Here is a 57,671-nt window from a genome sequence, read left to right as displayed (position 1 = left end):
GGCGTGCTCGGGGCGCTGTTCACGATCCGCGACTGGTGGTGGCTGTACGCCGCGGGCATCTGGCTCTACATGACGCTCATCCCCGCCGTCGAGGCGTCCGAGCAGACGGTCATCCAGAAGGTGGTGCCGTTCCACGTGCAGGGGCGGGTGTTCGGGTTCGCTACGGCGTTCGAGTCGGCGTCGGCCCCGATCACCGCATTCCTCATCGCGCCGATCGCCGAGTTCATCATCATCCCGTTCATGAACTCGGATGCCGGGCGCTCCAGCTTCGGTGCGCTGCTGGGCGACGGCCAGGCCCGGGGTATCGCGCTGGTATTCCTCATCGCTGGGATCGTGATGGTGCTCGCGGCCATCGGGGCGTTCTTCACGAGGTCGTACCGCCGCATTTCGGCGCAGTACCTCGACCAGTCCGAGTCGGTATCGGCCGAGGGCGCTCAGGATCCGACGGCGGAGGCGCAGCTGCGGCACTGATCCACACCAAGTCCCGAGTGGGGGGCACCTAGCCGGAATCCGCTGCCCCCGGCTATCGTGGCGTCCAGCGTCTGGCGCAGCACAGGACGTGACCCCAAACAGATGAAGTCGCTTTCGCGACGTTACGGATTGGAAGTCAAATGCCAGAAAGCAGCAAGCCGACCATTGTCCTTGTTCACGGTGCCTGGGCGGATGCGTCCAGCTGGAATGCCGTGAGCGCACCCCTTCAAGCCGAGGGGTTCACGGTGCTGGCCCCGCCCAATGAGCTGCGGGGACTGACATCGGATGCGGCATACATCGCGTCCTTCCTCGCCCAGCGCACCAGCGGGCCGGTGGTGCTCGTCGGGCACTCGTACGGCGGCGCGGTGATCACCAACGCCGCCGCCCAGGGCGGCGACGTGCGGGCGCTCGTCTTCGTCGACGCCTTCATTCCGGACGAGGGTGAGACCGTTGTCCAAATCCTCGAAGGCTCGGGCTCCGCGCTGGCGGTCGCCGACCCGACGACGGTGTTCGATGTCGCGGGCTATCCGGGTGCCCCTGAAGGCGCCGCCGAGGCGTTTCTCAAGCCCGAAACCGTGCACAACGCCTTTGCTCAAGACCTGCCCGAAGCAGATCGGTGGACGATTGTGGCCACCCAACGGCCGGCCTCGTTCGTCGCGAACGTGACCCCGTCGGGACCTGCGGCGTGGAAGTCGATCCCCAGCTGGGCGGTCCTGGGCACCGACGACAGGGTGATTCCGATCGCCACGCAACGCCGGATGGCGGAGCGTGCCAACTCGACGATCACCGAGGTCGACGCCTCCCACGTCTCGATGGTTTCGCATCCCGAGGCCACTCTCGCCGCGATCCACGCGGCGGTGGAAAACAGCGTCGCCCCGGCCGGAGTCGAAGCCGGCCGGGCACGCTAGCCGGCTAGGCCAGCGTCGGCTGCAACATCCCCTCGAGGCGCCGGTAGCTGGTCTCCATGCCGTCGGTCATGCCGGTCGCCAGAACCGCGTCACGCTGCTCAGCGTTGGCGTAGGTGATGACGAGTGCGAGCAGGGTTCCGCCCTCCACTTCCGTGAGGGTCAGCTCGTTGAGCGTTGCCGGGAAGTCCATCCCGATCATCGCTTCGGTCGTGACCGCGCGGTGCGGCGCCTCCGACTCGAGCAGCTCGCCGGTGAAGCCGAATCGCTCGTCGCCACCATCCCGCTGCCACTCGTAGCGGTAGCTGTCGCCGACGGTGGTTGCGATCTCGCACACGGGCATCGACCAACCGTCCGGACCGAGCAGCCATTGCTGCATGAGGGCGGCATCGTTGTGGGCCCGCCACACCTGGTCGACGGTGCCGCGGATGACCCGAGCCACCCGCACCTGGGTGTCGCTGAGTATCTGCGCCTGCGCCCCGCGCTCGGCGGCGAAGGATGCCAGGTCGGCCAGCACCTGGTCGATCTGGGCCATGGCCTCGCGGGTGCCCTCGAGCATGCCCATTTCGATGAGCTGCTGCATCTGCTCGAGCGAGTCGAAGCGCGACGTCGTCGTTAGGCGGCTGCCGCTGCTGGTCTCCTCGAACGCGAAGTCCATCCGGGTGGTCGGGAGGTCGGGGTTCGGCACTCCTGCCGCATCCGAGAACCTGTCGAGCACCTCGAACGTGTGCGGAGCGTCGGCCGAGGTCCACTCCCAGCAGCCGTAGTGCACGTCGCCTTCTGGCCCGGTCATGGCATAGACGCTGCGTCCGCCGGCCACGGCGTCGTGCCGGAGGAACGTGGCCGGATAGGTCGGTGGACCCCAGAACCGCTCGATCTGGCGCGGGTCGGTGTAGGCATCCCAGAGCCGGCGGAGTGGGGCCGTGAAGTCGGCGACGATTGTGATGGTGAGCTGGTCGAGGTCTTTCTCGACAGTGGTGACGGGCATGATGTTCCCTTCGGTTAGGTGTCGGGTGGAGCCGTGTCGTCTTCAGCGAGCAGGATGTCGAGGCGGTCGATGCGCGACCGCCAGAGGTCTTCGAAGCGGTCGAGCAGGCGCTGCGCCTCGCGGATGCGGTCGGGGTTTCCCCGCACCATCCGCTCACGACCATGTGGTTCTTTGGTCACGAGCCTGGCCTCCTCCAACACTGCAACGTGCTTCTGAACTGCCGCGAACGACATTTCGTAGGAATCCGCCAACTGCGATACAGAGACATCGGCAACCAGCGTGCGCCGCACGATATCCCGCCGCGTCGCGTCCGCGAGGGCGCGGAACAGGCGGTTTACGTCCTGATCGGAATACTCTAATACAACCATTTGATTGTATGATATGCGCCGAAAACGAATCCCGCAACCACTCGGGCCTGCTGAGCCGAATCGGACGGTCCGCTTCGATTTCGGCCGCGAGGTCCACGACCTGTGCGAGGATTTCCTACCGGACCTGAGAACGCTGCGGTCAGCGTCGGACGCTGTATTGGTGCTCGGGGCGCCCCGTCGACCCGTAGCGGAGGGTCACTTCGACTTCACCGCGGGTTGCCAGGGCCGCGAGATGCCTCTGCGCCGTGGCGCGAGACAGACCGGCGCGACCCGCGATCACGCTGGAGGACGATTCGCCGTCCTGGAGCATTTCAATAATCAGCTTCTCGGTGGTGGAACGCGAGGTGGAGGCCACTCCCCCGTCCCGGCCATGCAGCACCCGCTGAGCACGTTCGATGGCGTCCTGGTCAAGTTGGCGGTCTTCTGCCACCAGGTTGCGAAACCGGCGATAGGCATCCAGCCGCTCGTTCAGCCTGGCGGGCTCGAACGGTTTGATGAGGTAGTCCAACGCCCCCGCGCGGAACGCACGGCGGACGGTGGCGCCATCGGACGCCGCACTGATCATGACCGCGTCGACGTCGATCTCGGCGACGAAGGCGATGCCGTCGCCGTCGGGGAGGTAAACGTCGCAGAGGACGAGGTCGGGCCGAAAATCGCGCATCGCCGCGCGAGCGGCGCGCACTCCCCGCACTGGTTCAAGAGCGGCATAGCCGGGGCGCGCCGCGACGATGTCGCGATGAAGGCCACCGACATGGAAGTCGTCGTCGACGACGAGCACGTGAATCGTATCGGGCATCAGTCTTCTCCTTGTCGGGGGCGGGTCGGTGCCCGCATGACCCCGGGCAGTCGGGCGCAGAACACGGCACCGCTTCCGTCGCGACCGCCGGCGTCGGCAAGCCATACCTCTCCGCCGAGACGCGCGGCAATGTCGCGGACCAACGGCAGACCGATGCCCCGCCCATGCACCGCGTCCGGGTCGAGGTCGGTTCGCGGAACGTCGCTGAACACGCGAGCCCCATTCGCCACCCCCTGCCCGGAATCGGACACCGTCATGACGAGAGTGTCGGCGTCGTCGAGCAACTCCACGTCTACCCAGCGCGGCTGCTGACCGTACACAGCCGCGCTCACCGCATTGTCCACGAGGTTGGCGAGCACAGTGGCCACATCCTCGGGCAGAGAGACGACTCCCCGCACCAGCGAGTCCGCCCCCACGGTCAGGTGCACGCCCCGTTCACCGGCTTGCGCGGCCTTCGCTTCCAGAAGCGACACCAGGAAGGGCTCGGTCAGGTGCTCACCGGTGGACGGACCGCCGGCGGTGCGGGACGCCTCCAACACGTCGTCGAGGTAGGCCCGTGCGTCGGGCACGCGGCCCGCATCCATCAGACCGGCCGTCACGTGCAGCCGGTTCGCGAACTCGTGGCGCTGCACCCGAAGAGCATCCGTCATCGACGCCACGGTTTCGAGGCGATCCGTGAGGGTCACGACGTCGGTCCGGTCGCGGATCACCGCGATCAGGCCCAGGTCCCGATTCGCGTGCGACACCGGGTGGGTGTCGATGTAGACCACATGGTTGGCGAGCACGACCGGTTCGGCCGCATCCGGTGCCCGTCCACCCGTCGCCGACAGCTTCCGCTCCCCGGCCAGGGCAGCGATTACCGGCCCGGGCAGGGCGAGGTCGTGGATGCGGCGTCCGACCAGGTCGGGGATGCCCAGCAATCGCGCGGCCGTTGTGTTGGCGACGGTCACGACGTCGTCCGGGCCCCACGCGAGCACCCCGTCCCCGACGCCGTCGAGCACCGCAGCCTGGTTCTGGACCAGCGCGGACATCTCTTCGGGCTGAAGGCCGAGGGTGAGGTGCTCGAGGCGGCGGCGGAGGACGAACGACACGACAGCGCCCAGTGCCAGGGCAACGACGGCGGCCAGCGCGACGCCCCCAAGCAGGAGGGGAAGCTCTTTGAAGACACTGCTCGGGGCGAACCCGACGCTCACCTCACCGGTCGGTTCATCGGTGTCGGGGTCGCGAACCGGCACTTTGGCGCGAGCGGACTCGCCGAGGGTGCCGGCTTCCCAGGACACCGTCTCGCGTCCGGCCAGAGCTTCGGCGAAGCTTGTGCTGACCTCCGCTCCGAGCAGCTGCGGATCGGGGTGTGCGAGTCGGATTCCGTGATCATCGGTGATCACGATGAACAGCGCGCCGGTATTGGCCTCCGCCGCTGCCGCCAGAACGGAGAGCGGTCCGCCGCGGAGGCTCGCGTTCGTCGGCGTTCCGGTGTCGGCAGACGCGCGGGCGACATCGGCGCGCACATCGGAGTCGGCGGCGACCGTGCGTGCGATCGACAGCGCGGAGGTCTCGGCCTCGGCCCGGAGCTGTTGCACGCCGATGGAGACGAAGACACCGGTGCAGATCGCGACGATGACGGTCACGCAGGCGAGCTGCCACAGCAGCATCTGCGTCGAGAACCGCACCTTCGCCTCCTTGCGGCGCATCGAGCACAATGCGCAGAACTAACGATATGCGCAATACGTGCAGCAAAGCGACTTACGGCGCGTGGCGCCGGTGGCCTACCTAAGCTTCACACTCATCGTCATACGCTTCGGCAATGACCGCCGAGTGGGATTCGCCCGACTCGGCCGCACAATTCAGACAAAGGAGTCGATGTGCTCGTCATCCTCGGATTCACCATGATCCTCACCTTCATGGTGCTCATCATGACCAGGCGGCTCACGCCGATGGTCGCCCTCATTCTCGTCCCCACGATTTTCGGTCTCTTTGCCGGCGCCGGTCTGGGTCTCGGCGACATGATCATCGAGTCGATCGGGGATCTCGCCCCGACGGCGGCGCTGCTCATGTTCGCGATCATGTTCTTCGGCATCATGATCGATGTCGGGCTGTTCGATCCCCTCATTCGGTTCATCACCCGCTTCCTCGGCAATGACCCGGCCAAGGTCGTTCTGGGCACGGCAATCCTGGCCGGCGCAGTGTCGCTCGACGGCGACGGTTCGACGACCTTCATCATCACCACCTCGGCGATGCTGCCGATCTACCTGCGGATGGGCATGAGCCCGGTCGTGCTCACCTGTGTTGCCGGCCTGATGAACGGCACTCTCAACATCGTGCCGTGGGGTGGCCCCACCGTGCGGGCCGCGTCGGCTCTCGGCGTGTCACCGACCGACATCTTCGTGCCGATGCTGCCCTCCCTCGCGACAGGGCTCATCATCGCGCTGGCGTTCGCCTGGTTCCTGGGGCTAGCCGAGCGCAAGCGCATCGGCTCGCTCGAGTACTCCCCCGCAGCGCAGGTGGATGCCGCACCGACGGCGTCACCGACCTTTTTGCGCGGTCTCTTCGGCGGCAACCGCTTCGTGCGCGGCACAGACGTGCGGCCCGGAGCGGCCGCAACACTAGATACCACGGGCATCCTGACGGTGCGACCGGGCCAGCGGATGCCGGCCGGCCGGGCGACCCTGGCCAAGCAGCTGACGATGGAGGACGAGCGCGACACGGCGATGGCTGACACCATGCTGAGCGCGGACCGCCCGACACTGCGGCCCAAGCTGATCTGGGTGAACTTCGCATTGACCGTCGCCGTCATGGTGCTGCTCGTGCTCGATGTTATGCCGCTGGCCTACATCTTCATGGTCGGCACCGGCGTGGCCCTGATGATCAACTTTCCCAAGCTCCGCAGCCAAGCCGACGAGATCGTCGCGCACGCCCCCAGCATCGTCGGCGTCGTCTCGATGGTGCTCGCCGCCGGCGTCCTGGTCGGTGTGCTGAACGGCACCGGAATGGTGACGGCCATGGCCGACTGGGTCGTGCAGGTCGTGCCGGCCTCGATGGGTGAGTACCTGGCGGTCATCACCGGAGTGCTCTCCATTCCGATGACCTTCTTCATGTCCAACGACGCGTTCTACTTCGGCATCCTCCCCGTGCTCGCCGAGAGCGCGGCGACCTACGGCATCGACCCGGTGGAGATGGCCCGCGCCTCGATCATCGGTCAGCCTGTTCACCTGCAGAGCCCGCTGGTGCCGGCCATCCTGCTGCTCGTCTCGCTCGCCAACGTCAACCTCGGCGACCACCACAAGAAGGTGCTCTGGCGAGCGTGTGTGGTGTCGCTGGTGATGCTGCTCGTCGGCGTGCTCGTCGGCGCAGTTCCGTTCGGCTAGGGGCCCCTCCGTGCGGCGGGCGGGCGTCGCGACAGGTCCATCGGCGTTGGAGCCGAACAGGTACGCGGCGCTGGCGGGCGAGGTGCAAGCCCCAGTGCTACTCGGCGGACTGGCCGTCGCGCCGCGACTCGGCCAATGCGAGATCGACGACGTGTACTGCGATTCCGGTCGCGGCGATCAGGGCAAGGGCTTCAGGGTCGGCACTTGTGTCAGTGACAAGATCGTTGATCTCGCTGAGATCGGCCATCTTCGCTAAGGTCACCACCCCCACCTTGGAACCGTCGGCAACAACTATCACGCGTTGAGCCTTGGCCACCATTGCGTGGTTTGTTCGCGCTTCGGTCTCGTCGTGTGTCGTTACCCCGCCGGCCGCACTGATGCCGTCGGTACCGAGTACAGCGGTCGCGACATTAATGGCATTGAAGGTGTATTCCGAGAGAGAGCCCACCGCCTCAAATGAACTCTGCCGAACGACCCCGCCCGTGATGATCACCTTGAGACGGGGGCGCGCGGCGCACTCCATGGCGATGGTGAGCGAATTGGTCACAATCGTCAGCTCGGTGCGGTTCCGCAGCGCGCGAGCGACCTCTGCAGTCGTTGTTCCACCACTAAGAGCGAGAGCATGCGGCCCGGTCGGAATCATCTCGACAGCCCGACGGGCAATGAGCTGCTTGGCCTCCCGGTACTGATTGTTTCGAAGCCTGACCGGGATTTCATTGCGAGCGTCCAGCGCCCGAGCTCCACCATGGGTGCGCACCAACAACCCTTGCTCATCTAATTCGGCGAGATCACGGCGCAGTGTTGCAGCGGATGTTCCCACCTCCGCGACGAGGCCCGCAAGCGTCATGTCTTTCTGCTCGTGCAGAAGCGACAGCACAACCCGCATGCGTTCGGAACGTTTGCTGGAGACGGCCCGGGGAACGGACTGGTATGAGCTGTGTTGAGACATGGCCGCCTTCGATTCGCGTCAATATGCGCAGTCTTTATGTTCACTTTAGCAGTATTTTGAGCAAAAACTGCGCGATTCGCGCAACAAAGCGCACTATGAGTCATGACAACGGTGAAGTCAACGAGCACGGAGGGTGTCATCCCGACACAGTCCGATCCGCTCCGCGGTGACGCCTGGAGGATTCCATGACGCTCGCCACGACCCGCGATCTCGTCGACCATGCTGTAGCCGGTGACCGCGCCGTCCTCGCCTTCAACGTCATCACGCTCGAGCATGCCGAGGCCATCGCTACCGGCATCCAACACGCCGGGAGCAGCGCGATACTGCAGGTGAGTGAGAACGCGATCTGGTTCCATGGCGGCAAGCTCTCCCCCATCATTGCGGCCTGCGCCAAGGTCGCCGCCGAGGCCTCTGTACCCATTTCGATTCATCTCGACCATTTCCAAGACCTTGCTCTGACCGAGCGCGCAATCGACATGGCTGCCGACCTTGGAGTGAGTTCGATCATGGTCGATGCCGCCCACCTCCCCTACCGCCAGAATGTGCAGCAGACCCGCGACCTGACCTGTCGAGCCCAGACTCGCGGCCTCTGGGTCGAAGCTGAACTCGGAGCAATCGGCGGAAAAGACGGGGCTCACTCGCCATTGGTTCGCACGAACCCGTCCGAGGCCCACGAGTTCGTTGCACAGACCGGCGTCGACGGGCTTGCCGTGGCTGTGGGCAGCTCACATGCGATGACCTCGCAGGATGCACGGATCGATCTGGCGCTCATAGCTGCTCTCGCCCTGAGCGTGCCGGCGCCCCTTGTCCTCCACGGATCTTCAGGGGTTGCAGATGAGACTCTCGTCGCCGCAATCGGCGCCGGGATACGAAAGATCAATGTGGGCACGGCATTGAACGTCGCCTTCACCCGCGAAGTGCGGCGCTTTCTAGACAAGAACCTCGAGGTCACCGATCCACGCAAGTACATCCGCGAGGGATCTGACTCGATGGCCCGCACCGTCACCCACCTCTGCAGGCTCGTCGACGCTGCATGCGTCCCCGCCCGCTGAGCGCCACCTCTCGATCTATCAACCAACACGCCAACCGAATCAGCCCACCGACACCCACTAAGCGGGCGCCGGCGGATGAATGCAAAGGAGCACCATGCAAAACCACCTGTGGAACACCGTGCAGAGGCACAAAGCCGGTGAGCCCGTCGGCATCTATTCGGTTTGCTCCGCACACCCGACTGTTCTCGAAGCCGCAATCCGCCAGGCCGACGTCGACGGCACCTATGTACTCATCGAAGCGACATCCAACCAGGTCGACCAATTCGGCGGGTACACCGGCATGCGCCCGTCCGACTTCCGTGAACTGGTCTACTCGATTGCCGACGAGACCGGCTTTGACAGAGACCGCGTCGTGCTCGGTGGAGATCACTTGGGCCCCAACCGTTGGCAAAAGCTGTCCGCCGAGGAGGCCATGATCAACGCCGAGACGTTGGTCGCCACATACGTCGAGGCCGGCTACACGAAGATCCATCTCGATTGCAGCATGTCCTGTGCCGGCGACCCTGTTCCCCTCGGCGACGATCTCGTCGCCGACCGAACGGCGCGGCTGCTCCGCGTGGCCGAGGACGCAATCGCGCGGGCCGGGCTCGCCACCGATGTGCTGTACGTCATCGGCACCGAAGTTCCCGTTCCCGGAGGTGCACACGAGACCTTGGGCGAGTTGACCGCGACCCCACCGGAGGCGGCCAAAATGACCCTTGACCGCCACCGCGCCGCGTTCGCAGAAGTGGGGCTGACGGATATCTGGCCCCGCATCGTCGCACTCGTTGTGCAACCGGCGGTCGAGTTCGACCACCTTCAGGTCATCGACTACCGTCGAGACGGCACCGCCCGACTGCGTACCGTGTTGAACGACGAACCCGGCCTGATCTTCGAAGCTCACTCAACCGACTACCAGGACCAAGACCGGCTCGCTGAGCTCGTCGAAGACCACTGGGCAATTCTCAAGGTCGGCCCTGGACTGACCTTCGCCATGCGCGAGGCACTTTTCGCTCTCGCCAAGATCGAGGACGAACTCCTCCCGGCGACCGAACGCTCCAACCTCATCGACGTCATCGACCGCCAGATGCTCGCCCATCCGGAGTATTGGCAGAGTTACTACGAGGGAACCGCCTCTGACCAACAAATCGCCCGCCGCTTCAGCTACAGCGACAGGATGCGCTACTACTGGCCCGATGCGTCGATCGAAGCGGCAACGAACGCTCTGTACCGAAACCTGTCGAAGCAGGACATCCCGCTGCCGCTGATCAGTCAGTTTTTGCCGGACCAGTACGCACGGGTCCGGGCGGGCAGCCTCGCCTCGGAACCGCGCGCCCTCGTCGTCGACAAGATCCGGGACGCGCTGCGCCCATACGCGTACGCCTGCTTCCCCGAGGTCCGAGAACACACCACCCCCACATCCACCACATCCAACGGAGCCCTCCTTGTCTAACCACACCACCGCCATCGGCCGAACGGGCCTTCCCGGGTCGTCGGCCACATTCCGCGAGATCGCCCAGCAACCGGATGTCTGGCGCGAAGCCTCCGAGAACGTCACCGCCCAGCGCGGAGACCTTGACGCCTTCCTGGCCCCGCTACTCGGCCGCTCCGATCTACGGATCGTGCTGACCGGCGCGGGATCATCCGCTTTCGTCGGCGACATCGCGGCCCCGGCCCTGGCCCGCCTGCTTAGCCGCCGAATTGAGGCGGTCGCCACGACGGATATCGTCTCCAATCCCAGGGAGTGTTTCGCCGAAGACGTTCCTACCCTCCTCGTCTCATTCGCTCGCTCGGGCAACAGCCCCGAGAGCAGCGCGGCCACGGTCCTGGCCGACCAAGTCCTCACGGATGTGAGTCACCTCGTCATCACCTGCGACGAAGCCGGCGACCTGTCTAGCCACCACAAGGGACGCGCTAAGTCAAAAGTCGTGCTCACGCCGCGACGCTCGAACGACGAGGGCTTCGCGATGACCTCGAGTTTCACCTCAATGCTGCTGACAAGCCTTCTCATCCTGGGCGGTTCAAATGACTCCGCCGTCGCCGCGCTCGCTGCCGCCGCAACCCGCATCATCGAGCACCGGCAGGAAGAGATCACCGCCCTGGCGGCATCCGGCTTCGAACGTGTCGTGTACATCGGCAGCGGCCCGCTGACCGGTCTGGCCCGCGAATCAGCGCTCAAGCTGCTCGAGCTGACGGCAGGACAAGTCGTCACCTACTACGACTCCGCCCTCGGCTTCCGGCACGGCCCGAAGGCCGTCCTGGACGACAGTACGCTTGCCCTGGTCTATGTGTCATCCGACCCGTACACCCGTCAGTACGACTGGGATATCGTCGCCGAACTGCGCAGAACCCTGAGCCCCGAGCGTGTCATCACCATCTCCTCGGAGCCGCTCCCCACCGTCGGTGGCCGCACTTGGCTGCTCGGGGATTTAGCGGGCGTCGACGACGCATTCCTCGCCGTGGGCTACATCGTCATCGCCCAACTCCTCGGCCTCGCCTTCTCGCTCGAACTGGGCGCTACACCCGACAACCCCTTCCCGCGCGGAGACGTCAACCGAGTCGTCCAGGGTGTCCACATCCACCCGCTGCAGGCCTCGACCAGCACAGCCTCGAAAGAGAGCTGACCGCCATGTCGCTCTTCCTAGGTGTTGATGGGGGCGGGTCCAAGACCGCCTTCGTCGTCCTCAACAGCTCCGGACAGATCGTCGCGGAGACTCAGTCGCCGAGCTGTTATTACTTCAGCGACGGGATCGACCTCGTCGGCCGCGTCCTCACCGACGGCATCGGCGCGATCAGCGCCCAGGCCGACATTAAGACGACGGACATTGACTACGCCTTTTTCGGCCTGCCGGGATACGGGGAGGTCAGCACCGATATCGCGCGCTTGGATGCCCTACCCCACGAGATCCTCGGCCACGGCCGTTACTCCTGTGACAACGACATGGTGTGCGGCTGGGCCGGTTCTCTCGGTGCCGTCGACGGCATCAACGTCATCAGCGGCACCGGTTCAATGACCTATGGCGAACGCGACGGCCGGGGCCACCGCGTCGGAGGCTGGAGCGAACTGTTCGGCGACGAAGGCTCTGCCTATTGGGTCGCGATCCGCGGGCTCAACGCCTACTCCCGAATGAGCGACGGCCGACTCCCTCGCGGGCCGCTGTACGACGTGGTGAAGAAACGGGTCGACGTGACCGGCGATCTCGATCTGATCGACGTTGTCGTCAACCGGTGGAAAGGCCAGCGAGGAGCCATCGCGGACCTCTCCAAGACCGTTGTCGAAGCCGCCGGCCTAGGCGACCCCGTTGCCGTGCAGATCATCACGGATGCCTGCACAGAACTGGCCACGATCGTCGACACAACACGCACCGAACTCGGATTCGCTGCTGAAGAAATCATCCCCGTGTCGTATTCGGGCGGCATGTTCACCGCCAGCGCCGTACGACAGGGCTTCGAACAGGCCCTCACCGTTCTGCACCCAAGCTACGAATTGCGCACTCCCCTGTTCGGCCCGGCCATCGGAGCCGCACTGTACGCCGCGAAGAAGGCCGGTACGCCCTTGTCCGACACCGCACTGGCCAACCTTCGATCGAACTAAGCACCCTTTACGTTTCCAACCGCTCCACCCGTTCCGCCCACATCAGATGTCAAAGAGGAGATCACAATGAAGAAAACGCAGAGTTGGATATTTTACGCAGCGCTCTTGGTGTTGTTCTGGGGAGTGTGGGGCGCGTTCTCCGCTCTACCCATCACCCTGTACGGATACCCCGATGAGATGGTCTACGTCATCTGGGCGGTCGTGATGATAATCCCCGCCGCATTCGCCCTCAGGGGCCAGAAAATCGACCGCCGCCCCAAAGCTGCCATGTATGGCCTGCTCATCGGATTAACCGGCGCCGGCGGGCAATTGTTGCTTTTCAACGCCCTCTCCTCGGGCCCTGCCTATCTGATCTTCCCGATCATCTCGATCTCTCCAGCCATCACCGTGCTCATGGCTATGGCCTTCCTGCGGGAACGCCTTCCCAAGGTCGCCGTCATCGGCCTCATCGCGGCACTCGCGGCGATTGTCCTCTTCAGCGTCTCGAGCGGTTCGGGCGGGGCGGACTCCGGGCCGTGGCTGATCATCGCGATCTTCGTCTCGATCGCGTGGGGCGTGCAGGCATTCTTCATGAGAAAAGCGGCGACGATCGGAGTGAACGATGCGACCACGTTCGCCTGGATGGCCATCAGCGGACTCGTTCTGACCCCTTTTGCAATCCTGTCCATGGGCGGACTCCCCATGGACGTTCCTTGGCAGGCTCCAGCACTTACCGCCGCAACTCAGCTCCTGAACGCGATTGGCGCCCTGTTCCTCGTGATGGCGCTCAGCCGCGGCAAGGCTTCCGTGGTGGCACCCACGACGAACGCCCTGGCTCCGGTCCTCACGATCGTCGTGTCACTCATCGTCTATCAGACACTGCCGTCGGTCTTCGGAACCATTGCGATTGTCCTCGCACTCCTCGGCTCGACGCTCATGGTCTACAGCGACGAGCGTCGCGGGGAGGCTCTCCTGAAGGCGAGTCCCGCGGCAAAAAAGACTCCTGAGCGAGCAAACGTGGCGGGCTAGCCACGCCACCTCGCTCACAGTCGGCAAGGCCCGCCTGGGCTGGATCTCCGCCATCAGAGATCAGCACGGGCGGGCTTTCGGCGTCAGACGTCGATCTCGATCGTGTACGAAACGACCTCGGTGACGCGCCCGTTGACGAAGCCGTGGAGGTAGCAGGACACCCCCACCGCAACGTCACCGCCAGACCCTCGGTGTAACGAGCGAGACACATTGGAACTCGGTGGTGACGTTCACGAGATCCACGGCGCTTCTTGAGCAGAGTTTCCTCCCCCGTCGCCTGCCCGCGCGTAGCATCCTCAGCATGAACGCGGCCAAGGACGACTCGACCACCCTCGACATCGATGGACGCGAGGTGCGGGTGAGTCATCCCGGCAAGCTCGTCTTCCCCGAGCCCGGGCTCACCAAGCTCGACCTCGTCAGCTACTACCTCGCGGTGGCCGGCGGCGCGCTGCGCGGTGCGGGCGACCGGCCCATGGTGCTGAAACGTTTCGTGAAGGGCATCGACCGGGAGGCGTTCTTCCAGAAGAGGGCGCCCGAGTCGCGTCCATCGTGGATCGAGACGACCACTCTGCACTACGCATCCGGCACCTCGGCGGAAGAGATCGTGGTGACGGATGCCGCCGCGCTGGCCTGGGTTATCAACCTCGGCTGCATCGACCTCAACCCGCACCCCGTTCGCGCATGGGACCTTGACCATCCCGACGAGCTGCGCGTGGACCTCGACCCCATGCCCGGTGTCGACTGGGCGCAGATCGTCGACGTCGCGTTCGCCGTGCGCGACGTACTCACCGACCACAGCCTCGTCGGCTGGCCGAAGACCAGCGGCTCACGCGGCCTGCACGTCAACGTGCGGATCGAACCCCGATGGGACTACCGCTCGGTGCGGCTCGCCGCGGAGGCTCTCGCTCGGGAGGTCGAGAACCGGGCACCGGGGCTGGCGAGCGCACACTGGTGGAAGGAGGAGCGCGGCGAGAGCGTGTTCGTCGACTTCAACCAGAACGCCAAGGACCGCACTGTCGCGTCCGCGTATTCGGTGCGCGCCCGTCCGGATGCCCGAGTTTCGACACCGCTCGGATGGGACGAGGTGCGCACCCGCCGCCCCGAGGAGTTCACGGTGCCGACCGTGCTGCAGCGATTCGCCGATCAGGGCGATGTCGCCGCCGGCATCGACAACGCCGCAGGCAGCCTCGATGCGCTGCTGGCTCTCGCCGAGCGGCTCGGGCCCGCCGAGAAGGCGCCGACAGCACCCGACGGATCCGGCCGCCGCCGCTCGAGTATGCCGCTCATTGAGATCGCTCGGGCGAAGACCAGGGAGGAAGCCATCGCTGGCCTTGACGCCTGGCGATCACGGCATCTGGAGGTCGTCGCGTTGCTCGAGCCCGCGGACGTGCTGGTCGACGGCATGCGCGGTGCGAGCTCACTCTGGTACCGGGTACGCATCAACCTCCAGCATGTACCAGAGGCACTCCGTCCCGACCAGGGATCCCTCGAAGTCGACTACGACCCGTGGGCCGGCCGCGGCTGAAAATGGCTGACCCTGGCCGGAACAGCGGGTAGATGCGACTTCTCGATCCAGGCTATTTCGCTCCCGAAACCGGGGGTGTCTTCACTCGATGCTCGCTGTGATCCTCAAGGTCTGGCTCGGCCCGCAGAGCGTCGGCGATCTCCTCCTCCGGACGCGGCGCGATGGTCTGGTCGGCCTCGAGCTCCGGGACGGAAGGCTCATCGGGGCTGGGAATGTGAGTCTTTTTGCCTCCCAGACCCGGCACCGACGTGACTTGCGTCATCCAGGCCGCGATCTGGTATTCGTCGAGGTCGTCCACGGACTCGAGCTCCACACCCCGCGTTGACTTGCCCATCCCCACCGGCGTCACCGGCGGTACCGGCTCGAGCGCCGCGCCATTGATGAACATGAGCTTCACATGGCCGGCGAAGCCGCCGGAGCTGAAGCACCAGCCGTCGCCGACGCCGTAGTACGCCATGCCCCACTTCACGGAGCGCTGGAGGTTGGGCAGCGTCGTGGCCGCCAGTGCGTCAACTGCTTCGGCGATGCCGCGCTGTGGCTGCGGCAAGCTGGCGATGTAAGCGAACACAGGTTTGTCGCCGACCGCCGCTTTGGCGGGGCTGGCCCGGCCTGTCATGGCATCCGGGAGTGTCCAGGCGGACTCGTCGTGTGCCGACGTGCCCCTCGCCGGTTGATCGTCGCTCGTGCCAGAGTCCTTACTGTCCATGGCGCGATGATAGTCCTCCCATCAACGGCCGTACCGACGAGCTCCCCGGCGGCCCGGACTGTTCGAAGGGAGGAAGATTGACGTTGTGAAGATTCTCTCGATTCAGTCGGCCGTCGCGCACGGCCACGTTGGCAACTCAGCGGCCGTGTTCCCCCTCCAGCGCATCGGGGTCGAAGTGCTCCCGGTCAACACAGTGAACTTCTCCAACCACACGGGGTATGGCGCGTGGCGCGGATCCCTCATCGCACCCGAGGATGTGCATGATGTGATCCTCGGCATCGAGGAACGTGGTGTGCTCCCCCAGATCGACGTGGTGCTCTCGGGATACCAAGGCGGCACCGGGATCGGCGACGTCATCGTGGATGCGGTGCAGCGGGTGAAAGCGGCGAACCCCTCGGCCATCTACGCGTGTGACCCCGTGATGGGCAACGCGAAGTCCGGGTGCTTCGTGGCGCCCGAGATCCCCCACCTACTGCGGGATCGTGTGGTCCCCGTGGCCGACATCATCACTCCGAACCAGTTCGAGTTGGGATTCCTCACCGGCACCGAGCCATCGACGATGGACTCGACCCTCGACTCCGTCGACCTCGCCCGGGCCATGGGACCGAGCACCGTGCTCGTGACGAGTGTGGAGCGGCCCGACCGCGAGGCCGGCACCATCGAGATGCTCGCAGTGGATGCTGCGGGCGCGTGGGTCGTGCAGACTCCCCATTTGCCTTTCAAAGCGAACGGATCGGGTGACGTCACCGCGGCACTCTTCTCGGCGCACTACCGCGCGACAGGTGATGCGGCTGTGGCGCTGGAACGCACCGCGTCCAGCGTGTTCGATCTCATCGAGCTGACGTATCAGTCGGGCGAGCGAGAATTGCAGCTCGTGCAGGCGCAAAGCTTCTACGCTCATCCGCGCATGCAGTTCTCCGCCCAGCGCGTGCGCTGACGAGGCACACGAGCAGGCTCTATCGCGGCGTGCGGATGCCGTCGCGGCGCTTGGTGGTCTGGCCGCCGGTCGGGTACACGCGGATCGGACCGGTGACGCTGAACTCGTCCTCCCAGCACTCAATGCCGGCCACGTCGGGAAAGAGCGCGCGGGTGAACACCGGGTCGCGGCCCTCTCGTCGTTGGCGGGTGTAGTCCTTGAGTAACCGGAACGCGATGCCGGAGAGCAGGCCGATGGCGATGAGATTCGTGAGTGCCATGAGTCCCATGACGCCGTCCGCGAAGTTCCAGATCAGGTCGGCGCCCGATACCGATCCCACGAGCACCGCGCCCACGACGAGCACCCGGTACGCGGTGAGCACCCCGCGCCGCTTGGTGATGAACTGGATGTTCGACTGGCCGTAGTAGTAATTGCCGAGGATCGAGGAGAACGCCAGCATGAAGATGATCACGCTCAGCGCGATGTTCGACCACGCGCCCAGAGTGCCCACCAGCGCGCCCTGAGTGAGACCGATCCCTCGTTCTGCTCCCGCCAGGTCGGGTACCGACACGAGGATGATGAACGCCGTGATGGAGCACACCAGGAAGGTATCGAAGTAGACCCCAAGGGTCTGCACGAGTCCCTGCTTCACAGGATGGGTGACCGCGGCACTCGCCGCCGCGTTCGGCGCAGACCCCAGGCCCGCCTCGTTGGAGAACATGCCGCGCTTGACACCGGTGAGGATGATGTACCCGAACGCGGCACCGACGACCTCGTTGAACCCCCACGCCGACGTGAAGATCTCGGCGAAGACCGGGCCGACTCGGTCGAGATGCAGAGCCACGACCACGAGGCCGAGCAGGAGGTACGCGAGCGCCATGATGGGCACGAGCACCTGGGTGACGTGGGCGATCCGCCTGACTCCGCCGAAGACGACGAGGCCGGTCAGTACCGCAATCCCCACGCCGATCGCCCACGGCAGCCAGGGCACATCCCCGTCGATGCTCGCGGTCACCGTCGCCGAGATCGTGTTGGCCTGCAACGAGCTGAACGCGAATGGGAAACAGACGATGAGGATGACCGCGAACCACACGCCCAGCCAGCGGGCCTTGAGTCCACGTTCCATGTAATAAGCGGGCCCACCGCGAAAGCCCTCGGCGTCCCGCACCTTGAAGAGTTGCGCCAGCGAGGACTCGATAAAACTCGACGCTCCCCCGACGAACGCCATCATCCACATCCAGAACACCGCCCCGGGTCCTCCGACCGCGATCGCCGTGCCGACACCGGCGATATTGCCGACTCCCACTCGCGACGCCGCCGAGATTGTGAAGGCCTGGAATGCCGAGATCGACTGCGGCTCACCCGCCGCCGTCTGAGGCGTCTTATCGGTCAGCGTACGGAACATCTCCGGAATGAGACGGAACTGCACCACCCCTGAGCGGACTGTGAAGTAGATCCCTAGACCCACAACAACCGGCAACACAATCCACGTCCACAGATTGTCGCCCCACGTCAGCAACCACTCATTCACAGAATCCACCTCGCAAGTATGACGAACAGGCCCCGCAAACGAAAACCCAGGTCCTACCCGGTGGTTCTGGTGTCTTAAGACTCGGAGGGCTCCATGGGCAGTTCGGCTCCGTAGTTCCACGACAAGATGGCGGGCTGCTCACGGTAGTAGCTGAGCACGGAGACCGATCCAGCATCCAGCGTGATTTGAGCACCGAATCGAGGGGCCAATCTCAGGTACACGGCGGTCAGGATGCGCAGGAAGTGGCCGTGCGCGATCAGGGCGACATCTCCCTCCACCATCGCAGGCAGCACCCGCGTGAGCACCCGCGATGCGCGGGCGGCGACCTCCTCGACCGTCTCACCGGGCGTGTCACCACGAATCACACCGTGGGTGAATGCGCTCCAGTTGTAGCCGAGCTCGCTGCGGATGTCGCGCGTCGTGCGCCCCTCATACCCGCCGTAGTCCCATTCGACGAGAAGCGGATCGACATCGGCATGCAGGCCTGCGAGCTCGGCAGTGCGTCGTGCACGCTGCAGCGGCGACGTCAGCACGAGCGAGAAATCGTAGTCGGCCACCAACCTGCCCGCGCCGCGGGCAAGTTCCTCTCCCCGGGCCGTGAGCGGAACATCCGTGAGCCCAGTGTGTTTGCCGCTCTTCGACCACTCCGTTTCCCCGTGGCGCAAGAGAATCAGCTTCCCGGACGGGTTATCCGGAGCGGGGTGGTCGGGCAGCGGATCGATTGTAGACATACGGCCACAGTAGTATCGCTCCCCGGATTTGATGCCGAGCTGGTGCGTGACGACTTGGGACAAGCGGTTCAAGGGCTCAAGCAGGAGCCCGGCGCCTAGCTCGGGGGCGTGAGGGGTGCAGCCCGGAGCCAAGCACGAAGGCGTCCGCGGGCGTTCATATAGGGCGAGGATGAGTTCAGCGAAATCATGCGTCCCATGGTCCATTTGCCGTACCACTGGCGCCCGTACAGGTCGGCGTCGGTGTAGTCCTCGATGAGTGCCAGGAGATTGTCCTTGGCACCGACCAGGTGGGCCCTGAGCTCGTCCCACGTCTCGTCGCGGTAGGCGTCGTAGTAGCGCTGGGCGAGCAAGCCAAGCTCGTTCCATTTAATGCCGGCGGCGGGCATTTCATCGGGTAGCCCGGCTGCGCGGCGTGCGTGCCAAGTGGCGACCTGCTCGTTCCAGCCGATCAGGTAGGAAACCAGTTCAGCAGGACTCATCATCGGGTTTTTCGCATGCCCCGGAAGGACCTGGTCGTAGACGAGCGACGGTGGGACCCGATCGAGATCGGATTCGAGCTGGGCGAACGTGGTGCCGATCGCGGCCACAAGATCTGCCTTGGAGCTCGGGACGGCCATGGATTCCCTCTCGCAGATACGCCTGTGGTCAGACGGTAAAGAGTTGCAACTGCACTCTTTCACGAGAATTCGCCGTGGCGAGAGGGTCTAAGGACCCGCTGCGTGCCGACTTGACCGCCTCGGCAGCGTCTAACTGCGCCGCACGGCGATCGAGTTGGCCATGCCCCACACGATGCACAAGGCGACCACCTGTGCGGCGGCCAGTGCAACCAGCTGGTTGAAAACCAGGGCCAGCACAAACTCAAGGAAGGAGAGCATCAAGGCAGCGGCACCGACAGCGGCAAACCCTTGCTTGGCCAGGAGGCGGTCTCGTTCGTCTCGGTACTCGATGGCGTTCAGCCGGGTGATGTCGCGAGAGTCCGGGCGGCGCGCGTAAAGCGCAGCACCGAGGCCCGCGGCACCGCCGGCGACGAAGACAAACGCGGCGAACCAGTTGTGTGTGAGAGCGGTCGCGATCGCGCCAGCCAAGAGCGTGCCGGCCAAGGCGATACTGACGGTCGAGATGGGCAAGCGCTTAGTGGGATTCAATGTGGAACACTTCCTCAACGGTGGACTCGAAGAAACGGGCTACGCGAACGGCAAGACTTAGCGACGGATCGTAACGCCCTGTTTCGATGGCGTTGATGGTCTGACGAGAAACCCCCAAGGCTTCGCCAAGGGCGGCCTGGGAGAGGCCAGCGGCTTGACGCCTTGCTCTTACCTGGGATTCCATATGACAAGCGTGCTTTACAATCCGGCTCGTGTCAAGCGGGCTTGTCATATGTCCCCCATTCGATGCCGCAGCCCGTCATAGACGATGGGCTTACCGGCGTCCGCGTCCCCGCCAAGGGCGCAAGGCGTTAGCCTGCCATCAGTGATACTTACTTCCTCTCTGTGACCCAGAGACCTTTCAGCGACACCAGCTCGCTCCTCGAACGAGGGACGGTGATTTCGTGCGCCCGGAAGGGGAGCTCCTTGCGGAGTTCCCCTGCACCCTGGCCCCCTCTCGAAACCACCTTAGAAAGACCGTTCACTCATGACGTCCACCGACTCTTCCGACGCGAGCACTGACGACCGCTCAACCCTCCGCGCGAACTGCGCTGACTGCTTCGCACTCTGCTGCACAGCTTTCGGCTTTCAAAGGTCGGCCGACTTTCCGATCAACAAGCCGGCGGGCACCCCGTGCCTGAATTTGGCAGACGATTTTTCCTGCTCCATCCACCACTCCTTGCGAGCACGGGGCTTTCGCGGGTGCACCGTATTCGATTGCTTCGGTGCGGGCCAATACGTGTCGCAGAAGCTGTTTGACGGAACAAGCTGGAGGGAACGCCCCGACACGAGCGCCGAGATGTTCAGTACTTTTGCCGTCGTCCGGCAGCTGCACGAGATGCTCTGGTACCTCGCCGAAGCCGCCGAACGGGCAACCGCCTCGGAGCTCTCAGGGCCGGTGGCCCAATTTCTACGCGAAATCCTGCGAGCCCTGGACGGCGATGCGTCAGAGATACTCGCGACTGATGTCGAGCGTATTCGCTTAGAGGTCCGGCAAACGTTGATCGATGTGAGCGAGGAGGCGCGCGGCGGCTATGCCGCTGGTGCCGAAGCCGACCTGAGCGACGACCTGCATCCGTCAGCGGACCTGGTCGGCCGCGACTTGCGATCGATTCGTCTGTGCGGAGCTGATCTCCGCGGTGCCTACCTCATCGCCGCGGATCTTCGACGAGGCGATCTGGCGGGGGTCGACTTGCTCGGTGCAGATTTGCGGGACGCGCGGCTCGAGGGTGCGGATCTATCGGGTGCTCTGTTTCTCACACAATTACAAGTCGATGCAGCTCAGGGCGACGACACAACCGTCCTGCCGGCTGCCCTCAGTCGGCCGCGGCACTGGCTCGCCTAGGCGCTCGGGCGTATTGCGCCTCTAAGAAGTGGGGCGGGCGACATAGGATCGACGGCATGACCCGTGTCATCTTCATGTGTGGCCCGGCTGGGTCGGGCAAGTCCACGGTTGCTCGCCAACTAGAGTCCGGCGGCATGTCACGGCTGTCCTTCGACGAGGAGGCTTGGCGCCTGGGGATTCGTTCCCAACCCTTGGCCGAAGATGTCAGGCGCGAGATCGAGAGCCACCTGGTGCAGAAGCTTCTCGACCTCGTGAGCACCCACTCAGATGTGGTGCTGGACTATTCCTTTTGGTCACGGCGCATGCGCGAGGAATACCGTGCCATCATCCGTCCGTTGGGTATCGAGCCGGAGACGTTCTATCTCGCGACGCCACGAAGTGTGGTCCTGGCTCGTATCTGTGCTCGAGCGGGACAAGAAGCGAATGACGTTCAGCTGCCCGATCATTTGGCGGCCGCCTACTTCGATAACTTCGAGATCCCCACCCCTGATGAGGGCCCCTTGACCGTCATCACATACGCACGATGCCTTCACCCGGATGGCGGTTGAGGACCCGTGTTGGAGTTCCAAACTAGCCCGCAGGCCCGTCCCTCTACGTCGACCGCGACATCGCTCACGTCAGAGTTAGGCCGAGTTTTTCAGAGTAGGTGTTGTCGAATATCGGCACGGTTGGGGAGTTATGTTTCGAGTCGAGCCGTGGTTTAGCCCGTACCTGGGTGTGATGCAGTAGATCGTGGTTGACCACGAGCGGGATGTGTCGTTGTACCGTGCCGCGAAAATGGGGCGCATACCCGGTGACGGGTTCATTCTGACTTGGGGCGATCGTCAGATCCCGTCGAATCGCTCTCTTCGCAAGTGACTGACCCCGTGGGTGGCGAGTCATATTACTCGGTCAAGTTCACGGCTTTCGGTGTCAGCGCGGCGGTCGAATTGCGCACGAAGGTGAAGTCGTACAGGTTCGGCAGCGATGAGGAACTGGCGACGGCGAGGCGGCTCGCTGCGGAAGCGTTGGAGGTCTACGGGTCAAGCTACAACGGCTTGACATACCCCGATGGGGAGAACCGGGTTGAGCTCATGGGGTCGAGTTGCGGCTGAGCGATTTTGGCATCGAGGGTGCGTCCGCGTGAGCCACGTGATTGATCGAGGGGATAAGTAATTGCAAACTTTGGTTGGTGGACACAATTGAGCAGCTCAAACAGCTGATCACTCCCGACCCTTCCCTTCTTCTTAAACAACTCGAAGATGATCTCAGACGCACCTTGCACGAGACAGGCGCGACTCGCATGAACCTTTCACGAAAATGATCCAGAAACAGAAAATCGCTCCCGAGATTCCTCAGGAGAGACTTCTTTTGTTACGACCGGACCGTTTCGTGAAGAGTCTCGCGAACGGCCCTTTGGTCGGGCTGACAGGATCTGAACCTGTGACCCCCCGAAGGTTCTGGCCTAAATTTGGTCGTTACCGGATGTCCCCGAAAACCCGCGAATTCCCTTGTTTCAAATGAAAGGAGCGCGGCGCGGGCAACAGCCCGCGCCGCTCTTAGGTCAGGATGGCACTGTCCATCGCTGCGTCCAGAGTCCGTTGCAGTCGTAGATCTGCAGATCGGTACCGTCCGCGAGGTTGCCCTGCGGCAGGTCAAGACATCTGCCTGACTGCGGATTGCGGAAGCTTCCGTTCGTCTGTGGGATCCACTGCTGCGCTCCAGCTCCGGCGATGCAATCCCAGGTCTGTACCGGGCTGAAGTTCGCGGTTCCGTTGTTGGTTACGTCGAGGCATTTCCCGAAGGCGCGAATCGTACCGTCAGCGCTGACGGACCAGCGTTGCCCGGTGGCGACGCCGCAGGTGTACAGCTGCACGGCACGCCCGGCATCGGCGGTGTTAGTGTCGACGTCGACGCATTTTCCGCCGGGGCCGCTGATTGCACCCGTCGGGCCGGGTAGTGCGCCGATACCCACCTTGAGCTCGCATTGCGTGGTGCCTTGTCGAAGTGTTGCGGCGAAGTAAACGAAGCTGGTGCCGTTTTCGCGCGGGATTGCGGGTGTCGAGTAACCAGGACATGCGGGCACACCAGCGGCATAACCGCCGGTGGGATTAACAGTCACAGGCGCTTCCAGCTCGGTCCAAGGGCCGGCCCCAAGGTTAGTGTTCTGGAAGAGTACCGACCCCGACTCCGCTAAGACGGTCTTGTTCCCCGTCGGGCCCGAGACGACTCGCTGCCCGGAGATGAGTATGGTGCCGTTGGCCCCACCGCCTGATATCCACGAGATGTAAGGGGTGTGTAGGAGTTCGCGTCCGTCCGAGGTGGTCACCAGTGTGCCTGGCGTGTCGAGCGGACCCCAGTTCAGCCCGTCGGCGCTGAACTTGATGTACACCTCACACGCATGGTCGGCGTTCGTGGCGTCGCGGCACATCTCGTAGGACATCACGAACTGACCATTGGGCAATTCTGCGAATGTTTGCATGCCCGGGCGTCGCAGGTTGTCGCTCGGGAATGCGACATCCTGTGTGATTGTCCCGCTCCATGAGACACCGCCGTTGGTGGAAGTGTAGTGCCCGATGATCTGGTTGCTCGTGGCTGAGTTTGCGGGGCGTTCGTCAGAAATGAAACAAGCAAGAGTGTTGTCGTCGGCTACGAGGAAAGTCGGCTCCCAAATACCGTGACCCCAGCTGTTGGGCAACCCGAATGTCTGGGTGCAGTTGGACAGGTACTGCCAAGTCAGACCTTTGTCGGTGCTTTTGAACACCTCGACCTTCTGGGTCGTGTAGTTGCCGACGCTCCAGGAGGTACCGGCTGCAAGAATGTCGCCCTGGTTCAGCCCTGGAATCGTTCTCGGCACCTCGAACAGGGTGGGTGCTTCAATGTCCCAGCCGGGAGTGTTGGAGGAAATCGTGGAGACTTGGCTCCAGCTCGTCCCGCCGTTGGTGCTCCGATAGATGGGGAGAGTGCCGGGTGCGTTATGTCCGCTCTTCGCGAACGTCGCGAGTAGAGTCTGCGCGCTGGAAGACCCATCATTGTCGATGCGAATCGCGCGGGGATATCCGGCGGTGCCGCTGGGGTAGGTCGCGAGGTTAGGCGAGTAGAGAACCTGGCCGGGCTGGGCGGCAGTCGCGGGTGCGACTGGGCTAGCGAGCGAACCTATCAAGAGGAAACAGCTGAAGAGCGCGGCGAGGAGCCAGCGTGCTCGCGGTCGGTCGTGTTGGCGGGCGGACGGCGTCATCGTGATCCTTTGCTTGAGCTACGCGCCAACGCACGCCCAACAATGCCCGGAAATTGCCAACGTTGCAAGCGCTCAGCGAAATTCCCTATCGCTCGATGCTTGCGGTACTCTCCCGGATGCGAAGAGTGTGCGGCGCGACGATTTGCCGCGGTCGAAGGTCCGGCGTTTCGATTCGGGCGGTTACGCGCGCGATCGCCTGCTCGGCAATGAAGGACGTATCGAGAGAGATAGTGCTCAACGAGGGTCGAGAGAACCGGCCTTCCTCGATATTGTCGATCCCGATGATGGCCACGTCTTGCGGCACGCTAAGGCCGGCGTCGAAGACGGCGCGCATCGCGCCCATCGCCAGGAGATCGGAAAAGCAGAATATGGCATCGGGGCGCACATCCAGTGCGAGAAGTTCCACGGCGGCGCCGTAACCGTCAGCACGGCTGTAGTGCGCTGCGGGTCGCGCGTACCGCTGCTCGGGCTCGATCCCAACCTCGCGCAGGGCCAACTCGTACCCTACGGTGCGCTGCTGCGGGGTCGCGTACTCTTCTAGCGGCTGCGCGCCGATCGCGGCGACCCGCGTGCGGCCAGTATCAAGCAGATGGCGCACGGCATCGTAAGCGGCCCGCACGTTGTCGATCGCGACGTGGTCGTACCGGCCGTCGAACTCATGCTCGCCCAGCAATACCAGAGGCATCTGCGTCGGTGAGTTCATCTCGAGCAATTCCGCCTTGGTCACGAGCGGGCTGAACAGGATGCCGTCGAAGAGCATCGTTCGGTCATTGCCAGTAAGCAGATCGCGCTCGTGGTCGTGGTCGTGTCCGGTCTGGTCGATCATCACCCGGTAGCCGACCTCAGCCGCAGCGTCGATAACGTCACGGGCGAGAGCGCTGAAGTAGGGAACATCGATCTCAGGAACGACAAAGGCCAGCATCCCAGTACGGCCGGTGCGTAGGGTCCTCGCGACGGGATTGGGTCGGTAGCCCAGCTCGTCAATGGCTTGGAGGACGTGTTTGCGCATCCGCTCACTTACGTGGGTGTAACCACTGACGACATTGGAAACGGTGCGCATCGACACCTGCGCATATTCGGCAACATCACGAAGTGTCGCTGGCATGTGTTTGCTCCCTCCGACGTTCGTAACGATTCTACTGTTTGCAACGATAGCAAAGTTGCGCTACGGTTTGCATACGTTGGCAAACGCAGACGTTCCGACCGGCGAGAATGAAGCCGCCCAGGGAACCCGTCACAAAGGAGTGTCACTTGCAACAGCATCAGCCCCGACGCCCAGCCCCCATCAGGCGCGTCCTTGTCCTTGGCCTCGCGGCCAGCCTCGTCCTCGGCGTCACCGCCTGCGGACCCAGCATCAACGAGCCATCCGCAGATGCGGACGGCGCCCGACTTCAAGCTCCCTCCGACAAATCCCCGTCAGGTGAGATCACGATCTGGGACCGGTCCGGCGACCTGTTTGAAGTATTCGACGCCGCGATCGCCGATTTCAACGAGGTCTACCCCGACATCACGGTGAACCACGAAGCAGTCGACATTGACGCAAAACTTCAAAACACCCTCATCACCGGCACCGATGTGCCCGATGGTGTCTTCCTCGACGATGCGAAGGTCGCCGGTCTCGCCGACTCGCTGTGGGATGTCAGCGACGTTCTCGCACCCTACGTCGATGACATCGCCGAGCAGAAGATCGACGTCAACTCGATCAATGGAGGTGTCTACGGCGTCCCCTACGACTCCAACCCCGGCCTGCTCTACTACAACGCCGCGGCGCTTGAAGCCGCCGGCGTCGACCCCACTCAGATCGAGACCTATGACGACCTACTCGAAGCAGCCCGCGAATACCAGGCCGCAGTGCCTGGCTCGCAGCCGATCCACCTCGAGCAGTCGGCGTACCTCGGGCAGTTGCAGCTGGAGATGTACGCCAGCCAGCTCGGAACGAGCGTCGCCGATGCCGAAGGCGAGCTTCGCCTGGACTCCCCGGAGTACGAGCAGATTTTGACATTTCTCGACACGGTCCAGAAAGACGGACTCGGGACTCGTGCGGAATACCTCAACCCCACCGACATCGCCCAGCTCGAATCCGGCAGCCAGGTGTTCTATCCTTGGGCGATTTGGTTCAGCTTCGCCACCCAGCAGCTTCTCCCCGAAACCGCGGGTGATTGGCGTGCCATGCCGTTGCCCGCTTGGGAAGATGGCGGAGCACAGAGCGGCGCCATGGGAGGATCCTCCTTCGTCCTTCCCCGTGACGGTGAGAACTCTGAACTGGCGTGGCTCTTCTACGAGTTCCTCATGTTCGATGAAGCGGGATACACCGCTGTCTGGGGGCCAAACGACGTGTACCCGGCCGGACTGAACACCTCCATTCCGAGCTACGGACCCGCCGCAGATCCGGCCGCTCCACTCTTCGGACCGGTGCCTGAGCTCGGAAACCAGGACCTCTGGGCAGTCGCCACCGCGGCCAGCTCCGAGATTCCTCCAGCCGTGCCCACGCCGTCGTGGTGGGCGGGAGCCGTCGACTATCTCGGGAACAACCTGCAGCGGATGCTCGACGGAGAAATGACACCGCAGGAGGTCCTCAAGACCTCGTCCACTGACATCACGTCAAACCTCATCGACCGGCAGTAGAGACAGAGCACCCATGTTCGTCCAACCCAACCCACTCCGCAGATAGAAAGCGAGCCGACCATGACCGCACTGACCAGCGCGAGGACGAAACGCCGCATAGCGCCGTACCTCTTCGTCGCGCCGTTCGTAGCCGTGTTCCTTGCCTTCAGCATCTACCCGTTGATCTTCACCGCCCGGCTCAGCTTCACGAACTGGCGCGGCTTCGGGGCTGCGGAGTGGGTCGGGTGGGACAACTACACCTACCTCCTCGGTAACGCCGGATTCTGGAGCTCGCTCGGCAATTCCTCGGTCCTGTGGATGCTGATCATCCCGGTGCAGCTTGTCCTCGCCCTGTTGGCGGCGGTCTTGCTCAACAACTCCAAACTACGCCTCCGGGGCTTCTACCGGGTCGCTTTCATCGTTCCGTTCGTCACCCCGCTGGTCGCCATCGCCCAGATTTGGGTTGTCGTGTTCGACCAGAACTACGGCGCCGTCAATGGCCTGCTCAACATCATCGGGCTCCCCGACGTTGGCTGGCTCACGACGAGCGAATGGTCTAAGCCCACGCTGGCCCTGCTTTTCATCTGGAAAACAACCGGCTTCATCGTCCTCATCCTGCTTTCCGGACTGCAATCGATCGACGCGAGCGTGTACGAAGCGGCATCGCTCGACGGCGCGTCGCCAGCCCGGAAGCTCTGGAGCATGACCGTGCCCCTGCTACGCCGAACAATCATGTTCGCCGTGATCCTCCAAACGCTCGCCGTTTTCCAGATGTTCGCCGAGCCGTTCGTCGTCACGCAAGGTGGCCCATACGGGTCAACGACGACGGCCGGCTACTACCTCTACAACCACATCACCCGGGCAGACCTCGGCACAGGTGCCGCGAACTCGTTCCTGCTCGTGATCATCGTCATGGCGCTCTCGCTCGTGTTCGTGCGACTGCTGCGAGCGAAGGACTAGATCAATGAGCACATCCACACTCACCCAGCCCACATTTCAGAGCGTTGCGGCGACACCCACTCCCCCAACGCGATCCCGGCCTCGACCTGCGATCGCCTCCCAGCTGTTTCTGGCGCTGCTGACCATCGGGTTCCTAGCACCGGTCTTCTGGGCGCTACTGTCGGCGTTCAAGCCCGCCAACGAGATCATTCGATCGCCGCTGAGCTTCGATCCGTCGACGTTCAACCTCGACAACTACGTCGCCATGTTCCACGATGTTCCGATCGGCTCCGGCTTTCTCAACACGGGGATCGTGCTACTGATCAAGGGGGCAATCACCCTGTTCTTCGCCCCGCTCGCCGCCTTTGCCTTCGCAAAGTATAACTTCGCCGCAAAGAACCTGATCTTTGGGACAGTGCTCATCACGCTGATGCTCCCGACCATTGTGCTGATCATCCCGCTGCTTCTTGAGATGAAGGAGCTCGGCTGGGTGAATACCTACCAGGCGCTGATCCTCCCCGGCGCAATCGACGCATTTGCCATCTTCTGGATGCGGCAGGTCATCTCTGCGGTCCCAGACGAGCTGCTCGACGCCGCCCGTGTCGACGGGTGTGGCGAATTCGGGATCTTCTGGCGAGTAGTGCTCCCGGTTATCCGACCCGGCCTCGCGGGCCTCGCCGTGCTGACCATCATGAACATCTACAACGACTTCGTCTGGCCGGTAGTGATCGCCAGCTCCGACCAGATGGCGACACTGCAGGTCGTTCTCTCGACCCTGGCGCAGAACATCACCGGCAACCGAATCGGCGCTGACTATGCAACCGTCACCGGCGAGCTTCTCGCCGCCAGTTCTGTCGCACTCATCCCGCTGCTCGTGCTCTTCATCGCACTGCAGCGCCATTTCATCAACGGAATCCTCGCTGGAAGCGTGAAGGGCTAACATCCATGACTCTCCTGACCAACACCACCCCAGGGCACACAACAGTCCCCTCCTTCATCGACTCGGCGCGCGCCGCGGTGCCGCGGAGCGAATACCCGCGGCCCGACCTCGACCGGTCAGCCAGATGGCTCTGCCTCAACGGAGAATGGGATTTCACGAGCATCGACGGGAAAGCGACGATCACCGTGCCCTTCGCCTGGGAAACCACGGATTCCGGAATTGGGCGCACCTGGCTCGAATCGGCGACGTACCGCCGTCGCATCACCGCACCGCAGGACTGGGACGGCTCGCGCATCATCCTCTGCTTCGGTGCGGTCTGGCATCGCGCGACGATCTCCATTGATGGTGATCTGGTCGGAGAGCACGTCGGTGGCTACACTTCTTTCGAATTCGACGTTACCGACCACCTCCACGCCGGCCGTTCGGCAGAGCTCGTGGTCGACGTCAGCGCTCCGGCGGACAAGCGTGCACTCGTGCATGGAAAGCAGCGCTCCATCCCGCGAGACGACTATGACGGCGTCTCCTTCACCCCTACATCCGGCATCTGGCAGAGTGTCTGGCTCGAAGGCCGTGGGCGCACCTATGCTCACTCGGTGCAACTGCGGGGCGACTCGCGCACCGGCATCGACGTATCAGTTCAAGTTCTCGGCGACGTCATTGCAGGCTCTCGCATCACCGCGCGAGTGGTCGATGGCCGCCAGTATGAGGCTGTCGAGCTAACCACTGATTCTGACGGGCGAGCATCCGGGCGCATCGAGATGGCCGAACCACGCATCTGGACGCCGACAGACCCACATCTCTACCGGGTCGAGATCACGACAGCTGAAGGTCGAGAGGCAGATCTGGTCATCGCCAGCACCGGACTACGCAGCATCGAAGTCCGCGGCGAAGAGCTCTACCTCAATGACGAACGCCTCTACGTCCGCGGTGTCCTCGACCAGGGTTATTGGCCGACATCGGGGCTCACCGCACCCGACGACGAGTCCCTCCGGCATGACCTCACATTGGCCCGCGAACTCGGGTTCAACCTGGTACGCAAACACCTGAAGTTCGAGGAACCACGATGGCTTCACGCCGCCGACGAGATGGGGATGCTCGTCTGGGCGGAACCCGCCTGCCCGAGCCGGCACAGTGATGAGGCGGCCGCCGCCTTCGACGCACAGATCGGCCCGATGGTCGAACGGGACGGCAACCATCCGTCGATCGTCATTTGGGGTCTCTACAACGAAGAGTGGGGCCTGGACTGGGATATCCCCGGCAGTAGCAGTCGCGCTGCTGCGGCGGTGGCCGCCTACGACATTCTGGCCGCGATCGATCGCACTCGCCCCATCGTCGAAAACTCGGGCTGGTCGCATGTGCGCAGCGACCTCGTCGACTGGCACTACTACGAGCCCGACCCGGAAACGTGGGCACAAAGCATCGCCGACCTCGCTTCCGGCAAACGCCACGACTTCCCGGTGAAGCTCGGCCCCGACTTCGTGGTCGACAAGAGCCTGTACGGGACCGCCGAGTTCCCCCGCACAGGCGTCCCGATCCTCAACAGCGAGTTCGGAGAAGGCTTCACTAGCCTCGAGCGCGCCTGGCATGTGCGGTGGCAGACACAAGAGCTGCGTCGCCACGACCGATTCGCCGGGTACGTCTACACCGAGCTCACTGACGTGGAACACGAGTGCGCCGGCCTGGTGGACGGGGACCGTCGCCAAAAAGATTGGGGCGGTCTCGACCCTGCGGACTCCAATGCCAACACCGTCCTCATCGTCGATCTCGTCCCGGAGCGGGCGGGAGCCGATATCCCCGTTCCGACCGGTATCACCAGCATTGGCGTGCGGGTCTCGCACCACGCGGTCACCTCCGTCACAGCACAGCTTCACGCCGTATGGGTCGCTGCTGGAGTCCCGTTCCGTGCGGTCACCCGTTCGCCCGACTCGGCTCCCAGCCTGCCCGGTTCGGTTTCTTCCGCACACGTCGTCGTGAATCCGTTCGTCGTGACGGAGGCCGTACAAATCGTTGTTGCACCACCAGAGGGTCCGGCGCGTCTCCTCCTCTGGCTCACCGACAACAGCGGACGTGTGATCGCTCGAACCTTCATTGACGCGGCCGAGATTGAGCCACCGAATCGCCGCGGAGCCCGCCCGGGTCAGGCGTCCTAAGCCGTGGCGCGCGTCTCAACGCCAACGCGGCGCGCGCCACTTCAGCAAAGCATCCATGGATTGGAAAGAATACGTCACCACCTCCAGGGGACGCCATGCCGCAATACTCGCCGGGCAGCCATCTCACTGCTCCCGATCGCAATCGCTCTCTTCCTGATCCCGCGCTATTTTACCAAGCGTCGACCGAGCGACGACCGTGCAACAGTGAGGCACCTCTCCGGGAATTCCATCGCGCGGGTGAATGGGCATCGCGTCTCTACCTAACAAGGCCGGCACCTGCGATGACAGCACACAGTCCGTGGAGCGGTATGAATACCTACTGCGAACAGCGAAACCGGGTGCGCTCCTCGGCCTCCCGGGCGAAGGTGAGGTAGCAGCTCGCCGTCCAGGTATAGGCACGATCGCGCAAACCTTCGCCCGTCAGAGCGTCGAAATTCTCGGCGAAGCCCGAACGCTCGCACAGCCCGCGGAACCGTTCGCTTATGAGATCGGCGAGCCTGACCTGTCCAGCCTGCCGGAGACCGTCTTCGATGATTGCGGTCGAAGGGGCCCAGATGGGCCCTCGCCAGTAGCCGTCCGGCTCGTACTCCTCACTGTCGACCAGCTGCGTGGCTGGACCGAATTCCGTCACGTGCCGGGAGATCCGCCCGGAGAGTTTCTCGATGATGCTGTCGGGCAGATGCCGGGCGGCGACGATCGGCATGGTGTTCAGCAGCGAGGTCGTCTTGCTGAGGCGGCCGCTCGTCGCCGCCTTCGCGACGAAGACGTCACCGTCCCACAACTCGAGCAGGGCGCCCTGCATGACGTCCGCCTCGCGGCGCCACTCGTCCGTTTCGTCGTTTCGTCCCAGTTCCGCGGCGAGCTCGGCGAGCACGTCGAGTTGCACCAGGAGGAACGCCGCAAGGTCAGGAGCCTCTATCACGCGGTCGTGGTCGAACGTCGTCGAGTTGTCCCAGCCGCTGTCGTTGCCATGCTGGTAATGGGGTAACACATGCCCCGGAACGCGCCTGCTATCGAGCCAGAACCGTGTCCATCGTACGAGCGAGTCGTAGATGTCGTTCAGAGTCCGCTCCTCGATCGGTAGCTCGAGCGTGGCACGGAGCTTGCGGAAAGCCCATCCGTGGATCGGTGGCTTCACGAAGTTGTAGAGCACCTCCGAATGGGTGATGGAGTCGGGCAGTGCGCCGGTCGCGTCCTGGAAGTCGAAGACGACGCGGAATTGATCGATGGCCTCTTCTTGGAGTCCGGGGGCCAGTGCGAGCGCGTTGAAGCAGTGGTCCCAGCTCCAGACCTTGTCCATCCAATGCTTCGACATGAAGATCGACTCCCGGGCGAGGAACCCGCTCGGTGCAACGGTTGCTGACCAGAGCACGTAGCAGGCCGTGGAGACCCCGGGGGTGCGCTCGCTCCGCCAGGACGCGATGCTGTCGACGTAGTGGTCAAATTCCGCCGCGACGCCCACTGTGATGACCTCGAACGACTGGGCCTGCCGGTAGGGAGCCCGCGCTGCGTCGAACTCCTCAATGGCGATCTCCCACTCCGGGCCACTCGTGCACACCGCGCGTTCGCCGGCGCCCAGGGCTTCCGCTCCGGTGATCGCGAGAGAGCCGGAAACTGCCGTGACCCTGTAACGACGGCCCGTCTCATACGACGTGAAGACAGGCGCGCCGTCGATCGGGTCGGTGTAGAGGTATGTTCCAGTGAACGGGGTCAGCTCAGGCGTCGCATCCGCGAGCCGAAGCTCGGCCGCCCGTCCGCGCACCCGCAATACGCTGTCGCTCTCGAAGACCGCCTCGATCACACCGCTCGGAGTTGACCAGCGCAACGTCGTCGGCGTCGCCTCAACAATCGCCTCGACGGGCAGGCCGTGCTGCAAGGGCTCGAAGACGAAGATCGCGTGCATGCCGGTTTGATGGGAAACCAGATGCAGCTTCTCGCACACTTTGTGGAGACCCACCACCGGTGAGATATCGAGCCACGATCCACGCCGGCTGAAAGGGATGTCGCGGATGTCGAACGAAGTCGCTGAGGGCACTGTCATGGGATCGGTACTCCTAGAGGTGGATGCCCCGGGATGCGCTCCGCCGATAGGGCGGAACGCGACCCGGGGCAAGTGGTCAATCAATACTGAAGGTCACAGCCGTCGTGTCTCTGGCCACGTCGTAGACCATGAGAGTGTTGGTGCCAGTGGCGGCGATCGTCAGCCGGCCACCGGTAGGAAGATGCGCATCGCGGCCGGGCCGCGCTCTGCCCACCGGTGGTAGGGCACGAAAGTGATCTCAACCCGTTTCGGATCTGAGAAGTGCGGCTTGGTCGGGCCGAATGGAAGGGGCCCGGCGGCCGGCGTTTGCACGGCGATAGTGCCGTGAGCGTGAGCCCCGTCGGCATGGGCGGACAGGCCCAGATCGGGCTGGAGCCGGAGCTCCTCGATGCGTACGTCCGTGGGCAGATCCGTCGACTCCACGCACAGCACAAGAGGTCCCCGTTCGACGGCCACCGTGTCGCGCACGGCGTCGATGCGGGAATCCGGCCATGTGAGACGCGGAGCGAGGGGCAACTCGAGGATGACCTCATCATTCCGTTCGAACGTGCGTCGAATGTCGGCCCAGCCGGGTGCGACGCTGACCGCATCGTCGCCGTTCACCGCCAGCGTCGCAGTGGCGGCCCAGCCAGGGATTCGCAGGCGAAGTCGGGACTCTGACGCGGGCGCAGCGAGGACGCGCACGCGCACCGTGCCCTCGTCGGGATACTGGGTCTCCACCTGCAGAACAAACCCGCCCGCTCGGATCTCACCGGCCGCGTACTGGAGCACCGATATCCCGCGGTCGTCGACGGAGGCGACGTACGAACCCAGCGACGATATGGTGCGGGCGACGTTGGTGGGGCAGCACGAGACATCGAACCACGGAGCCCGCACCCCGCCCTCGGCCCGCGTGTTGACTCCGTCACTCGCAACCGCACCCGGCTCTCGCTGGTGCAGCGGATTGGCGTAGAAGAACGATCTGCCGTCCTCGCTCGGGGAGGTGGCCACGACATTGAACAGAGTCCGCTCGATCAGATCCGGGTAACGTGAATCGCCCGTCACCAAGTACAGCCGCCAGGCGAGCATGACCGAACCGACGCCGGCGCAGGTCTCGCAGTATGCGCGATCGGCCGGCAGCTCCCAATCGTCGCCGAAGCCTTCGTCCTGGTGCCGGGAGCCCATGCCTCCCGTCAGATAGGTGCGACGGGCGACAGTGTTCTCCCACTGGCGGGTGACGGCGTCGGTCAGCTCCTGATCATCGGTCTCGGTGGCCACGTCGAGGGCGCCGGCCGCAAGATAGAGCGCCCGCACGGCGTGCCCGCGCAGCGCGTTTGCCTTCCGCACGGGGATGTCGTCTTGGAAGTACTCCGCCGACAGGAGCGGCCGTACTGGGAGGGTGCCATGTCCGCGCCGTTCGATGAACACACGGGCCTGCTCGAAATAGCGAGGCTCACTGAATGCGCGCCCCGCTTCGACGAGCGCCACCTCGATTTCGGGGTGACCGCAGACCGCGTCGCGGCCGTGCGCCCCGAATTCCGCGCAGACCTGGTCGGCCGCGCGTCGTGCGATGTGCACGAGCCCATCGTCGTGCCCGGTACGGAGTCGCGCGACGGCGGCCTGCAGCAGATGACCGGTGTTATAGAGTTCATGGCCCATCGCCATGTCCGAGTACCGCGACGGCAGCCCCGGATGTCCGTGCGCCGTGTTCAGGTAGCCGTCGTCGTCTTGGGCCGCGCCGATCCGCTCCACCAGCGCCTCGAATGCTGCAGCCAGCGACGGGTCAGGGCTTCGGCCGAGCTCCCACGCCATTGCCTCCAGCAGCTTGTAGATCTCTGAATCCGAGAACTGCCATCCTGGCCGGGTCACCGTGGTCTCACCGCTGGCGACGCGATCGAAGTTCTCTATCCAGCCCAGGCGTTCCATCCATTCCAGGCAGTGTCGCAGGGTGGCTGTGGCATTGACGGTTTGACGGCTCCCCCAGAATCCCGAGGGGCAGAGGCTCACGTCGGCGACACCGACGCCGTGGCGGGTGGTCGTGGCGGGTTCAACCGGGCCAGCCATCGGGCGGAGGATTTCGGTTGTTGGTGAAGCGGTCAGGGTCACGGGGTCAATCCTTCACTGCGCCGGCGGTGACGCCGGCGGCTACGTAGCGTTGGGCGACGATGAGCAGGATCGCGGCCGGGATGGAGGCCACGACGGCGGTGGCCATGATGGCGTTCCATTGGGTTGTGTTGTTGCCGATGTACGAGTAGATACCGAGGGTGACCGGCTTCAACGCCGAGTTGCGGGCCAGGGTCGAGGCGAAGACGAAGTCCGACCATGCCCAGAGGAACGCGAACAGCGCAACCGTGATCGCGGAGTTGCGGCTCAACGGCATCACCACGGCGGTGAAGGTGCGCCACGCATTGGCACCGTCCATTCGCGCCGCCTGGAGCAGCTCGCGAGGCAGACCGCTCATAAAGGCGGTGAACAGCAGCACGCCGAACGGAACCGCGACGGTCGAGTCGGCGAGGATCAGTCCCCACACGCTGTTGAGTAGGCCCAGCCGCACGTAGATGGCGTAGAAGCCCATTGCCATAACCACACCAGGGATCATTTGCGCCACCAGCAGCACGAAGTTGAGGGTGCGGCCGCCACGCAGGTTCAACAGCGAGATCGCATATGCGGCCGGAGCCGCGATGACCACGGTCAAGACGACAGAACCCAACCCAATGAGCAAGCTGGTACCGAGGTTCGGCAGTTGCTGCCGCAGCACCTCGATGTAGCCGTCGAGGGTCGGATCGAGGGGAAAGAGATGGGGTGGGCTCAGCCGCAGGTCCGCCGTCTTGGTGAACGATACGTTGACCATCCAATAGACCGGGAACAGCATCAGAGCGGTGAAGAGGACGCCGAGAGCCGTCTTCCACCAGGGCCGGCGGGCGGTCATGAGTTCTCCTGACGTCGCTGCATTCTCAGGTAGACGAACCCGAAGACCAGCGCGATAACGATGAGGATATTGCCGACGGCGGCAGCGGGTGAGAGATCGGGCTGGCCCGTTCCGAAGGCTTCACGGTACGACCAGATCGCCAGTGTGGTGGTGGAGTTCGCCGGGCCACCGCCGGTCATGATCCAGATGATGTCAACCACCTTCAGGGTGTAGACGAGACCCAAGAGCAGCGTGATCGCCGACACCGGGCGAAGGAGGGGGAAGGTGATGCTCCAGAACTGACGCCACGGTCCGGCGCCGTCCAACGCTGCTGCCTCATACAGATCGGCAGAGATGTTCTGCAGGCCGGAGTAGAGAATGACGAGGTTGAAGGGAACGCCTAGCCAGATGTTCGCGATCACCACGGCGAGCAATGACGTGTCAGGCGACGTCAGCCAGTTGATCTGTCCGATACCGAACGTCTGAAGAAACGCATTGACAATCCCGTTGTCGCTGTTGAGCATCCAGGCCCAAGCGGATCCCGAGACGATCAGGGGCAGGAGCCACGGCACGAGAAACAGCGCCCGAAGAATGCCGTTCAGGCGGAAGCTGCCGCGAAAGAAAACCGCCAGCGCCAGTCCGAGCGCGTACTGGAAGATCAGCGAGCCGAACACGAAGACGACAGTGTTCCAGGCTGCCTGCCCGAACAGGGGCGATGAGAAAACGTCGATGTAGTTCTTCAGCCCGACGAAGTCGGCGTTTCCCTGAACAAAGGCGCGCACGTCGTAGTCGTGGATGCTGAGGTCGATGCTGCGGATCAACGGATACGCGTAGAAAATGAGCAGGTAGACCAGCAGGGGTGCCGCGAATGCGACCGCGACCCATCGAGAGCCGCTTACCCCGCTGCCCTGTGGACGCCTGGGGCGAGGGGCGCCCGGCGTGGGCTCGGGTGCCAGCACTGCAGCCGGCGCCGCGGAGATTGTCATCATGATTCCTTCGTTAGGGGTGCCGGGCGCCAGGCGCCCAAGGATCAGAAGCCGGGGCGGGCGCTGCGCCCGCCCCGGCACCTTGGGGTGCTAGTCGCCGTCGGTCGCCGAAACGGCGGCCTTTTGGGCGGCGGCCAGCGCATCCTGGGGCGAGGAGGCACCCGAGAGGGCGCTCTGAACCGCGGTCCACAGCTGCTCGGAGATCAGCGGGTAGTCGGTTCCCAGGTTGTCGCTGGTGCGGCCCTTGGCAGCCTTGACGGCTGAAACCCAGGTGTCAAGCTCCGGGTGCTCTTCGAGCAGCTGGTCCTGACCATCGCTGGTCGGCGGGATGTAGTAGGCGAACGTGTTGGCCGTCTCAACAAAACCCTCCGGAGTCGTCATGCAGTCAACGATCTTCTTCGTGGTCTCGTAGCGTGCCGTGTCCTTCTGCACCGGAGTAGTGATGAACTCGCCTCCAGTCGGGGCAGGGGCCACCCCAGAATCGACGGCGGGCAGTTCGATCACACCGGTGGTGAAGGGCTGCTCGGCGGCGCTGTTGACCTGCCAGGTGCCGTTCTCGGCAAAGGCGAAGTTGCCGGTGATGAACTCCTCCCAGCTGGTATTCTGCGAGTTGCCGATCACCGACTGCGGTGCGTAGCCCTTGTCGACCCAGTCCGTCCACAGCGTCAAAGCGCTGACAGCCTCCGGGGAATCGAGCTTACTGAGTTCTGCGCCGGAGCCCCAGAACCACGGCAGGAACTGGAAGGACCCCTCTTCGGTGTTGATGCCCGCGAACGTGATGCCCTTGTTGCCAGCTTCCGTGACCTTGGCGAGTGCATCAGTCAGCGACGCCCAGCTCGTGATGCCGGCGGGATCGATTCCGGCAGCCGTCAGAATATCGGCGTTGTAATACAAGGCGAGCGTGTTGGCGCCAACCGGCACTCCGTAGTCCTCGCTGTCGAGCTCCCCCGCGGCCAGCAGGTTGCCATCGACGGCCGATGTGTCCAGGCCGAGCTCGTCGGTGGTGGTCAGCATCCCCGTGTCGGCGAGCGTGGATACTGCGGGGTTGTCGAGCAGAATCACATCGGGAGAAGCGCCTTCCTGCGCGGCGAGCAGCGCCTGATTCGTCAACGACGTCGTGTCGTAGGCGGTGCGCTGGATGGTGACTCCGGCATCCGTGCCGCAGGTCTGCACACGATTAGCCCAGTCTGAGCCCTCCTCATGCTGGGGATACGGATCCCACCAGGTGTAGGTGCCCCCAGCCGCGTCACTCAGCGTGGCATCCCCCGCACCCGAGCAGCCCGCGAGGGCTCCGAGCGCGATGGCGGTGACGGCGATGGCTATGGGCTTTCGAAACGCGGTGCTCAACATGTGTTCCTCCTTGAACGTGTCCGGGATACCGGATCTCTTGGTGTTGGTCAGTGACGGGTCGGCGGCACGGCGGTACTGCCGCGGTCGTCGATGCGGGGTGTGATCAGATCGACGATCGGTGCTAGCGCATCGGCGTTGCTTTCGATGCGAGAGACGAGGCGCTCGACAGCCCGCCGACCGAGTTCGTCGGCGGCACTGTCGATCGCCGTATAGGGAAGCGAGAAGGTGCGGGCGAAGTCGTCGGAATAGCGGCCGATAACAGAGATGTCTGCCGGGGCCGACAATCCCCGGGAATGCAGCACGCTCGGCAGCGCCGCGGCCGCGGCCTCGTTATTTAGCAGCAGGCCGGTCGCGCTGGGGTGAGCATCGAGAAGTCGGGCGAGCTCGGATCCGATCTGCGGCTGGCTGGAAGGGGCGAAATGATGGTGGAGTTCCACACCGAGTTCCGCCGCCCGATCCTGCGCAGAATTTGCCAGCCGAGACACGTAGGCGCCCCCTCGCTCGAGCACATGCTCGGGCTGTGAGACCAGAATGAGGCTCCGGTGTCCCAGTTCGTGCAGCGTCTCCACCATCAAGCGCCCCGCGGCCGCGAAGTCGAGGTCAAACACGTCGATGCCGCTGGCGTCACCCGGCAGTCCGACCAGGGCACCCGGCTGAGCGGCATCGCGAAGAATACCGAGGCGGTCGTCGTTCTCGGCGACGTTCAGCAGAATGAAGCCGTCGACCATCCGTGAATCTGAGATGCGCCTGAGCGCTGAGACGCCATCCTCGTCCGTGAGTAGAAGTGTGTCGTACCCGCACTCACGCGCACGATTGGTGACTCCAAGAATGTACTGCAGCATCGCAGGTGCGAACTCGTCTTCGAGGAAACGAGCCAGCAGACCGATCACCTTGGTGTGCGAGGTCGCCAACGCTCGCGCTCCAGCATTCGGCGTGTAGTCCAGACTGCGCACGGCCTGCTCGACCTTTTCACGCACCTCCGCGGAAATAGATCGTTTGCCGGATAGCGCGTAGGACGCGGTGCTCCGTGACACACCCGCAACACGTGCCACGTCTCCGATTGTTGCCATGAGGTCTCCATTGACGTTGTTTCGAACCGGTTCGACTCGAACCGGTTCGACAGTACCAAAATGACCAAGGTCTCGCAACAAATATTTTCAATCGGAGAGCTCGGCGTCGTATACGCCGCTTTGCGACCAGCTACGTGGCCAAGACTTCGGAGAGCGCTTGCCCGCCGACTTCGGCCCCAATGACCTCCTCATGCTGCAGCATGCCAACGCCAGCGTGGTGCGCGAGAACTGCGACCAATTCTTGGCGGCGTTTTGGTGACTACATGCTGCAGTCACCCCGGACGGCGACCTGCCGGCTAACCACTCCTCCGACGGCTAGGACTCGCCCCCGGACAGTGGGTGCCTAAGACTGCACTGAGAAATCAACGAGAGGCGGCTGCATGTTGTTGTCGAGACATCGCTTGAGCATGAACCGAGCAGTTGGCCCATTACCTCTGAAACGAAGCCAGCGATCGTCGCCCTCAGCAAAACCTTCGCCGCTGGGGAGAACCCGAGCTCGGGCAAGCCGCCATCTAAGCTGGACTGTTGCCCACGGAAGGAACCTCAATGAGCATGGAAGGCGCGGCCTGGAGCTCGCTGTACAAGATTTCTACCGCCAGGGACGGCAAGCACGGCTTCTCCCGTGAGTCCGTTCGGCGGATCCTGACGTTCGCGGTCCCCTACCGGTCCAAGCTGCTGATCTTCATCACCCTCTCCACCGTGGGAGCTTTCCTCGCGGTCGCGACGCCGGTACTCGCCGGCCAGGTGGTCGACGTCATCGTCGCCCAGGGTGCGGTCAGCACGATCGTTTGGCTCGCCGTCGTCATCGCCCTCGTGGCCGTGGCCGACGCCGCCGTGTCACTCGTGACGCGCTGGTACTCGGCGCGGATCGGCGAAGGCGTGATCCTCGACCTCCGCACCGCCGTCTTCAACCACGTGCAGAAGATGCCGATCGCGTTCTTCACCCGCACGCGGACGGGCGCCCTCGTGAGCCGCCTCAACAACGATGTGATCGGCGCTCAGCAGGCCTTCAGCGGCACACTGTCCGGCGTGGTCACGAACCTCGTGGCGCTGATCCTCACCCTTATCGTCATGCTCAGCACGTCCTGGCTCGTGACGGTTCTCGCCGTGATCATGCTCCCCATCTTCCTGGTACCCGCGCGCCGCATGGGCAGCCGCCTCGCCGCGCTGCGCCGCGAGGCCGCCGATCACAATTCCGCCATGAGCACGCAGATGACCGAGCGCTTCTCGGCGCCCGGCGCCACCCTCGTCAAGCTGTTCGGCCGGCCCGACGAAGAGGCCGAGGAGTTCCGCGTCCGCGCCGCCCGCGTCCGCGACATCGGGGTCCGGACCGCGATGCTGCAGTTCGTCTTCTTCACCGCACTGATGCTCGTCTCCGCTCTCGCACTCGCGCTCGTGTACGGGCTCGGCGGCTCCCTCGCACTGGCCGGCCAGCTGAATACCGGTGACGTGGTCACCCTGGCGCTCCTCCTCACCCGCCTCTACGCGCCGCTCACCAGCCTCGCAAACGCACGGGTGGAGATCATGAGCGCGGTGGTCAGCTTCGAGCGTGTCTTCGAGGTGCTGGACCTCGACCCGCTCATCAAGGAGAAGCCCGACGCCGTGGCCGTCGCCGAAGGCCCGGTGTCCGTCGAGTTCGACAACGTCCGCTTCGCCTACCCGTCCGCGGACAAAGTGTCCCTCGCCTCTCTCGAGGAGGTTGCCACGCTGGACACCCGCGGCGGCGAGGAGGTGCTGCACGGCGTGTCCTTCAGGATCGAGCCGGGGCAGACCGTTGCCCTCGTTGGTACGTCCGGTGCCGGCAAGTCCACGATTGCGCAGCTCCTCTCGCGCCTGTATGACGTCGACAGCGGCGCCGTACGCCTCGCCGGGACGGATGTCCGCGATGTCACCTTCGCCTCCATGCGGCACAGCCTGGGCATGGTGACGCAGGACGGCCACCTGTTCCACGAGACCATCCTCTCCAATCTGCGCCTCGCGAGGCCGGAGGCGTCCGACGACGAGGTGTGGGACGCCGTCCGCCGTGCGCGGCTGGAGCCGCTCATCCGGTCCCTGCCGGACCAGCTGGACACCATGGTCGGAGAGCGGGGCTACCGGCTGTCCGGAGGTGAGCGCCAGCGGATGACCATCGCGAGGCTCCTGCTCGCCCAGCCGCGCGTCGTCATCCTCGACGAGGCGACAGCGGCGCTGGACTCGACGTCTGAGGCCGCCGTGCAGGCGGCGCTCAGCGAGGCGCTTGAGGGACGGACGGCGATGGTGATCGCGCACCGCCTCTCCACCATCCGCAGCGCGGACCTGATCCTCGTGGTTGAGGACGGCTCGATCGTGGAGCGCGGTACCCACGAGGAACTGCTGGCTATGGGTGGGCGGTACGAGGAATTGCACCGGACCCAGTTCGCCGTGCAGAAGAATGTTGCCGCCGATGAGGAAGCGCTGAGCCGGACCTAGTCGCTGAGCTCGGCGCCCCTGCCCCGAGGGTGTTAGTGGCGTTGGGCGAATTGGAGAATGCCGCGTCGAACGCACGCCCGTATAAGCGTCCAGAAGCTACTCGATCTTGCCAACGAACATGTCTGTCGCTCAGCCGTCGCTACGGCTTGCGTAAATGAGTACTTGCGTGCCCGAATGTTCGGCGCTGCGCAGTGGAAGCCATTCGCCCATTACGAACCGAATTGTGGCTTGCCTGCCAACAGCTTTTCTCGGTGTCTTACGAACAAGGGTGAGCGGATAGTCAGCACCTCCCAGGGAATCGTGATTTCGCCAATTAGTGCTCCGCGCGCAGACGATTCCGGTAACGCTGAGTAGCTCAACACGAGTCCGTCCATCGTGAGCTCGAAATTCAAGCTGGCTTCGAGAAGCTTGCTTGTGCTCCCGGGCCCGTCTGAGCCGCCGCCGGACCACTCGATGTAGCCGATCCTCCCACTAGTTAAAGTCAGGCCGAAGTTTCGCGTCGCCCACATGCTTCCCACAACGACGTCGAGATTAACTCCTTCGAAAGTGATTCGGGGGAAGGGGTGGTTGTATCCAACTATCAAACCGCTAGCGAACCGGGGCTCAGCACTGGGGGCGCTGAGGGACAGCGAGTTCCAAAGATCGGCAACTTCATAAATGCCGACATACAGGTCGTCCTTGGTCAGGCCGTAGATTCTTTGGTGGAATCCGAAGGGTGCCGACTCCAGTCTCATAGCATCGACGGACGTCCGCACGACAGAGGACGGTTCTCGCTCGCGTTCTTGTGAGAGTGCTTTCCAGTAGCCGCCGAACCGGGCAACGGATGTGATGGCGTCCATTTCGAATTCAACGTCGACACGACCGGGCACCGTGTCATCCACTGGCCACGGGTCTTCGAGTTCGTCGAAGCTGTAGATCGGGGGCAGGGAACGCAGCGCGGCGGATACGTGAAGCGTCAAGGCGCCCTCTGCGTAGGTCACCGATCCTCGCCAGTCCGAAAGGCCTTGGCGGACTCGATTGGCCTCTGACACGGTGGATAGTTGCCCGGCGGCATCGAGCGCGAAGGTGATCGGATTGGCCGGATAGCTCTGTGCTAACGCCGTGATCAGAAGAGACCCGAGGCCCTGCGGGATGAAAATTCGAGGCCCCGTTATGTCGGTGGTGAGATAGCCGGTGACTGGGTCGCGAATCGCGCGAGACGATGTGAACGAAAGCGATCGGCTGGAGGTTATCGTCACCTGGACCAGATCTGCCTCCGGGGTCCTGAATGACGGGGTGCGGAATAACCTGGCGGGGCTGGGTGGAAAGGTGATCCGACCCTGGCCGTAGACGTTGCCGTCGGCGTCGATCATCGCGTTCCGTAAGTGCATCTTTCCCCCAAGCGCCGAGTATCACTACTACAGCTCGACCCTAACGTGGCCATGCTCCCGGTGAGGACGTTCCCTATGCCCTTAGCTTGCTCCCACTTCCGGCTGGGGAGAGGAGGTGCCCGTTGGGATGACTTCAGTCGATCACGGCCGCCAGGGCTTCGATCTCGACAAGCTGGTCCGTGCGCCAAACACTATGACTCTATGAGCGCGCTCGGTGCATCGTGTTGACCGAACGCCTCCCGAACGACCCATTCGCAGGCCCCGCCCGCGACATCGAGTCTCATCCCGGTGATGTATCGATTCTCCGGGCCGGTCAGGTAGAGAGCGACTCCCCTGCGCCAAGTTAATAGTCAGGGCCGAAGCGATTTGACTCGGCGACCCCCTGAAGGTTCTGGCCTTAATTTGGTCGGTACCGAATGTCTCCGAAAACCCTCGGATTCCCTTGTGTTTACAGGGAACCAGGCGATTCGCTGCCTCCGATTGTAGCCCATCGTTTTGGGTCAATTAGAGATGAATTAGATGGGTAAATGATGGCCTTGGGAGGCCGTTTTGAGCGGTCCCATGACCCCTCTCGACCTCTTCCCCCCCCCATGTGCCGCCGAGCGTGACCAACCATCGCCGGTGATGGCGATCGACAGTCATGGGGAACCACGATCGAACACTCCCACCCGAACGTGACCGGGACTCTGATCCTCAGCCCCGGTGGGTACGGGCCCCCACCGTACAAGCACTCATCGTGGTAGACGCCGATGACCCCGACACGGTCATCCAGTGGCTCCAACCTCTCGCAGCGCTGGCGCCTCTGGCGAACCAGTCCGTGCAACCCATGCCCTACCACGCCCTCCTCGCCCAGCAACCAGAACAGCACGGCCAAGGCGAGCGCCACGGCCACTCAGGCTTTACCGGCCACCTCACCCCCGCCGTCACCGAGGGCCTTGCCCACCTGCTCGATCGAACAGCTCGTTCTTCCTCACCGTGCGATCGGCAGGTGGTGCGGTCGCCGACACCCCGGCGGATGCCACCGCCTACGCCTGGCGGAACGCGAATTTCCTTATCGCCACCCTCGGCGGCGGCTCCGCCGATTTCGAAACCCGCTGGAACCTGCTCCTCCCCCATTTCGAGGGCATTTATCTCAGTTTCGAAACCGACACCGGCCCCGACGTCCTCGCCGGAGCCTTCCCACCCGCGCACCTGAACCGCCTGCGGGCCCTGAAACACACGTGGGACCCGACCGGACTGTTCCGCGACAACTTCTTTATCGACCCCACCAGCGCTTCCCACCACAATCTCTAGGAGTTCCATGTCTTCATTCCGTCTTGACGCCAGCATTCGCGAACACGGCTCTACCACCAGCGCCCTCGCCGACCTCGTCGAAAAGCACTGGCAAGTCACCGCACCCGACGCCCCGTGACCCGCCGTCATATCGGCGTGAACCCGCTGCCCAGCGACGCCTGGGCCACCGCGCTCACCGCAGCCGCCACCTCCGAGAGCGACCGCACCGACCACCAGCGCCAGGCCCCCACGCTGGCTGGCACCGTCACCGACAAGCTCGACCAAGCAGACGCATACCTGTTCGCCGTGCCGCTCTACAACTTCGGACCATCGCAGCACTTCAAAACCTACGTCGACCGCGTCATCACCGACCCCCGAATGGGCCCGGCGCGACACCCGTCACCGCAGGTAAGCCGGGCGTCCTCGTCACGGTTCAAGGCGGCAGCTACTCCCCCGGCACCCCCAAGGCAGGCTGGGACCACGCCACCGACTGGATGCGCCGCATCCTCGAAGACGTGTGGCAAATCGATCTGCGAGTCGTCACCCGCGAATTCACCCTTGTCGGCGTCAACCCCGCCCTCGACGCCTTCGCCGACATGGCCGACCACATCAAGGCCGGCGCCGAACACCAGGCCCGCGAGCACGGGCGAACCCTCGCGACCCGACACAGTTAGACACCAGCACACAAGAAATCGCTCCTGAAAACCCTCAGGAGCGATTTTTTGTGACTTCGTGGCCGGTTCGTGAAGAATTTCGCGAAGGGGCCCATTCGTCGGGCCGACAGGATTTTGCACACCTTAGCCGGCAGGGTTTTCTACCGGCTCCTCGTTCTCGTCCGTGCCATCTTCCAGGTTGACATCCTCCGGCTTGGTTGGAGCCGTTGACTCCGAACCGGTGTCCTTTGCGGGGGCGACCTCGTCCTCGGGTCGGGGTGTTTCGTAGCTCATGATGCTCCCTCTATGTCGTGCCTGCGGTTGGGTCTCGGTAGCGATTCCGACGGGTGGATACCTATTCCAACATCGAAGCCCTAATAACGAAAGAGGTATCGCGGGTCGTTTCGATAGGGGGCCTGCAAACAGCCGGAGGAGCGACCGAGTATTTACTGCAAACGAGACCGGGTGCGCTCCTCGGCCTCCCTGGCCAAGGTGAGGTAGCAGCTCGCCGTCCACGTATAGGCACGGTCGCGCAGGCCTTCGCCGGTCAGGGCATCGAAATTCTCGGCGAAGCCTGAGCGCTCGCACAGCCCGCGGAACCGTTCGCTGATCAGATCGGCGAGCCCTACCTGCCCAGCTCGACGCAGACCGTCTTCGATGATCGCGGTCGAGGGCGCCCAGATGGGCCCTCTCCAATAGCCGTCCGCCTCATACTCCGCACTGTCGGTCAGCTGTGTCGCCGGACCGAATTCCGTCGTGCTGAGAGATGCGCAGGGAAAGTGCCTCGATGATGCTGTCAGGACGGTGAGCGGCGACGACGACAGGGAGGGTATTCAGCAGCGAGGTCGTCTTGCTGAGACGGCCGCTCGTGGGCGCCTTCGCCACGAAGACGTCGCCGTCCCACAGCTCGGGCAGAGCGCCCTGCAAGGCCTCGGCCTCGCGGCGCCATTCGTCCTCTTCGTTAACACGTCCGAGTTCCACGGCCAGCTCGGCGAGCACGTCGAGTTGCACCAGAAGGAGTGCCGCAAGGTCAGGAGCCTCGATCACGCGGTCGTGGTCGAATGTCGTCGAGTTGTCCCAACCGCTGTCGTTGCGATGCTGGTAGTGGGGCAACACGTGCCCGGGAACGCGCCGGCTGTCCAGCCAGAACCGGGTCCATCGCACGAGCGAGTCGTAGATGTCAATCAGGGTGTGCTGCGCGAGAGGACGTTCGAGAGTGGCGCGGAGCTTACGAAAAGCCCACCCGTGGATGGGCGGCTTCACGAAGTTGTAGAGCACCTCCGAGTGGGTGATGGAGTCGGGAAGTGCGCCAGCGGCATCCTGGAAGTCGAACACACCCGGAACTGATCGATGGCCTCCTCAGGCAGTCCGGGGGCCAGCGCCAGGGCGTTGAAGCAGTGGTCCCAGCTCCAGATCTTGTCCATCCAGTGCTTCGACATGAAGATCGACTCCCGGGTGAGAAACCCGCTCGGTGCAACGGTCGCTGACCAAAGCACGTAGCAAGCCGTGGCGACCCCGGGAGTGCGCTCGCTCCGCCAGGGCGCGAGGCTGTCCACGTAGTGATCAAATTCCGCCGCGGCGCACGACGCACTGACGTCGAAAGACTGTGAATGGACCGGACGGAAAAGCCGGACGCCCAGTTGGAGTGCATCTCGGCTGAGCAACTGCTCCGCCGCGAGAACCGGCTAGTCGGTGCTACGGTATTCGACCATGCGATCTCCTGAAGGTTCTGGCCTTAATTTGGTTGTTGCCGGATGTCTCCGATAACCCTCGGATTCCCTTGTGTATACAGGGAACCGGGCGGTTCGCTGTCTCCAATTGTCGGCCATCGTTTTGGGTGAAATAGAGATGAATTTGATGGGTAAATGATGGCCTTGTGAGCCGCCTGGGGAGGACCCATGAAGCTTCCCATTCTCTCCCCCGGATGCCGCCGCGACTGATCGAGCGCGGGCGGTGATGGCGCTCGATCGCCTGCCTGGTTCGCATCACGGACGGCGCTATACACTGGGCGGGATTTAGTGCGTCGATCAGAAGCGGACCCGGCAATCGATTAAGAACGGTCCAACCAACGCAGGTCGCCCATCAAAGGAGCAACGAGATGCGACCACTCCGATACTCGATCAACGTCACGCTCGACGGCTGCTGCCACCGCGAGGCAGGACTCCCCCGGATGAGGAGTCGATGCGCTACTGGTGCAGGACGTCAACGACCTTGGTGGGGCGTGGCCGCGCCGTTTTTCTATGCGTCGAGCAGTAGAGTTTTGAGGTCCTTCAGCGCGTGAAGTGTGGTCAGTTCGAGGACCTCGGCAGGCGCGCCGGTGAAGACATGTTGCGATGAGCGGGTCACCGATGCCGAGCTCACGCCGATGAACACTGTTCCCGCCGGATGGCCCTCTGCGGGGCCGGGTCCACCTACCCCTGTCACAGCCACGCTGATTCGAACGCCGACCGCTTCGAGTGCTCCCCGGGCCATTTGTTCGGCGCAGGCTGCGGAGACCACCGGTCCCCACGGCACTCCCAGGAGGCGGTGTTTGGCTTCAATGTGGTACGCGATCACTCCGCCGCGGAACCAGGTTGACGCATCAGGTACCTCGCCCAGGGCTTGGGCAATCCGACCACAGGTCAGCGACTCCGCGACGGCAACGCTCACGCCACTGGCCGTCGCCAGATGCCCGATGGTAGCGGCAAGCTCAGCGATTTCCTGTCTCCGCTCGTCGATCTGACTCATGATGCCCGCCTTCGTTGTTCAGTAATTCAGCCTCTGGGTCCCAAATCCCGCCAAAGCGCGGGGTGCGAACGTTTGAGATCGCGCCGAAGAAGTTGCTAAATAGAGTGGACGGGCATTGCAACTCACCGCTCACCTCCCGGAGAATCCGATGACGAGCATTTAGCCCTAATCCGATTAGTCACTTTGAACCTGACGCACTCCTCGCATGATGTGAACCTACCCCGAGCGTCGTTGGGTCGTGGATGACGCCTCAAATTCGCCTCCGCTAGGCAGCGTCGCATCTAGGGTGCCGACGATACCGCCTCAAAGGGGACTGGACTGAGTGTCAAGGGGGGCGCGTAAATGGCGACGGGGATTATCATCGCGGCATGCAAGAGATCACGTTTGGAGGCAAATCGTTGCTCGTCGGCGACGCTATTGCTGAGGCGCTCTTGGAGTATGCCGCATTCTTGGCCAGCGAATCCCGAGCAGATACGGTCCAGATCACAGCCATCGACGCGGACGGAGACGAGGTGACAGCAACGTTCGTTCTTGGCCCGGGTACAACCATGATGGCGGAGACTACTCGCACCGAGCTCCCCGAGCCCGACAACCTAGCCGCTCTTGAATACATCACGCTGGCCCGGCCAAACCGCGCCGCCAATTCCCCAAACGTACCTCTTGAGAACTCGGCCTTGCCGGGTTACGACGAATTCTTCGGCCTCGAGTCTGACGAGCCACACTGACCAACACTTTGCGCGATGTTCTGGATCGTGATGTGAACCTACCCCCGAGGGTCAGATCCGGTCAGGTAGCGGTTAGACCGGTGGCGCGTGCACGCACGAGTGAATGATGTACGGGCGAAATAGGCGCGGGCCTAGCTCTCGCCTTTACCCCGGAAGGGAAAGTTGATTAACACCTTCGGGCGGTTCGGCGGCCGCCTCACGCGAATGGTGGCTCCAGGCGTTCACCGTCTGAAACCCGCTTACGTCAACTGCTACCTCGTCGAGGACCGCCGCAGGACAACGCTTGTCGGCGCCACGTCCCCCGCGACGTGGCCGTTTGTTGGGCGCGCGCTTCGCGCTCTGGAGGGTTCCTCCTGAGGTTCAGTTTCCGCTCGGCACGATGACCGGTTTGATGCAGCCGTCAAGCTTTGCAGAGAAGAGGCGGTAGGCCTCCGCGATGTCCTCGAGCGGAATGCGGTGGGTCACGATGTCGCTGGGCGTGAAGTATCCGTTCTGGATGTAAGCGAAGCCCCAACTCCTCTCCGCTCTTTGCAATAGCTGACGTCCGCGAATTTCAGTTGCCCCTCAGAAATGCGTTTCATGAATCGAAGACCGACCCGTGGATGCGACGGACCGCCCTACGTGTTGTGGCGAACGAGGCGCGGTATCACGATCCACAACACGAGTACAACAAGGAATATGAAGCCGGCAAAAACGCTTCCCCATAAGCGCCCGAGCACCAAATCGAAGATGAGCAGGCCGATTCCTGAGACTGTAACTGCGACCCCGGCGAGGGTGGCCTGCACGAAGTAGTCGGTGTAGCGCACGATGGATTCTTTGGCCTGGTGGCGGAATAACACCCGGTGCAGGCTCACCGGCGCCAACCCCACCAGGGTGGTAAGGATTGAGGTAACCACCAGCACGAGATAGGTGTGCGCCTGAAACGCGTCGAGTTCGTCGAACCTGGATTGGAACACCGCGGCCAATAGAAAGCCGGTTAGGATCTGCGTGCCCGTCTGGATGACCCGAAGCTCCTGAAGCAGCTCGTTCCAATTACGGTCCAGCCGCTCATTTTGGGATTCACGGCGGCCGTCAGGAATCGCGTCGGTTTTCTGTGGCGTGCCAGGAGAAAGGTGAGACATTGCGGGGCCTTTCGGGAGTCACGCCTGCATGCCAGCGGGTCTGGTTACCGACAATACCCACATCCAGCTTCCCGCCACACGCAAATCCGGCTGTTCCTTTGCCTTCCAGCTCTCGGTCGGGTCTCTCGTCCGCCGTGCACCCTTGCAGCCAATGCACGGACGCGATGGCCGGGATGCCGACGACGCCACACGCAGGGCACGGTGACCCGTGTCCGCGTCGAGATAACCGATGATTTGGCGTGGCTGTGGGTGATCACGAGCCCTTGTCAGCCGTTTCTACGAAGCGCGAGACAACTGTCTGGTGAGCCGTTTACCGGCGGCGCGGTACCACTGGGCGCAGAAGATGACGATAATCGTCCCCTCTATCCACGCGCCGAGGTAGTACATCAGCTGAGCGCCTTCCTGTGCGTCAGCCGCCGGCACGTCTACTGGCGGGTGGGCAAAGAGGTACTTGGCAAGAATTCCGTGGGATGCCATCACCGCGACAAACACAATTACTGAAACCGCTCGGCTTGGAGGGTGCGGTCGTGGATCGATGCTGATGATCGACGCAGTAAACAGATATCCACTGAAAAGAAGGTGAGCGTGCACGACGAGATGCGAGATCCTGTTGGTCTGCATCGATTCGAACACCGGGGTGAGGTAGATCAGCCACAATCCGCCGGCGCTAAGTACCGCGGCGGTTATCGGGTGCCCCACGAGGCGTGCCGGCGCACTCCGGAGAAGTCTGGAGAGCCGTCGGGCCGGGGTGACGTCGAGGGTGCGGAGGGCGAGAGATACCGGTGCCGCCAGCACCAGAAGCAGAGGCGCAAGCATCCCGCTGAGAAGATGAGCCCACATGTGTGCTGCGAAGCTTTCATGTGCCGCGTCCGCGAGCGGCCCGATGACGGCAGCGGCCGCCAGGGCGATACCAGCAGTCCAGAATAGGAACCGGAACAGGGGCCAGGGACGCCCCCTCAACTGTGAGCTGACAACGCCAAACATGTAGACCACCATCGCGACAGCGGCGATGAGCATCAAAATGATGTCGAGTGACGTTCCACCGCCATGAGCATGGGCATCCACGAACGGCGTGACCGTCGACAGCGCCCTCACGACGCCTCGCGCTCGAGAGTCCTCGACCCGCGCGTGCGCACTAACAACACAATTCCGGCGACGATCATCAGGCCCGCGATGAGGTTCCACGTCAGATCGTAGGAAAGTAGATCTTCGACGTATCTGATTTGGTGGATGCCCCACCACTTATGTTGCACAGTGCCGTCGTAGAGCTGGAAGAGGCCCGCGCCCAGAAACACCCCACCAGCCCACCGAGCCCAGTGCAGACCGCCCCGTCGCCGTAAGTCGGCAAGCAGGAAAAGCGCCGCGATAGTCGCAAACCAACTCACCGCATGGAAGAATCCATCCGAAACCAGCCCGAGATCAGCTGTACCGAGGTCATAAAAGTGGTGCCAGTGCAGCAATTGGTGAAACACAGTCTCATCAATAAAAGCGATAAGCCCCACACCGAAGATGATGCCTGACCACGCATTCTGGGCTGAGCGCTCAGCGCGCGCTTGCCAGCTGGGCAGAGCGCTTCGCGACGCGTTGAGAGGTTCGGCTTTCATACCCGGGACACTCGCCGTGTTGCGCACGTTTGCCAAGGGGGTTGTATTCTGCTGTCGCCGCACTCGCCGCGCGTACGCACAAAGCACATCGGGCTCGAACTCGAGGCGAACGACGTGGTGCAGGACGTGTTGGTCCCTCGGAACAAGCCGTCAACCACCCACGACGGCGAGCAGGTTAAGCATCGCTGATGCGGGGCCTTTCAAAACAGAACCATCGACCATCGGACAACGCACCGAGATCTACCGGCTCATTCACGATAGGCAAGCTGCTTCTGGAAAACGGCGCACACTCGCTGGAGCTAACTAGTCTTCCCGTGAAGCAAAAACGCGCCTGGCTCAGGTGTGAGTTTTCCCGAATGCAGCTAGGTCTCGCGATGGAGTTCCGGAATCGACGGCCCGCGGGTTGCTCCGCGGTCTGGCACACCCTTGGTCGCGAACGAGCGGCCTGGCGCTACTGCGGAGGCGGAGCCCGACGGAGGCCGCGGTCGTGAAGGGGCTTGTCTTTGCCGCATGCGGGCGAGCCGTGTCCGGCATTGGGAACACACAAGAGGAGAAAACCACCATGACCACTGCACGGGAGATTATGACCGGGGCCGTGGAATGCGTTGGTGAGAACGAGACTCTCACTGAAGCTGCCTGAACGTGGGGTCCCCGCCTTTGTGGAGAAGACCAGAGTCTCAAGGGGATCCTGACCGACCGGGATATCGTCGCAAAATGCCTGGCCGAGGGAGGCAACGCGGACTCAACGAAAGCCGGGGAGTTAGCCCAGGGCAAACCCGTCACCATCGGGGCGGACGATGACGTTCACGAGGCCTTGGCCACCATGAAAAAGCACCAGCTCCGCCGCCTCCCGGTCATCGACGGGCATGACCTCATCGGCATACAGACCCAAGCCGACGTCGCACGCAGTTTGCCCGATGACAAAGTCGAGGACCGAGTCGAGTACATCTCCGAGGACTAGCCGCCTGCTCGAACTTCGCGACCCATCTCGACAATCGGCCCGTACCCCCTCATCCATCCAATCGCTGGTTCCGTCACCAGGCCGAATGACTACGGGTGCGTGATTCCATAGCTGCTAGAAGGCAGCACCGGTCGGACGGCTTCCCCGCGAACGTACGGAGCACGTTCGGCACCAAGGGTTTCGGTTGCGCGACGACGTTCGCTTTCGAAATCACCCTCAAGACCCGTGAACGCGTCAATGTGATTGTCCGGCGCAAATAGCGACCGTAAAATCCGGTTCACTCGACTAGGTGGAGAATACCCATCGCTCATGGGTGCATGCTACCCGGATGGGCATTTTTGAGGAAGCCCCCTCATCGATGACGCCTCGGTATCGCGATGAAGATTGCCAACGGGCAGCACGTCCTACTCGTGCCGGTCGTTCGCAGACTTAGCGATCCCACCAGGTCCTCTCACGCGCTGTGAAAACTGATTGCATCTCGCCGGCCGGATGCACGTCGAGGTAACCTTCCGATCATTGCGAGGGTGTGCCATGAAACGGGCCCCACGAGTGTCGAAGTTCAGCTGCCGGACGCTTCATGTCGCACTTGCGTTGGTTAGTCGCATGATCCGGTGAACGCAACGAAGGAGGAGCCGCAGTGAGTGCGCCGCCTTTGTGGGACCTAGCGCGGTCTACTTGAAAGCATCCTTGACGTCAGCGCCCGTCCTCTTGACCGAAGCTTTGGCCTGGTCTTCCTGACCGTCTGCCTTCAGATACTCATCGTTTTGTGATCACCAACGGTTTCCTTGAACCCGCCGGTGACGTCCTGTCCAGTGTTCTTTATCTTGCCACCAGCGTGCTGGTGAATAAGCCGAACCCGGGCAGGGCCAGCAGTGCACCGATATTGGTCTGGCCAGGATCGAAGGTGAAACTGGACAGGTCGATCTCTGGCACATTCAGCGGCGTGCGGAAGAAATGGTATGCGACCAGCACGGAAGACGGGGTCTCCCGTCGATTCGGTGCACCCCAAATCGTTGACCAAAATCCGCTCAGCCCTCGCACGCAGTGGTGCCGAAACAATCTGACACTCAGAGTCGACGCACATACCCGCGAACCACGCCACCCGCGAAGCCACTCTTTGTTCTATGCGGGTTCAGCGCTGCCCGAAAACTGAAAATGCAATGGAATGGCTTGGTTCAACCAGACACATTCACGCTGGCTTTGCTGACTGCTCGTATTTAGCCAACTGGACGTGAGGCTCTCGTTCCGGCGGAGCTTGTCAAGAATCATCGTCTTTAGATGCCAGAGTGTGCGGTCATGAATGTACACCGACACGGGTTCTGCCCCGTACGTGAATTTCCCCATCATTATCCTCATCTACGCGGGAGCCGCTGCTCCTTAGAACATACGTAGAAAGGGGCGCAGCGAACAGCGCGTGCTCCTGTCGCGGCCAGGACGCGATCGCCCGGTTTGCAGCTGAAGGATTGTGTCTGGGGCTGGAGGTCGCACTCGTAATCGCGCCGCTAGGTGACGATCCCGCCGGACGGGGCGAAGAACGGAGCCAGCGACACACCCCGTACATACTGCCAACCTGCCTGCGGACGACGTACTGAGAGTTCTCGGGCTTGGACCGGTCGGACATTTCGCCAGCCGTATCGGCCGCCACCTCGAGTACCGGGTAGTCGCCGTCGACTAAGTCCCCTAGCGCCGACTGACGATTGCATCCCGATAACGCCGATATCCGCGCTCGTGTTGGGAAATCACCGATTCGCTCGACCTCCCCACGCAGTGCGGCACCGGTCTTTTGCAATCATGTGGTATCTGGACCGAAGGTAGCCAGGAACACGGCTGGCGGTGCATGCTTGAGCCACTGAACCACGATGTGGAGGGATAACAACATGACCGGCACCGAGTTGGGCGATAACGATCAAACCCGTAAGGACACCAGCTACAGCCCAGCGAGCGAAACTGAAACGCAAGCCAAACAAGACGAGGCCGCGCCATCAGAACTTGACCCAGAAATTGCAACCAGAGTGAAGGTGGCACCGGGAACAGGCGGTCCCGATGATGTCGGGGACATTGAGGTAAACGAGGAAGACATCAACCTTCCACCGTTCGGGGAAAAGGCAGAACCCCCGGATTGAGAAAGAAGAACCAGTAAACGAACCTCGGATGCCGTCGCCAATGTCAGCGAACCCGAGGAGCAGGCAGAGTGCCCTAGGCCTCCCCCGGCATCTTGCGGGATCGTTGCCCGTCGGCATGGGCCTGTGCGAAGAGGTCAGTTATTTGCACCTCGGCAGCAAAATTCAGGAGCGAGCACATGCGCGAAACCGTGGTCGTCCAGGGCATTCTGGCAGTGATCCGAGTCGTGCTCGTGATCGCAGGTAGTACGTACTTGTCGACCAGCGTGCCGCTTGGCTTACTTGGCGCAGTGGGTGGCCTGCTCGTTATGGTGGGAGCAATAGTCGTCGTCATGCGGAGGAAGCAAACCACGAGCGCTCATCCGCACAAGTGACATTTGTCGGCTCGGGGCACGCCCATCCCCGAAAGATGGGCCTGAGCGTGGACGACGACGGTCGACGGTGCGGCTGTTCTTCAAGCGGCCCTGTGCGACGCCGACGTGCTGGCGCCGATCTCAGCTGTGCAGAAAGACGCTGGGTACCGTGAGCTCTGGGTCGAGCTGTCGGACATGTCAGGGGTGCACCTTTAGTGGACTTGACGTGAGTAGAGGGCGAAAAGGTCGAGACGATTCCCAGACCGAAACCGGGCAGTTACTCTTTCGGCATGAGAGAAACTTGGGCGCTCTTTAACCTCGTTTACGTCCAGAGCGGGTGGCAACGGTTTCTGCCGAGTTCCGCCATCGCGATTTTGTCCTACCTGGCGACCCAGGGCGCCGCGTCGTCTGCAGCAATAGACGAAGAGCTCAAAGACGACGTCCACACGGCTGACGGTCTCACCTCAGAGGTTTGGGAACCTCCGTTGGAATACACAGACGAAGAACTGCGCCAGCTCGATGAAAACTCCGAGGGCATTCCCCTCCAGCGAGAAAGCTCTCGCCGTAGCGCTGAGGTGGTCAACGCTGAGGCGCTAGCGACGCGGACACGACAGATTGCCGAGTTCGCGGACTTCAGCTCGCACCTAGGCCTGGCAGCTACTGAGACTTTGGCAGATTTACTGGACTTCATGGCAGCTGCACGGGTCATTGTGCTAGCCAATGGTAAGTACTCCATCAATCCGGTCGCTCCTCTGCCGGAGGAAGTCCTGCCCCTCAGCGAATCGCGCCGCGAGACAGAGGCCCAGCTTCGCTGGGGCCAACTGCATCAAGAAATGTCACAGCGGATTATTGCGCTATTCAAACCAGAACAGCCTTACTCGATCAACTCGATGTCGACAACGATAGATGAGCTGGCCCAGAGTTTACAAGCAGATCCACAGTCCATCCGCGAAGCCCTGGCCGTCCTCGTCGACGAGGGAGACTTCACCATCACCAGCAACCCCCTACGAGCGTCTGCAGACGAGCTTTTCACCATCGACGTGGACTGGGAAGCGTTCTACGCATCCCGAATGTCGGTGCGGTTTAGCGATCCGCCCAATGAAGATGCGTAGACGGCGCGAGGGCCCCGAATCACGTCAAGCGGGCCCGGCCTCATCCTATAAAAAAGGGCTAACTGATCATCTTCTCTTGGCCGTCGCCGTACGGCTGGTCGACGATCTGTGCTGCGGTGTCGCGCAGACTCGTGTGCAGTTTGCGGGCCTCGGCCCGCAGTAAGCCAAACGCCTGATCCATGGGCACACCGTAACGTTGGCCGAGGACGCCCTTGGCTTGCTCGATAAGAATTCGGCCCTCAAGCATCGCTTGCATTTGGTCCCGAACGGTTGTGTGGCTTTGGAGCTTCCGATGCTTCTCGACACTGTTAGCGGCGTACAGGGCCATCGCCTCTGCCAATTCCGCATCGCGACGGCTCAACCCGCCGGGCTCTGCCAAGAACAGATTCAACGCGCCCAAGCTCTGCGAACCAAACCGTATCGGAACAGAGCGGACAGCCCGATATCCGCGGGCCTCAGCGATCGCGCCAAAGGCCGGCCAGGTCCCTCGAGCGTCGGCGATGTTGGGAACTTCAATCGTGGTTCCCGTCCGGTATGCGTCCAGGCACGGACCCTCGTGGGCGCCGAGCTGTTCCTCTTCCACATCGCTGGCCCGCTCACTGCTGGACGCTGCGACGTGAAGGACGTGACTGCTGTCGGCCAGGAGGATACCCGCGGCAATAGCAGCCGTGAACGTCGTGCACCCTCGAACCAAAACGTCCATCGTGTCGATCACGTCATGGCCCGTTTGCAATGTGTCCGCGATTGCTACGAACACTTCAACGAAGCTTTCCCCCTCATTAGCGAACATTCCCACACGCTACAACGCGCACCCCATTCCCGCACCTCCCAGTTCGCCCAACTCTGCTCGTCGCGCGTCCGCCTTCCACCCGCCAGGCCAGCGGACGCAGCCATTCACCGCTCCCTCGGCGCGATACGGCACCGGCAACCACGAGCGCCGCGAAATTGACTTGCGTGCAAACTTCGTGCCGTGTCTAGGGGACATGCAGCTTTCCAAGACACCAGGCTCGTCTAATCTCAGCGTTCGCTCCCCCGCAATTCCCGGTAGGTCGAGCGTCTCGGGAACTCGTTTCATCAATGTTCGTGTCTCATGGTTCTGGATGGGGCTTTTCGAGGCTGAATTTCGCCGTATGAGATTGCTCGGCTATACCTGTGAATCGCGGCGATAGATGGTCGCGTTCTCGCAACGCTATCTGTCACTGCGCAGCAGGTGGGCCACGCCCTCATGATCGTCGCTGGCTTGCCAGCACGAGCACTCTACTCTTGAGGCATGCCTGAGGTCAGAGCCGTCTTCGACGCCGCTATTCTCGAATGAAGGTGGTCTGCAAGCACAGCGGTTCCGAGTGGACCTTCCCGACCCGAATATGAGCCAGGAAGAGATCGCGCGATTATTCGTGTCGTCGCTTGACCTCCTGATGACAGATAGCGCGGTCGTGAGCAACGTCCAGATCATCGAAGAGCCACACAAGGGCACACGCGGAGGTCCTAGCGATCCCCGAACGTCGGCCGCAGGCTCGCGATCCTAGTCGCTCCTGTCCACTCGGGAAGGAATCGAGGAGCACCACGTCGGAAACGATCGTTTATAGGCAGGCGTGGCCGGCACGGTGAGCGTGTCGTTTCTCGAGGTCGCCTGCACGGCACATTGC

The 57,671-nt window shown here is 63.2% G+C and carries 53 protein-coding genes and 1 pseudogene (1 of these 54 only partly in view); 26 read left to right on the top strand and 28 right to left on the bottom strand.

The features are described 5' to 3' along the window. Window positions 1-471, top strand: the final stretch of a protein-coding gene (locus E3O57_RS02615; RefSeq protein WP_103479034.1) for an MFS transporter. The gene continues 945 nt to the left of window position 1, outside the view; the window shows 471 of its 1,416 coding nt (coding positions 946-1,416); its start codon lies off the left edge, out of view; its stop codon occupies window positions 469-471. 140 nt (window positions 472-611) lie between these two features. After that, window positions 612-1,379 (top strand): alpha/beta fold hydrolase, encoded by a 768-nt coding sequence (locus E3O57_RS02610; protein WP_103479033.1) that lies wholly within the window; start codon window positions 612-614, stop codon window positions 1,377-1,379. A 4-nt stretch (window positions 1,380-1,383) separates the two neighbouring features. Here E3O57_RS02610 and E3O57_RS02605 read toward each other — a convergent pair whose 3' ends face one another. The 4 genes from E3O57_RS02605 to E3O57_RS02590 form a co-directional block, all read right to left on the bottom strand. Beyond that, window positions 1,384-2,364: an SRPBCC family protein gene (locus E3O57_RS02605; protein WP_103461080.1), complete on the bottom strand. Its 981-nt coding sequence runs from the start codon at window positions 2,362-2,364 to the stop codon at window positions 1,384-1,386. A 14-nt stretch (window positions 2,365-2,378) separates the two neighbouring features. Beyond that, a complete protein-coding gene (locus E3O57_RS02600) occupies window positions 2,379-2,732 on the bottom strand; it encodes a helix-turn-helix transcriptional regulator (RefSeq protein ID WP_103479032.1) in 354 nt (117 codons plus the stop codon). Between the two features lie 139 nt (window positions 2,733-2,871). Further along, on the bottom strand, window positions 2,872-3,528 hold the full coding sequence (locus E3O57_RS02595; RefSeq protein ID WP_103461082.1) for a response regulator: 657 nt from the start codon (window positions 3,526-3,528) through the stop codon (window positions 2,872-2,874). Further along, window positions 3,528-5,198, bottom strand: coding sequence for a sensor histidine kinase (locus tag E3O57_RS02590; protein ID WP_341476131.1), 1,671 nt, complete (start codon window positions 5,196-5,198; stop codon window positions 3,528-3,530). Before E3O57_RS02590 ends, E3O57_RS02595 begins: the two co-directional genes overlap by 1 nt. A gap of 216 nt (window positions 5,199-5,414) precedes the next feature. Between E3O57_RS02590 and E3O57_RS02585 the strand changes: the two genes are divergently transcribed. Continuing rightward, complete coding sequence (locus E3O57_RS02585; RefSeq protein ID WP_103479188.1) at window positions 5,415-6,893, top strand: CitMHS family transporter; 1,479 nt, start codon at window positions 5,415-5,417, stop codon at window positions 6,891-6,893. A gap of 97 nt (window positions 6,894-6,990) precedes the next feature. Here E3O57_RS02585 and E3O57_RS02580 read toward each other — a convergent pair whose 3' ends face one another. Continuing rightward, window positions 6,991-7,779, bottom strand: a complete 789-nt coding sequence (locus E3O57_RS02580; RefSeq protein ID WP_241990276.1) for a DeoR/GlpR family DNA-binding transcription regulator — start codon at window positions 7,777-7,779, stop codon at window positions 6,991-6,993. Window positions 7,780-8,027: 248 nt separating this feature from the next. Between E3O57_RS02580 and E3O57_RS02575 the strand changes: the two genes are divergently transcribed. The 6 genes from E3O57_RS02575 (at window position 8,028) to ligD (ending at window position 15,001) form a co-directional block, all read left to right on the top strand. Beyond that, on the top strand, window positions 8,028-8,894 hold the full coding sequence (locus E3O57_RS02575) for a class II fructose-bisphosphate aldolase (RefSeq protein ID WP_103479030.1): 867 nt from the start codon (window positions 8,028-8,030) through the stop codon (window positions 8,892-8,894). Between the two features lie 94 nt (window positions 8,895-8,988). Then, window positions 8,989-10,326, top strand: a complete 1,338-nt coding sequence (locus E3O57_RS02570) for a D-tagatose-bisphosphate aldolase, class II, non-catalytic subunit (protein ID WP_103479029.1) — start codon at window positions 8,989-8,991, stop codon at window positions 10,324-10,326. After that, the gene (locus tag E3O57_RS02565) at window positions 10,319-11,497 is read left to right on the top strand and encodes an SIS domain-containing protein (RefSeq protein ID WP_165787905.1); all 1,179 of its coding nucleotides are present in this window, start codon (window positions 10,319-10,321) and stop codon (window positions 11,495-11,497) included. The genes E3O57_RS02570 and E3O57_RS02565 overlap by 8 nt, the downstream gene beginning before the upstream one ends. A 5-nt stretch (window positions 11,498-11,502) precedes the next feature. After that, on the top strand, window positions 11,503-12,468 hold the full coding sequence (locus E3O57_RS02560) for an N-acetylglucosamine kinase (RefSeq protein WP_103479028.1): 966 nt from the start codon (window positions 11,503-11,505) through the stop codon (window positions 12,466-12,468). A gap of 66 nt (window positions 12,469-12,534) precedes the next feature. Then, complete coding sequence (locus E3O57_RS02555) at window positions 12,535-13,476, top strand: DMT family transporter (RefSeq protein ID WP_103479027.1); 942 nt, start codon at window positions 12,535-12,537, stop codon at window positions 13,474-13,476. Window positions 13,477-13,777: 301 nt separating this feature from the next. Beyond that, window positions 13,778-15,001: a non-homologous end-joining DNA ligase gene (gene ligD / locus E3O57_RS02550; protein ID WP_103479186.1), complete on the top strand. Its 1,224-nt coding sequence runs from the start codon at window positions 13,778-13,780 to the stop codon at window positions 14,999-15,001. 52 nt (window positions 15,002-15,053) lie between these two features. Here the strand turns inward: ligD and E3O57_RS02545 are convergent, their stop codons facing one another. Next, window positions 15,054-15,707 (bottom strand): DUF1801 domain-containing protein, encoded by a 654-nt coding sequence (locus tag E3O57_RS02545; RefSeq protein WP_165787904.1) that lies wholly within the window; start codon window positions 15,705-15,707, stop codon window positions 15,054-15,056. Window positions 15,708-15,792: 85 nt separating this feature from the next. On the opposite strand from E3O57_RS02545, the gene pdxY reads away from it, so the two are divergent. Next, window positions 15,793-16,644, top strand: a complete 852-nt coding sequence (gene pdxY / locus E3O57_RS02540) for a pyridoxal kinase PdxY (RefSeq protein ID WP_103461089.1) — start codon at window positions 15,793-15,795, stop codon at window positions 16,642-16,644. A 19-nt stretch (window positions 16,645-16,663) separates the two neighbouring features. Here pdxY and E3O57_RS02535 read toward each other — a convergent pair whose 3' ends face one another. The 5 genes from E3O57_RS02535 to E3O57_RS02515 all read right to left on the bottom strand — a co-directional run bounded on the left by E3O57_RS02535 (window position 16,664) and on the right by E3O57_RS02515 (window position 20,214). Further along, the gene (locus tag E3O57_RS02535) at window positions 16,664-18,154 is read right to left on the bottom strand and encodes an alanine/glycine:cation symporter family protein (protein WP_370289753.1); all 1,491 of its coding nucleotides are present in this window, start codon (window positions 18,152-18,154) and stop codon (window positions 16,664-16,666) included. A 74-nt stretch (window positions 18,155-18,228) separates the two neighbouring features. Continuing rightward, a complete protein-coding gene (locus tag E3O57_RS02530; protein ID WP_103479024.1) occupies window positions 18,229-18,885 on the bottom strand; it encodes a histidine phosphatase family protein in 657 nt (218 codons plus the stop codon). Between the two features lie 95 nt (window positions 18,886-18,980). Further along, entirely contained in the window at window positions 18,981-19,502 is a 522-nt protein-coding gene (locus tag E3O57_RS02525) for a ClbS/DfsB family four-helix bundle protein (RefSeq protein WP_103479023.1), read from the bottom strand. Window positions 19,503-19,631: 129 nt separating this feature from the next. After that, window positions 19,632-20,012: a hypothetical protein gene (locus E3O57_RS02520; protein WP_103479022.1), complete on the bottom strand. Its 381-nt coding sequence runs from the start codon at window positions 20,010-20,012 to the stop codon at window positions 19,632-19,634. Window positions 20,013-20,016: 4 nt separating this feature from the next. After that, on the bottom strand, window positions 20,017-20,214 hold the full coding sequence (locus tag E3O57_RS02515) for a helix-turn-helix transcriptional regulator (RefSeq protein WP_088457937.1): 198 nt from the start codon (window positions 20,212-20,214) through the stop codon (window positions 20,017-20,019). Between the two features lie 303 nt (window positions 20,215-20,517). Between E3O57_RS02515 and E3O57_RS02510 the strand changes: the two genes are divergently transcribed. The 3 genes from E3O57_RS02510 (at window position 20,518) to E3O57_RS02500 (ending at window position 22,469) form a co-directional block, all read left to right on the top strand. After that, window positions 20,518-21,375: a pentapeptide repeat-containing protein gene (locus E3O57_RS02510; RefSeq protein WP_103479021.1), complete on the top strand. Its 858-nt coding sequence runs from the start codon at window positions 20,518-20,520 to the stop codon at window positions 21,373-21,375. Window positions 21,376-21,431: 56 nt separating this feature from the next. Continuing rightward, window positions 21,432-21,923, top strand: coding sequence for an ATP-binding protein (locus E3O57_RS02505; protein ID WP_198416787.1), 492 nt, complete (start codon window positions 21,432-21,434; stop codon window positions 21,921-21,923). Window positions 21,924-22,229: 306 nt separating this feature from the next. Continuing rightward, a complete protein-coding gene (locus E3O57_RS02500; RefSeq protein ID WP_103479020.1) occupies window positions 22,230-22,469 on the top strand; it encodes a hypothetical protein in 240 nt (79 codons plus the stop codon). Between the two features lie 449 nt (window positions 22,470-22,918). Here the strand turns inward: E3O57_RS02500 and E3O57_RS19055 are convergent, their stop codons facing one another. Both E3O57_RS19055 and E3O57_RS02490 read right to left on the bottom strand, forming a co-directional pair. Next, window positions 22,919-24,592: a sialidase family protein gene (locus E3O57_RS19055; RefSeq protein WP_103479019.1), complete on the bottom strand. Its 1,674-nt coding sequence runs from the start codon at window positions 24,590-24,592 to the stop codon at window positions 22,919-22,921. A gap of 85 nt (window positions 24,593-24,677) precedes the next feature. Next, window positions 24,678-25,697 (bottom strand): LacI family DNA-binding transcriptional regulator, encoded by a 1,020-nt coding sequence (locus E3O57_RS02490; protein WP_103461097.1) that lies wholly within the window; start codon window positions 25,695-25,697, stop codon window positions 24,678-24,680. Window positions 25,698-25,843: 146 nt separating this feature from the next. On the opposite strand from E3O57_RS02490, the gene E3O57_RS02485 reads away from it, so the two are divergent. The 4 genes from E3O57_RS02485 to E3O57_RS02470 are packed head-to-tail and all read left to right on the top strand — an operon-like array spanning window position 25,844 to window position 31,225. Then, window positions 25,844-27,217 (top strand): ABC transporter substrate-binding protein, encoded by a 1,374-nt coding sequence (locus E3O57_RS02485; RefSeq protein WP_241990274.1) that lies wholly within the window; start codon window positions 25,844-25,846, stop codon window positions 27,215-27,217. 60 nt (window positions 27,218-27,277) lie between these two features. Next, entirely contained in the window at window positions 27,278-28,156 is an 879-nt protein-coding gene (locus E3O57_RS02480) for a carbohydrate ABC transporter permease (RefSeq protein ID WP_103461099.1), read from the top strand. A 4-nt stretch (window positions 28,157-28,160) separates the two neighbouring features. Next, window positions 28,161-29,075, top strand: a complete 915-nt coding sequence (locus E3O57_RS02475; protein ID WP_103479018.1) for a carbohydrate ABC transporter permease — start codon at window positions 28,161-28,163, stop codon at window positions 29,073-29,075. Window positions 29,076-29,080: 5 nt separating this feature from the next. Further along, entirely contained in the window at window positions 29,081-31,225 is a 2,145-nt protein-coding gene (locus tag E3O57_RS02470; protein ID WP_103479017.1) for a glycoside hydrolase family 2 protein, read from the top strand. A 316-nt stretch (window positions 31,226-31,541) separates the two neighbouring features. Here the strand turns inward: E3O57_RS02470 and E3O57_RS02465 are convergent, their stop codons facing one another. The 6 genes from E3O57_RS02465 to E3O57_RS02440 form a co-directional block, all read right to left on the bottom strand. Then, a complete protein-coding gene (locus E3O57_RS02465; protein WP_103461102.1) occupies window positions 31,542-33,266 on the bottom strand; it encodes an amylo-alpha-1,6-glucosidase in 1,725 nt (574 codons plus the stop codon). Window positions 33,267-33,425: 159 nt separating this feature from the next. Then, entirely contained in the window at window positions 33,426-35,351 is a 1,926-nt protein-coding gene (locus E3O57_RS02460) for a glycoside hydrolase family 127 protein (RefSeq protein ID WP_241990273.1), read from the bottom strand. A 4-nt stretch (window positions 35,352-35,355) separates the two neighbouring features. Further along, window positions 35,356-36,174 (bottom strand): carbohydrate ABC transporter permease, encoded by an 819-nt coding sequence (locus E3O57_RS02455; RefSeq protein ID WP_103461104.1) that lies wholly within the window; start codon window positions 36,172-36,174, stop codon window positions 35,356-35,358. Next, entirely contained in the window at window positions 36,171-37,142 is a 972-nt protein-coding gene (locus tag E3O57_RS02450; RefSeq protein ID WP_165787903.1) for a carbohydrate ABC transporter permease, read from the bottom strand. Before E3O57_RS02450 ends, E3O57_RS02455 begins: the two co-directional genes overlap by 4 nt. A gap of 87 nt (window positions 37,143-37,229) precedes the next feature. After that, window positions 37,230-38,489, bottom strand: coding sequence for an extracellular solute-binding protein (locus E3O57_RS02445; RefSeq protein WP_103479016.1), 1,260 nt, complete (start codon window positions 38,487-38,489; stop codon window positions 37,230-37,232). Between the two features lie 47 nt (window positions 38,490-38,536). After that, the gene (locus E3O57_RS02440) at window positions 38,537-39,559 is read right to left on the bottom strand and encodes a LacI family DNA-binding transcriptional regulator (RefSeq protein ID WP_103461107.1); all 1,023 of its coding nucleotides are present in this window, start codon (window positions 39,557-39,559) and stop codon (window positions 38,537-38,539) included. Between the two features lie 546 nt (window positions 39,560-40,105). Between E3O57_RS02440 and E3O57_RS02435 the strand changes: the two genes are divergently transcribed. After that, complete coding sequence (locus tag E3O57_RS02435) at window positions 40,106-42,007, top strand: ABC transporter ATP-binding protein (protein WP_103479015.1); 1,902 nt, start codon at window positions 40,106-40,108, stop codon at window positions 42,005-42,007. A gap of 209 nt (window positions 42,008-42,216) precedes the next feature. Here E3O57_RS02435 and E3O57_RS02430 read toward each other — a convergent pair whose 3' ends face one another. Continuing rightward, entirely contained in the window at window positions 42,217-43,359 is a 1,143-nt protein-coding gene (locus tag E3O57_RS02430; RefSeq protein WP_103479014.1) for a hypothetical protein, read from the bottom strand. 993 nt (window positions 43,360-44,352) lie between these two features. On the opposite strand from E3O57_RS02430, the gene E3O57_RS02425 reads away from it, so the two are divergent. From E3O57_RS02425 to E3O57_RS19045, 3 genes and pseudogenes are all read left to right on the top strand, one after another. Then, a complete protein-coding gene (locus E3O57_RS02425; RefSeq protein ID WP_103479013.1) occupies window positions 44,353-44,670 on the top strand; it encodes a hypothetical protein in 318 nt (105 codons plus the stop codon). A gap of 114 nt (window positions 44,671-44,784) precedes the next feature. Next, a pseudogene (locus E3O57_RS19050) lies at window positions 44,785-44,961 on the top strand (flavodoxin family protein); the annotation flags it as partial. Between the two features lie 203 nt (window positions 44,962-45,164). Continuing rightward, entirely contained in the window at window positions 45,165-45,323 is a 159-nt protein-coding gene (locus E3O57_RS19045) for a hypothetical protein (RefSeq protein ID WP_241990305.1), read from the top strand. Between the two features lie 123 nt (window positions 45,324-45,446). Here the strand turns inward: E3O57_RS19045 and E3O57_RS18600 are convergent, their stop codons facing one another. From E3O57_RS18600 to E3O57_RS02405, 3 genes are all read right to left on the bottom strand, one after another. Next, the gene (locus tag E3O57_RS18600; RefSeq protein WP_165787902.1) at window positions 45,447-45,596 is read right to left on the bottom strand and encodes a hypothetical protein; all 150 of its coding nucleotides are present in this window, start codon (window positions 45,594-45,596) and stop codon (window positions 45,447-45,449) included. Window positions 45,597-46,010: 414 nt separating this feature from the next. Continuing rightward, entirely contained in the window at window positions 46,011-46,637 is a 627-nt protein-coding gene (locus tag E3O57_RS02415) for a hypothetical protein (RefSeq protein WP_103479012.1), read from the bottom strand. 903 nt (window positions 46,638-47,540) lie between these two features. Next, a complete protein-coding gene (locus E3O57_RS02405) occupies window positions 47,541-48,029 on the bottom strand; it encodes a CinA family protein (RefSeq protein ID WP_103479011.1) in 489 nt (162 codons plus the stop codon). A 368-nt stretch (window positions 48,030-48,397) separates the two neighbouring features. Here E3O57_RS02405 and E3O57_RS02400 point away from each other — a divergent pair, with 368 nt between their 5' ends. Next, on the top strand, window positions 48,398-48,754 hold the full coding sequence (locus tag E3O57_RS02400; protein ID WP_103479010.1) for a hypothetical protein: 357 nt from the start codon (window positions 48,398-48,400) through the stop codon (window positions 48,752-48,754). Window positions 48,755-49,371: 617 nt separating this feature from the next. Here E3O57_RS02400 and E3O57_RS02390 read toward each other — a convergent pair. From E3O57_RS02390 to E3O57_RS02380, 3 genes are all read right to left on the bottom strand, one after another. Next, window positions 49,372-49,875 carry a DUF6328 family protein gene (locus tag E3O57_RS02390; RefSeq protein ID WP_103479009.1) on the bottom strand — a complete coding sequence of 168 codons (504 nt, stop codon included), beginning with the start codon at window positions 49,873-49,875 and terminating at the stop codon, window positions 49,372-49,374. Window positions 49,876-50,151: 276 nt separating this feature from the next. After that, window positions 50,152-50,970 (bottom strand): cytochrome c oxidase assembly protein, encoded by an 819-nt coding sequence (locus E3O57_RS02385; protein ID WP_198416786.1) that lies wholly within the window; start codon window positions 50,968-50,970, stop codon window positions 50,152-50,154. Next, window positions 50,967-51,479 (bottom strand): DUF2243 domain-containing protein, encoded by a 513-nt coding sequence (locus E3O57_RS02380; RefSeq protein WP_103479008.1) that lies wholly within the window; start codon window positions 51,477-51,479, stop codon window positions 50,967-50,969. The genes E3O57_RS02385 and E3O57_RS02380 overlap by 4 nt, the downstream gene beginning before the upstream one ends. A gap of 685 nt (window positions 51,480-52,164) precedes the next feature. On the opposite strand from E3O57_RS02380, the gene E3O57_RS02375 reads away from it, so the two are divergent. Then, complete coding sequence (locus tag E3O57_RS02375) at window positions 52,165-52,440, top strand: CBS domain-containing protein (RefSeq protein WP_341476133.1); 276 nt, start codon at window positions 52,165-52,167, stop codon at window positions 52,438-52,440. 819 nt (window positions 52,441-53,259) lie between these two features. Here E3O57_RS02375 and E3O57_RS18595 read toward each other — a convergent pair. Further along, on the bottom strand, window positions 53,260-53,412 hold the full coding sequence (locus E3O57_RS18595) for a hypothetical protein (RefSeq protein ID WP_165787899.1): 153 nt from the start codon (window positions 53,410-53,412) through the stop codon (window positions 53,260-53,262). A gap of 905 nt (window positions 53,413-54,317) precedes the next feature. On the opposite strand from E3O57_RS18595, the gene E3O57_RS02365 reads away from it, so the two are divergent. From E3O57_RS02365 to E3O57_RS02355, 3 genes are all read left to right on the top strand, one after another. Next, the gene (locus E3O57_RS02365; protein WP_241990272.1) at window positions 54,318-54,563 is read left to right on the top strand and encodes a hypothetical protein; all 246 of its coding nucleotides are present in this window, start codon (window positions 54,318-54,320) and stop codon (window positions 54,561-54,563) included. 176 nt (window positions 54,564-54,739) lie between these two features. Further along, window positions 54,740-54,934 (top strand): hypothetical protein, encoded by a 195-nt coding sequence (locus E3O57_RS02360; RefSeq protein WP_103479006.1) that lies wholly within the window; start codon window positions 54,740-54,742, stop codon window positions 54,932-54,934. Window positions 54,935-55,203: 269 nt separating this feature from the next. Beyond that, window positions 55,204-56,025 carry a DUF6042 family protein gene (locus tag E3O57_RS02355; RefSeq protein ID WP_103479005.1) on the top strand — a complete coding sequence of 274 codons (822 nt, stop codon included), beginning with the start codon at window positions 55,204-55,206 and terminating at the stop codon, window positions 56,023-56,025. Between the two features lie 58 nt (window positions 56,026-56,083). On the opposite strand, the gene E3O57_RS02350 is transcribed toward E3O57_RS02355, so the two are convergent. Beyond that, window positions 56,084-56,815: a GAF and ANTAR domain-containing protein gene (locus tag E3O57_RS02350; protein ID WP_103479004.1), complete on the bottom strand. Its 732-nt coding sequence runs from the start codon at window positions 56,813-56,815 to the stop codon at window positions 56,084-56,086. Between the last annotated feature and the right edge of the window lie 856 nt (window positions 56,816-57,671).

The sequence above is a fragment of the Cryobacterium sp. TMN-39-2 genome, assembly GCF_004402745.1.
GTDB classification, from domain to species: domain Bacteria; phylum Actinomycetota; class Actinomycetes; order Actinomycetales; family Microbacteriaceae; genus Cryobacterium; species Cryobacterium zongtaii.
The sequence above is the reverse complement of the archived record's forward strand: the minus strand, read 5'-3'. Positions and strand labels throughout refer to the sequence as shown.

Bases quoted from the DNA above. Each gene is read 5' to 3' on its own strand.
- E3O57_RS02400 (WP_103479010.1), top strand. From the start codon at position 48,398: ATGCAAGAGATCACGTTTGGAGGCAAATCGTTGCTCGTCGGCGACGCT.
- E3O57_RS19055 (WP_103479019.1), bottom strand. From the start codon at position 24,592: ATGACGCCGTCCGCCCGCCAACACGACCGACCGCGAGCACGCTGGCTC.
- E3O57_RS02490 (WP_103461097.1), bottom strand. From the start codon at position 25,697: ATGCCAGCGACACTTCGTGATGTTGCCGAATATGCGCAGGTGTCGATG.
- E3O57_RS02505 (WP_198416787.1), top strand. From the start codon at position 21,432: ATGACCCGTGTCATCTTCATGTGTGGCCCGGCTGGGTCGGGCAAGTCC.
- E3O57_RS02360 (WP_103479006.1), top strand. From the start codon at position 54,740: ATGCGCGAAACCGTGGTCGTCCAGGGCATTCTGGCAGTGATCCGAGTC.
- E3O57_RS02605 (WP_103461080.1), bottom strand. From the start codon at position 2,364: ATGCCCGTCACCACTGTCGAGAAAGACCTCGACCAGCTCACCATCACA.
- E3O57_RS02450 (WP_165787903.1), bottom strand. From the start codon at position 37,142: ATGATGACAATCTCCGCGGCGCCGGCTGCAGTGCTGGCACCCGAGCCC.
- E3O57_RS02585 (WP_103479188.1), top strand. From the start codon at position 5,415: ATGATCCTCACCTTCATGGTGCTCATCATGACCAGGCGGCTCACGCCG.
- E3O57_RS02510 (WP_103479021.1), top strand. From the start codon at position 20,518: ATGACGTCCACCGACTCTTCCGACGCGAGCACTGACGACCGCTCAACC.
- E3O57_RS02570 (WP_103479029.1), top strand. From the start codon at position 8,989: ATGCAAAACCACCTGTGGAACACCGTGCAGAGGCACAAAGCCGGTGAG.
- E3O57_RS02575 (WP_103479030.1), top strand. From the start codon at position 8,028: ATGACGCTCGCCACGACCCGCGATCTCGTCGACCATGCTGTAGCCGGT.
- E3O57_RS02515 (WP_088457937.1), bottom strand. From the start codon at position 20,214: ATGGAATCCCAGGTAAGAGCAAGGCGTCAAGCCGCTGGCCTCTCCCAG.
- E3O57_RS02430 (WP_103479014.1), bottom strand. From the start codon at position 43,359: ATGATCGACGCCGACGGCAACGTCTACGGCCAGGGTCGGATCACCTTT.
- E3O57_RS02560 (WP_103479028.1), top strand. From the start codon at position 11,503: ATGTCGCTCTTCCTAGGTGTTGATGGGGGCGGGTCCAAGACCGCCTTC.
- E3O57_RS02480 (WP_103461099.1), top strand. From the start codon at position 27,278: ATGACCGCACTGACCAGCGCGAGGACGAAACGCCGCATAGCGCCGTAC.
- E3O57_RS02465 (WP_103461102.1), bottom strand. From the start codon at position 33,266: ATGACAGTGCCCTCAGCGACTTCGTTCGACATCCGCGACATCCCTTTC.
- E3O57_RS02600 (WP_103479032.1), bottom strand. From the start codon at position 2,732: ATGGTTGTATTAGAGTATTCCGATCAGGACGTAAACCGCCTGTTCCGC.
- E3O57_RS02530 (WP_103479024.1), bottom strand. From the start codon at position 18,885: ATGTCTACAATCGATCCGCTGCCCGACCACCCCGCTCCGGATAACCCG.
- E3O57_RS02390 (WP_103479009.1), bottom strand. From the start codon at position 49,875: ATGTCTCACCTTTCTCCTGGCACGCCACAGAAAACCGACGCGATTCCT.
- E3O57_RS02525 (WP_103479023.1), bottom strand. From the start codon at position 19,502: ATGGCCGTCCCGAGCTCCAAGGCAGATCTTGTGGCCGCGATCGGCACC.
- E3O57_RS02610 (WP_103479033.1), top strand. From the start codon at position 612: ATGCCAGAAAGCAGCAAGCCGACCATTGTCCTTGTTCACGGTGCCTGG.
- E3O57_RS02365 (WP_241990272.1), top strand. From the start codon at position 54,318: ATGACCGGCACCGAGTTGGGCGATAACGATCAAACCCGTAAGGACACC.
- E3O57_RS02455 (WP_103461104.1), bottom strand. From the start codon at position 36,174: ATGACCGCCCGCCGGCCCTGGTGGAAGACGGCTCTCGGCGTCCTCTTC.
- E3O57_RS02470 (WP_103479017.1), top strand. From the start codon at position 29,081: ATGACTCTCCTGACCAACACCACCCCAGGGCACACAACAGTCCCCTCC.
- ligD (WP_103479186.1), top strand. From the start codon at position 13,778: ATGAACGCGGCCAAGGACGACTCGACCACCCTCGACATCGATGGACGC.
- E3O57_RS02405 (WP_103479011.1), bottom strand. From the start codon at position 48,029: ATGAGTCAGATCGACGAGCGGAGACAGGAAATCGCTGAGCTTGCCGCT.
- E3O57_RS02355 (WP_103479005.1), top strand. From the start codon at position 55,204: ATGAGAGAAACTTGGGCGCTCTTTAACCTCGTTTACGTCCAGAGCGGG.
- E3O57_RS02445 (WP_103479016.1), bottom strand. From the start codon at position 38,489: ATGTTGAGCACCGCGTTTCGAAAGCCCATAGCCATCGCCGTCACCGCC.
- E3O57_RS02475 (WP_103479018.1), top strand. From the start codon at position 28,161: ATGAGCACATCCACACTCACCCAGCCCACATTTCAGAGCGTTGCGGCG.
- E3O57_RS02435 (WP_103479015.1), top strand. From the start codon at position 40,106: ATGAGCATGGAAGGCGCGGCCTGGAGCTCGCTGTACAAGATTTCTACC.
- E3O57_RS02580 (WP_241990276.1), bottom strand. From the start codon at position 7,779: ATGCGGGTTGTGCTGTCGCTTCTGCACGAGCAGAAAGACATGACGCTT.
- E3O57_RS02555 (WP_103479027.1), top strand. From the start codon at position 12,535: ATGAAGAAAACGCAGAGTTGGATATTTTACGCAGCGCTCTTGGTGTTG.
- E3O57_RS02380 (WP_103479008.1), bottom strand. From the start codon at position 51,479: ATGAAAGCCGAACCTCTCAACGCGTCGCGAAGCGCTCTGCCCAGCTGG.
- E3O57_RS02440 (WP_103461107.1), bottom strand. From the start codon at position 39,559: ATGGCAACAATCGGAGACGTGGCACGTGTTGCGGGTGTGTCACGGAGC.
- E3O57_RS02545 (WP_165787904.1), bottom strand. From the start codon at position 15,707: ATGGACAGTAAGGACTCTGGCACGAGCGACGATCAACCGGCGAGGGGC.
- E3O57_RS02595 (WP_103461082.1), bottom strand. From the start codon at position 3,528: ATGCCCGATACGATTCACGTGCTCGTCGTCGACGACGACTTCCATGTC.
- E3O57_RS02350 (WP_103479004.1), bottom strand. From the start codon at position 56,815: ATGTTCGCTAATGAGGGGGAAAGCTTCGTTGAAGTGTTCGTAGCAATC.
- E3O57_RS18600 (WP_165787902.1), bottom strand. From the start codon at position 45,596: ATGAGCTACGAAACACCCCGACCCGAGGACGAGGTCGCCCCCGCAAAG.